A 52351-nucleotide genomic window follows, 5' to 3' on the forward strand; every position below is an offset into this window, starting at 1 on the left:
AGTCGCTGGGCTTTCCGTTTCTTTGACACAGCATCCTGCCTGTCTTTCCTCGCCTGTTCACTCTGCGCATAATGCGCCTTATCCGCGTCACGGTTAGGGGCGGCAAGAAAAAACGGCGTACTGAGTAGCCTTCCATTGGCGTAGCGTTCGATACGCCAGGCAGTCAGCCAGTCCATCTGGTTTTTCATGGCCTGCTCCAGCGCCACAGTTGACCGTACCGGCTCAAAACGGGCAGCCTCTTCGGCGGACAGCGGTTGTTCCGGCATATCAAGTCCCAAAGTGACTTTGCGCCAGGCGTTGAAGCGGTTGATGAGTTGTGAGCTAATCAGAAACTCATCAATTACATCAAGTGGCATTTTACGCCAAATATTACTGGATAAATCTGTAGGCACAGCATCTTCTGGTACTTTTAAAGGTGCACCAGAATCAAACGCCGCGGCATACATTTCATGCAAAGCAATCTGGGATAAAAGGAGGCTATCGTTTTCCCCTCTCGCCTTACCCTGATCTCCCGGCGGATACCCACCCCCCAAATCAGAATGCACCCCGGGATAAATCACCTCGGTGCTACCGGTCGGGTAGGTCCCGTCGGAACGGCGAATCGAATCCATCGGGAAACTCAGCCGCTGTTCATGGGTCGAGACCAGATGCACACAGCGTTTCACCAACCCGCCGTAAATCTCCTCCGATGGCAGCTCCTGCGTGCCGTCGGCCCAGGCCATATGCCCCTCAACGACAGGAACCATATGGCTCACTCCAACCGACGCCACCGTGTCAAACAGCCCGAGAAACTCCACACTGATGGGCAGGTTACAATCCGGGTCGGTTTCGTTTTTCGCTTGCAGACACGGTGATGGCTTCAGGTCATCCCCTTTCGGAGGCGGCAACAATTCAGCCAGCCAGTTGACAAAAGCCCGGGCCTCTGCTGCCCCACGGGAAAAACCATACACATACAACTTCATCCCCAGCAATTTGGATTTGCCCCGACCGGGCTGGCTGCGGGCTACTTTTAGCTCACGTTTTAAACGGGCAAACTGCTTATAAAACTCGCTATAACGGTTATGCGCCCCTCCCAGGCCCAGTGTGTGCCAGGTGGTGGACATCGACTCAAGGGATTTTTGACTTTCACTGTTGGTCATCTGTTTTTGTGTCAGGCTAAAGCCAAGGACATCAATCAACCGCAGCAACGCCCAGTTGATCCGGTCCTCACCCCGGTCAGCAAAAGCCAGCCCCCACGTGCTGTAATCCAGCTCATTAATTTCCGGGAAGGGGGTACCCACACCGGGAATATAATACTTAAAGTACTTTCCCCCGGTGCTTTCGACATCATCCAGTAACGGCTTACCTGCCGCCCCACCCGCATAACCGGCCCCAATCGTCGCCTGAAACAGCCGAACGATATTAGTCGGATGGTGAGGAACAGCCTGATAAAGGTCGTTATACAAATTATTACCAGTACCATCAAAAAACAGGCTGACATGCAACGTTTTACAGCAAGGCGGTATCACCCGGCGCTCTGCCGCCAGACACAATTCCTGATGGTAAGCCCTTTCATCACTGGTCTGACGGTGACAATTTTGCCCGACCAGATAGCGTTTAGACGGCAACCGCCCATCGACGGGAAAAGGGGCTGGCAACCAGACCGCATCGTTATGATTTATTTCGGACATACTGTCGGCTCCTTCATTTCTAACGGTTCTTTAATCGGGTAGTTTGGGCTACCGTAGGCGTAACAAGAGGTCGTGACTTTAATCTGATCACAGGGCAAGAAATGCACCGTAATCCCGCAGGTATCTCCCCCATTCTGATAATAAGGCACCGGCACTACCCGGCTATGCTGGCGATTATTAGCTCGTAATTTATTACGCCAAGCTAAATATTTTTCTTCATCAGCAAAACCGGGAAAACCCTTTGTTGATGCTTCACCGGCCTCCCAATCTACCCGGACCGTCATCCCCGGTTTCCATTTCGCTGGCACGCTATAGCAACAACCACCGCCACCGCCCTGATACGGTCCGATAATATCGATACCCGGCGTATCATCCACACTGAACCGGTTAATCGCCCACTTGGTATGGTTAATCGCGATAATCACGCCAGCCTGCGCCGGAAACTGACTACACGCCGCCAGTAACAGGCATAAAACCGCCCATTTAAACCGGTGTTTTTTCATCTTTCTCTCCTTCAATAAGGCATAATCTGGCTTTGAGATGCCTGTCGGCATTATTTCGGACATACTTTTGGCTCCTTCATTTTCAACGGTTCTTTAATCGGGTAGTTTGGGCTACCGTAGGCGTCACAAGAGGTCGTGACTTTAATCTGATCACAGGGCAAGAAATGCACTGTAATCCCGCAGGTATCTCCCCCATTCTGATAATAAGGCACTGGTACTACCTGACTATGCTGGCGGTTCTGAGCATCGATTTTTTCCCTCCATGCCAAATATTTCTCCCTATTTGCATATCCGGGAAAATCGTCGGAGAAAGCCACCCCGGTTTCCCAATCCACCTTGACCGTCATCCCCGGTTTCCATTTCTCCGGAGCCCGATAGCAACAGCCACCGCCACCGCCCTGATATGGCCCGATACTATCGATACCGGGATTATCATCCACACTGAACCGGTTAATCGCCCACTTGGTATGGTTAATCGCGATAATCACGCCGGCCTGCGCCGGAAACTGGCTACACGCCGCCAGTAACAGGCATAAAACCGACCATTTAACTCGGTGTTTTTTCATCTTTCTCTCCTTTAATAAGGCATAATCTGGCTTTGAGATGCCTGTAAGCATTATAGAAATGCACCGTAATCCCACAGGTATCTCCTCCATTCTGATATTTCCCGATTTTTACTCTTTCGCCTTCGGCATCTGAGAAACCAAAGACAGATTGACGTCAATCCCTTCGACCTGAAAGTGTGGCACCGCATACAGCCTGACCCGGAAGAATCCCGGGTTGTCGTCAATATCCTCAACGATCACTCGCGCTTCACGCAGTGGATGCGAAGCTTGCAGATCGTCAGACGGATCGGTCATCTCCGTCACCAGCGTGTTGATCCAGTTGTTCAGCTCAATTTCAAGCAGACGCCGATCTTTGGTGGTGCCGATGTTTTCCCGTTGGATCAATTTCAGGTAATGGGCAATGCGGGACAGCAGGAAGATATACGGCAGACGCGCATTAATCCGGCTGTTAGCCGTGGCTTCGCCGGTGTCATATACCGTTGGTTTCTGCGTCGAGTTAGCGGAGAAGAAGCAAGCGTAATCGCGGTTTTTGTAGTAAGAGAGCGGGATAAATCCCAAATTGGCAAATTCAAACTCGCGGGTTTCCGGGATCATGACTTCTGAGGGAATTTTTGCCTGATTACCCATTCCCAAATCGTAGAAATGGATCGGCAAATCAGTCACCGCCCCACCCGCTTGTGGCCCGCGGATCTGCACACACCAACCATTTTTCACAAAGCTTTTCACCATGTTGGCCGCAAACGCAAAAGCCGCATTAGTCCACAAGTATTTACTGTGATCCGGACCTTTAACCTGCTCAATATAATTAAACGTTCGCACCGGCACGGTATCCGGGCCATACGGCAAACGTCCTAACACCCTCGGCAATGTCAGGCCGATATAGCGGGCATCGTCGCTGTCACGGAAGGATTTCCACTTGATATATTCAGCGCGGTCAAAGTAGTTACCAATGTCTTTAATTGACGCGACTTCTTCCATGGTTTCCTTACCGAAAAAAGCCGGGCTAGCAGCAGCGATAAAGGGCATATGCGCCGCTGCCGCCACTTTAGCGATATTGCGCAACAGGGCAATATCCTGCGATCCGGCACCAAATTCATAGTTGGCAATCACCGATCCAATGGGTTCACCGCCCGGCGTATCATATTCCTGAATGTAGGTATGGCGATAAAAACCGCTTTGCACAATTTCTGGGGCATCGTCAAAATCCTGCTGCAAATCATCCTTCGACACATCCAGCACTTCAATTCTGACGTTCTGACGGAAATCCGTCCGGTCAACCAGAAATTCCAGGCTCCGCCAAACCGATTCCACCTGCTGGAATGCCGGGTGGTGCATGACCACATCCAGTTGGCGACTGATTTGGCGGTCCAGCTCACCGATATGATGATCCAGCAAAGCTTTATCCAGTCGCTTAACTGTTTGCGCCGATTCTTTCAGCAACGTAAGAAAAACACTAACCGCCGCCGTCACTCTCTCATCAACCGTCACATCAGCCAACGCATCGTTGTTCTGAAAAAGATCGAAATCATTCAACCGTTCGATCGGCTGTAAATTAATTTTCTTAAATAAAGATGGGTAGACGCCGCCTTCGCTGTAGGTCGTAGTTTCCGTAGCAGAAGCGGCTTGTTCTTGTGAAGTCATTAACATCTCCTGAATCAAATTTCATGAAAAGAAAATAGTGTGATAATCAATCTTCTTGCGCGGCCAGTGCAGCCAGTTCCACGCGCAGTTCATCACTCAGTTGGTCATCCCGGAGAATATGTTCCAGCTCGCGGCGAAACGTGACATTGTCAAGTAGGTTGGATTTCAGGTCGCGCAATAGATTGCGCATGGAAAGTAGCGCTCGTAGTTGCGGAATTTGCCGGGCGACTTGCTCAGGCTCAAAGTCTTTTATTTGCCGGAAAGTGAGATTAATATTCATTTCATTTCCGTCTTCAGCAAGGGTATTTTCAACTGTCAAATTAACGGCAGGGCTAAATTCAGTGAGTACACTGTCAAAATTATTTTTATTGATATTAACTTTTTCTCTTTCCAAGAGCGGTCGCTGTTCCTGTCCGTTGCTGTAATCGCCCATTACCAATAATTTCAGCGGCAGCTCAACTTTTTTCTGCGCCCCACCAGTATGTAGATCCAATTTAATATTAATACGCGCTTTAGGAACTTCATTTTGAAAACTCGCAGCCATTGATGGCTCCTCCATAAAAAGTAAATAAAGGGATAATTTTCATGTCATGACTAATTTCAGCAAGAGCTCGCTGAATCAAATATTTCCGAATAGGCAGTTAACAGACGCTGCAAATTAGAGGTGACGAATAATGACATCTTAATTAACGAATCCACTAAAAAAATCGACCAACATGAAATAACCATAGCTTCACCGCCACCTTAAAGCAAAGCAGCAGTAGAAAGCATCTGCCAAAGATTAAAATTTAGCTTACAGGAGATGATAAATGGACAAACTTCAACAAAAGACAAACAAAACACAATTAAATAAAAATAAATGAAAATAAAATACAGATAGTTTTTAATGACATTTTGCAACTAATTATAAAATATAAGTTTTCACCCTGTTTTGTAAAAATAAGTAAAAATAAACAATAGTACGTAATAAATATCTGACAATCATCATTGTCATTCTGCCGTCTTATTTTATGACATGCTTTAAATGATATTGATTATTAATTACATTATTGTTTGCATATAAAAATCCACACCAACAAACATTACTGATACAAAAATCTGATTTTACCAATAAATAATTAAATATATACCCAATAGATTTCAATTTGCAGCACGGCGGCAAGAGAACACAGCCAACAAAGCAGCAACTTGAAAGATAACAGGTATATGCAATTAACGCGCAGAAACCAGACCGTATATATGGCACCCAAGGGATAATTCTTTCGGTCCAAACTAAAATTCGCTTAAAAGCTTCTTATTATAGATAACTATAACTTAGTGAATAGATAATAAACCGGATAAATTATTTCTGCGCGTATCAGAATTTTAACAACTTAACCGTCCACTCAAATAAGAGCCTACCTGACCGTCAGTAATCTAAGCCATAAGCAAGGAAATTAAAATATTGAACAACACGCGGAGAAATATTTTCATCTCAGCAAATGTATCTAGTAGAAATATATTTAATACCTAATCATTTCATACTATATCATTTTCAGATCAATATTATTACCATTAAGTTCTAAAATCAGTGTCTTATTACCGCCCCCCCGATTATTACCAGGAATTTCTAATGCGTTGTCATAATTGAAATTTTTATTTATGGAATACTTAATCGCATTTACATTTGGTGGATTCCAATAATCCTGAAATATCCAAATGTCAATTTCTAATTCAGATTTTAATTCTCTTCCGGTGTAAATATGAATAGCTTTATTAAGTTCATATTTATCACTTATCCATGGGGCCCACAAATCGCCACTCCATTCAGACATCCTATCTACAGTAAATCGTTTTCTGGAAATATATCCATGCTCAATTATAGCCTTACAAGGTGTTTTATTATGAATGAATTTAATATTTGTCACCCCTGCGATAATATTAACAGCGGGTTTATTCTTAATGCTAATTAATTTTTCTGCCATCTTATCCACCCATATAATTTAATGAACCCAATAGTAATCATGATTAAACTTTATAATAATTTCATCCAGTAACATTATACTCTCAATAACATTTACCCTTTATTAATCACGTTTATTATGCTGTGTCAATGATTAGCCTTAATTTTAAATATAGCTCAAAATCTACATTTTACCATTAAGGCTAGATCACACATATATTAACTGTTGCCGTGAGAATTATTTATTAAATTCTTAGTATCTCGGTTTAACACCTGAGCTAATTTTCTTACATATACAGGCAATATTAGGGCGCTAACCATAGACAATATGAAAATAGGTTGTACGCTTTCAGCCGTAATCTCTTTACCGTTTAAAAAGATGGAAGAAAAGAAAAACACGACACCGGCACCTAAGTTGGATAATGCCATCTGAAGGGCGCCGAAACCTGCCCGGTTTTCAGGCGTTGAAGCATAAGAGGCAATCACATTTGCCGCCATAACCTGTACATAAGTAGCGAACATAAAAAGTGAGAAGAAAACATATCCATCTATTTTTCCCGTCAATCCCAGAAAAATATTAACAATAAATAAAGTCGCCGCTGCGAGGATAATTTTCTGAGGAGGATATCTATCGCAAAGTTTTCCTGTTAAATAAGTTCCAAACCATGACGCGATACCCCCGAAAAAGAATACTAGTGAAACATGTTTTTCCGGGATATAAAACACATTTGTTAATAACGGAGCAAGTATCGGAATAAGCATAAAGGGGCTAAAGTTACTAACACCACTTGCCATCCCAGCCAATGTTATTTTTTTGGTCAGCACTATTTTATTCTTATTATATTGTACTTTCTCTGCACCTGGGATTAAGAAGAGAATCAGAGGCAAACTCACTATGCATAAAATAACGATAAATAAAAAAGATACTTTCCAGTTAAAGCTCTCGGCCAAATATAAGCACAACGGTATACCTAAAATGCTAACAAATGAAAAAGATGAAAACGCAATTCCCAGCACTTTTCCCCGCATACTTTCCGGTGAATTATTAAGTAAGATCCCAATTCCTACCCCCAATGTCACTCCACCAAACAGACCCGCAATTGTACGTAGCAGAATAAGTTGATATGGCTCTGAAGAGAAAATCGTCAGGAATGTAATCAGGCCGAGAAACAGAGTATTTAAAATGAGTACCTTTCTTTTATTAAAGCGATCGATAAAAAAATAAGAGGCCAGACCAGAAAATACGGAGGAGAAAACATAAGTACCGGCAATAACCCCCGCCATAGTCACGGGCATGTGAAAATCACTAGACATATAAACAAAAAGCGGAGTTACCATCATGTATTCTAGTGCATTAATAAATTGTACTAATGCAATAACCATTGCAATAACAACTATCTGATTATTTCCAATTAACTTTGACATTATGAGTTCAAATTCCTGTTGGTATAAATTTCATTGATAAGATAAACCAATTTACATCACACACCAATTAAAAAAGCGCCATGTATCATCGTAGTGAGCGCCCGACATAACTAAACGACTGCGGTTGCCAAACCGAAATTAATTTCAGATACCTATTATTCATTGTTAGAAGCAATCTGGAGGTAATGGCAACAAGGAGTCAGCCTCGCTGAAAAACGAGATGAATAAGCAGTAAAAAAGCAGTGTGACGAGAACGATTTATCTGGAACTTTTGCATTGTCACGGTCACTTAATACGGTATATTTATCATAAAATAGACTACATGCTGAATAAATAATGCTCATTCTGAAAGCTTACAAATTCCGGCTGGAACCAACTGAACAGCAAGCGCAGCGTTTACGCCCGTGCTGTGGCTGGGCTTGCTTCATCTGGAATGTTAGGCTGGCAGAAACAAAGCGCCTGCTTGATTTAGGTCAAAAGTTGCCGTCAGCCTTCGAGTTAAACCGGAAGCTGATCCACGGGAAGAAAGCGCCTGAAACGGCCTTTTTGTCCAAAGCCTACACAAACAACCTTCAGCAAAAATTTAAAGATCTTCATGACGCATGGATGCGTTATTTTGATAAGACACTCTCCACCAGGGTCCCGGTATTTAAGAAGAAAAGTGATAACCGCAATTCAATCGGGTTCGTCAACTTTGAGAAATATTGCCAGCTTGAGCACCGTCACGTGAAAATCCCCGCCAGCCTTTCGTGGGTTAAATGCCCACAATCACAATCCATCGACGGGAAAATAAAAAACGCCATGCTCAGCCAGTCGTCCAGCCACGGGTTATATATCTTTTCAAGTTGAAATTAATATAGCCGCGCCAATTCACCCTTTAGCGTTAATAATGAGGTGGGATGTAGGTGTGGCAAAACTCGCTCTGAATAAACAAATAACATGACTTGATTTCATCAAAAAATGACCTTGCAGGAGAGATAACAATGAATAACCATTATGATGTTTTGATTATTGGCGCCGGTGTTGCCGGCATTGGTGTAGCATGTCATTTAACCAAGAAATGTCCTGATAAGCAGTTTATTATCCTAGAGCGTCGCCATACGATGGGCGGTACTTGGGACTTATTTCGCTATCCAGGCATTCGCTCAGATACAGATATGATGAGCTATGGCTATAAATTCCGTCCCTGGACAGATACCAGTGTTTTTGCCGATGGACCTTCAATTAAAAGTTATATCAATGCAACGGCAAAAGAATATGAAGTTGATAAGAAAATACAGTTTGGGCTAAAAATCACTCATACTGACTGGTCAAATGCGACTCGCCAGTGGACCATTATCGCGATTGACGAAATCAGTGGGGAAACCCGGCAATTTACCTGTCATTTTCTCGTCGCTGCAACAGGTTATTACAACTATGATGAACCTTATTTACCTAAATTTCCCGGCATCGAAGATTTTAAAGGCCCGGTAATTCATCCTCAACACTGGCCTGAAGGATTAAATTACAAAGGAAAGCGGGTTGTTGTGATTGGTAGCGGCGCAACAGCAGTGACTTTACTTCCTGCAATGGCAAATGAGACTGAACATATTACGATGTTACAACGCTCCCCTAGTTATTTTCTTTCAATACCTGGAAGGGATAAGATAGCAGAGTTCTGCAAAGGTATTATTCCGCAGCGCTGGATTTACACATTGAGTAGAAATCGCAATCTCTTTCTACAGCGCTTACTTTATAAGATGAGTCGATATTTCCCTAACTTATTAAAATCGTTTTTACTGGCATCCGCTCGTAAGCGTGTCGGCCCAAATTTTGACATGAAGCACCTTACTCCAAAGTACATGCCATGGGATGAACGGCTGTGTTTTATTCCCAGCAGTAACCTATTTAAAGTACTGAAAGAAGGTAAAGCGTCTATCGTTACTGACCATATTGAACGCCTAACTGAAAACGGTATCCAATTACAATCCGGCAAGGAATTACCCGCAGATATTATAGTTACAGCAACTGGACTGAAATTACATTTTATTGGTGGAATTGAACTCTCAATTGATGGGCAAAAACAGCAAGGTCATAGTCGAATGCTCTATAAGGGGACGTTGATACAAGATATCCCTAATTTTGCCTGTGTGTTTGGTTATATCAATAACGCCTGGACGTTGAAAGTTGATCTATCTGCGGAATACATCTGCCGTTTATTAAACGAGATGGACCGCCGCAGTGCTACGGTTGTGACACCCTATGCGCAACCGGGTGAAATGCTGGAGGACGAAAATATTTTTAGTGCCTTGCAATCTGGTTATGTAAAACGAGCAAAGGATGCTCTTCCTCGTCAAGGACGCAGTGCAACCTGGCAAGTTCCGCATGATTTCAATAAAGATAAACAGGTTTTGGGGCAGCCTGTCGATGATGCTGCGTTGAAATGGACATAACCACAAGAAATCAAAAAATCAGGGGTTATATCCCGTCATTATTGCCAGCCCGTTATTATAAACGGGCTGCTTTCACTTATCCCAGTCACATCGTTATTTATGCTCCTGAGGATGCGTTCTCTTGCCGCCGCGCTGCAACTTGAAATCTATTGGGTATAGCTCGTTATTGCCCATTTCTTTGACAACCAAGAAAAAATCAGCCCAGATATCACACCAAAGATATGCCCTTCCGTTGAAATATCTTCTTGCCACGGTAATAAGCCAAACACGATCCCACCGTAGTACACAAACACCAGAATCGCAAAGAAGAAATCTTTCGCTCTTCTCAGGAAAAAGGCATTAGCCAGCAGTAATCCCCATAGACCAAAAACCCAACCACTGGCACCAATATGAATAGCCGTGCGCCCAAATAACCAAACTAATGTTCCTTCCATAAAGATAATAAACAAACTGGCTAGCACATAATAACGAATGGAGTGCGCCATAAGTAAGGCACTCAATACTAATAATACGGGGAGATTGCTGAATAAGTGCCCCCAGTTACCATGCAGGAATGGAGAGAGTGGAATACCAATTAACCCTTGGGCGTATCGGGGAAGGATACCGAAATTACTTAGAGTGCCACCGGTTAAAGTATCAAACAATTGGATTATGATCAGTGTTGCTGCTAATCCTATTAGGATACGAAAGCGTTTTTTTAGCTCTGTTTTCACTGTGTTGTTGCCTTATCATTTATTGGAAATCAAAACGAATCCCAGTCTCAAAAAGGTATTATAATCAGAGTTGGCATTATCACCACCGTTTGTAATTTAACAATTTTGATATGAGAGCGAAACTTTATTTTAAAGCAATCAATTCAACTTAATAAATCAAGTAAATAAAGCGGAAATTAATCACTTTTTCACTCCACCCTAGGATTACAAAAAAGAGATATTATCCTTCATCAAAATAATAACAGAAAAAAACCACCAATCAAATATACTTTTAAATATCATTTAATTACCAATCAGAAAAATAAAAACATAAAATAACATTTTCAACCTTATTTAATTAATATACACTTCCACCTTACCATATATTAACTTACCCACAAAAAGATTACGTCATTAAATCCATCAAAGATTTACCAATATATAACGTTGATCCTGACCCACAAGTGGCATTAATTTAAATAATGAAAATCACCCTTTAGCATCAATTAGGCAAGCAATATGACAGAATTAAAATAAAACATTCTTAATATCATACTTACCTTATTTTAGCTAAAACATAAAACTTGAATAATATATACCCAATGGATTTCAAGATGCATCAAGACGGCAAGGGAAGCGAATCCCTAGGAGCATAGATAACTACTCTATGACTAGTCCAGCCAACAAAGAGGCAACTTGAAAGATAACGGGTATATTAAGACCTTATTAACATAAAGGATATAGCAATGAATACCAATACCTACTTATTTCTTAATTCAGAAAACATTAAATATCATGATGATACACAAATAAATAAAGGGGACACTCCCCAACCTATTAGTAGAAATTGGCCTAACCTTCCTGTCGAGTTTCAACGACATATTGACGATGTGGTCAATTTGAATGGTTATTTATACTTCTTTAAAGGACCTCAATATCTTAAATTCGATATCGCAAAAGCACAGGTCAGTGAAGGACCAAAACAGATTATAGAAGGCTGGCCCGGATTGAGAGGCACCGAATTTGAAAATGGGATAGATGCCGCTACAGAATGGATTGATACAAAACAAGATGTTGTTTGTTTCTTTAAAGGCCACGATTGTATTGATTATACTGTCAGTTCACACACGATTAGTAAGAAAACTATTTCAGACAGATGGGGAACTACCGGCGATTACGCAGGATTCAGTGCAAATCTGGATGCCGTTGTTTTATGGAAAAACATTGCTGGTTCTCTTATCTACTTATTCAAAGACAATTATTATATCCGATATAATACAAACTCAAATACTATTGATGTCGGACCTATATCCATCCAAACTTATTGGCATGGCGTCACTTTCCACAAAATTCAAGCAGCAGTGTCAGTCGATGCCGATTTATTAGGCAGTAGCAATAATGGAAGCTGTGGCGGAACATGTGGCAATAGTGATACGGGTAAATATTGCCTCCAGTTACCTCCCAGTATTAGATTTAGCCTGACAGCCTATTCTAATACCGATATTCATCAGCAAACAATAAAAGTGTATATTGACGATCGTCTGGTAGATACATTAGCCAGCAAGGGAATAGATAATCTAATAGGAACTAAAATCTATAAGTCAGGTACAGGCAAAGTCTGTTTTGAAATTACAGGGAATCGCAAACCAAGCAAATTGCGTTATTTCGATAACACCCTTGATGGAAAACCAGGAACAGCGATTATTGGGGTTGAAAATGGCATCAATAATAATTACAACGACACCGTGTTAATGTTAAATTGGCCGTTAGTGAAGATTAAAGATTAAAGATTCCTGAGTAAATCCCGCTACCAACAGCGATAACACTTATCAATAAAAAAGCGGCATAATGCCGCTTTTTTACACGACAGCATCGTCAATTTAATATATTTCTAATATGTTATTATATAAACATCAAAAATACATTAAACAAAAATATAAAATCGTGTTTTCAATCTCATTTTCTTCATATAAATCTTATCACTTAGTATATATTTATATTTTTGCAAAAAAACAACACCATTAAATCAATAAACAACTTATCAATATATAACATTGCCACAATCTACTTTCTCCACTAAATTCCATTACGCAAATTTTTCTGTTTCGAAAAATAATATTCTTACCGTGCTTTATCTGTAATCAGCAATTTTAACAATTACGGAAAATCAGTAGTAAACTTAAAAACAATAAAGGATATATATTAATGAATTCGCAAGTCTATTTATTCCTTAATGCCGATAACACTAGATATAGTGAGATATTAAAAAAGCCAGACATAAACTATCCCCAGCCTATTAGTAACGATTGGCCTAATCTCCCTGTCGAGTTCCAAAGACATATTGACGATGTCATTAATTTAGAGGGTTATTTATATTTTTTTAAAGGCTCGAAATATCTTAAATTCGATATCGAAAAAGCCAAGGTGACGGATGGACCGAAATTTATTGCCGATGGATGGCCCGGATTGAAAGGTACCGAATTTGAAAATGGAATAGATGCGGCCACAGAATTGACTACCAATACCGTTTGTTTCTTTAAAGGCGGCGATTGTATCGATTATACTGTGAATTCACATACGATTAAGCAGCAATCTATCTCAACCCGATGGGGCACTACAGAGAAATACAAAGAATTTAGTGCAAATCTCGATGCTGTTGTATGGAGAATCAATTCTCGGATTGACTTCCTCAAAGGCAATAGTTACATCCGGTTTAATTTAGAATCGAACACTATTGATTATGGACCTGTACCCATAACTAATTATACCGGGGAAGCCTTCAACAAAATTCAAGCAGCAGTGTCAGTCGATACCGATTTATTAGGCAGTAAACCTGACAATAGCAATAATGGAAGCTGTGGCGGAACATGTGGCAATAGTGATACGGGTAAATATTGTCTCCAGTTACCTCCCAGTATTAGATTTAGCCTGACAGCCTATTCTAATACCGATATTCATCAGCAAACAATAAAAGTGTATATTGACGATCGTCTGGTAGATACATTAGCCAGCAAGGGAATAGATAATCTAATAGGAACTAAAATCTATAAGTCAGGTACAGGCAAAGTCTGTTTTGAAATTACAGGGAATCGCAAACCAAGCAAATTGCGTTATTTCGATAACACCCTTGATGGAAAACCAGGAACAGCGATTATTGGGGTTGAAAATGGCATCAATGATAATTACAACGACACCGTGTTAATGTTAAATTGGCCGTTAGTGAAGATTAAAGATTTCTGAGTAAATCCCGCTACCAACAGCGATAACACTTATCAATAAAAAAGCGGCATTATGCCGCTTTTTCTGTTTATTTTACGACAACTTTATCAGAAAAACGGTACCCCTTACTGATATGGCGCAAAATGACCAACAGAAAAGACACTATTTCAATATCCAGGTAACTTAATTTTCTAAACAAAATTTGTAATTCACCAAATGCCCCCTCATCCGATAAAAATAAACTTTTTAATCTTCCCTTTTCCTATCTCCCATTGATATGAGTATTTAGTCGAGCAGGATTATGAAAAAACCATGTGATCATATTCCGTGATAATTTCATTAAGGTATCAACTATTAGCAAGAAACAACACAATTTTTGAGGAAACTATGGATAATGTACTTAAATACGGAGATACCGTGACAATATTAAACAGCTATAAGAACTGGAGCGGTGGATATCTCAGTGTATTTGGCAATGGTAATAAACCCGGTACGAAATATAGCGTGGTAACAGTAGATTCATCTTTAGCTATTCATGGTGGAATATGGAGAATTGAATCAGCCACGGAAAAACTAGTCGGTAGTGAGGTAATTAATAATGATATTATCTTACTCTATAACCTATATTACTGTGATGGCGGTTACTTACAGTATTATGACGTGGTTGATCAATATGAACAATCAAAGGAAATACATCATGTATACACCTCAGATATACGTAAAAAATCAACCCTAGAATGGATTATTTATTGTGAAACCACACCACTCAATGGGAATATCAGAGAAGGCGAAGGTATCTCTCTCTATAATCGGTGGGGAAATAAAGGTTTCCTTGATACTCATAACCATGCCGGAGGCTCAGGTTCGTTATATCGAGTATTTATGTCCAATAATACTGCCCGTAAAAGCCAGACCGGCTTGTGGAAAATGGCAAAAGTGAGCAATCCTTGTCCTCCTGCTGATATATTTACCAATACCGTGTCACTGTGGAGATAAGATACAATAGCAATAAGTCTCTTATTAGTGAATAATGAAGCTGGCAAGAATAGTTTTTCTATGTCTTAGCCAGCAAATATACATAGAGGATACTATTTCACTGAACGACCAAAATCATCAATAAATTGGCAGGTAAATAATAAGCTCCTACACGATAAAGTCATATACCCGTCATCTTTCAAGTTGCCTCTTTGTTGGCTGCACTCACTCACCCCAGTCACATAGTTATCTATGCTCCCGGGGATTCGCTCCCTTGCCGTCTCGATGCATCTTGAAATCCATTGGGTATATACCCTTCATCCCAATCGTCAATCGTATCAAAAAAAGCGGGTTTACTATGGTGTTTAATCACACAATAATAAAAAGCCTCTAAAACGTAGAGGCTAAACAGAAATAAACATAACAAAACATCAACCTCAATTCTTTTTCTTAGTAAGAATTGGGACAGGAGCAGGAGTAGGCACAGAACTATCACAATTATAATGTTCTCCTGTCAGCCCCATTTTCTTACAGGCTGTCGACAAAACATCATGAGGTGTTGCCCAATCCTCTTCCCAGTCACTGCCGTCATAACGTTCCTTTTTAAATAAATCCCACATAATGAGGCCCGATTTACCGTATTTGATCGTACCGTCTAATATGTTATTAAGCTCAGTCTTACTGAGAGGTAAATTGCCAGTTGCTGGCCTACCCACTTCAAATCCAACCGTGATAGGCGGCAAAACCGATAATTTTTGCGGTTGAATTGAAGCTAAAGCGTAATTACGCGCCCCTTTGAGCTTAACGTGAGGAATAGCAACTTCATTACCTGATTTAAGCCAGTTAATATATTGGCTATAGTAATACTTTACCTGACCAGGTAGATCACAAGGAATATGAGAATCCCTACCACAATCTGTTTCACTCAAATCATAGGTCATCACACCGATGTAACTGAATCGGTTGACAAGATTAGGGTAAGTCAGCGCAGTATTATAAATCAAACCATAGAGATTTCCTCCCCACCAAGCACCACCATAAATACTAGAATATATCGCAACTGTTCCCCAATTAGCGGACATATTCGGGATTCCTCCCGTTGCGGGGCCGGCAGTACTTAGTTTAAGTGATGGCTTAACCACGCTAATTGAATTGTAAAAAGATTTTAAAATAGCAGCGAATTTATCCACGGTTTCAGGCATTGCTCGGGGAATTCTTTCTGCACCGGGAACAAGATTCATTGATGCATCATACACATAATTACCAATCCCCTTCCTCATTAAAGCCGATGTGGTCAGATTTTCACTATTATTAGAGGGAACATTGATTGAGTCAGGCGTTAATTTCCAGCTTTTCGCGTTAATATCCGCATGCCAGAATTCCTCATAATCAACATCAATCCCCACGACGCCCAAATCGGCAGCCAAATTAACAATATTTCTGTATGCATTATCTGCTGCTTTACCCGTAATTGGGCTGTCAAATCGGGAGATTTTAGTCAGGGGATTGGGGAAAATATCATAGACTGCTCCGGGTTCATTACCACAAGCGTCTTTTTTATCCGCAGTAATGTCATAAATTTTCGGATGACAGCTGAAATTCCATCCCCCTACAGCAATATAGGTATTGACTCCATGAGATTTTAAATCAGCAATAATACCCTTTAATCTGACAAAATCTGATGCAGCATTTTTAGCTGATTTTGCACTGATTATTTGTCCTGGGGTACAGGTATAGCCAAACAATCCCGTACATTTCAGGCTATTTTTCTTATAATTAATAAGACTGGGCTGTACAAAAGATAATACCAACGTATTAAAGTTACTCTTATTCTTAGCAATATCACTACTTAATTTTTTAAAATTATCAAGGCTAGCATAATATTCTTGAGTACCCATTTGTGCAGTAGGCCCACTCAAATAATATGCAGAAATTTCAGGATTGGAAGCAATCGTATTTTCTGAAATTAGAGATAATAATATTGCACTTGCTAATAAACATCTATTTACCTTGTATTTAGACATACTTTCATCTCCACTCGGTTAACATTATTTTCCTGACGACAGCAACAGTTGTTATGACAATTCATTGCCTTTTATCACGGACGGTAATGACTTTTCCCTAATAGAGCGTTTACGTTCAATGCGTTACTATAGACTGTGATGTAATTACTGCCATATTGCATTGGTTATTCCAACATACCAGTTTTATAATAGTTCAATTTTCACCATTTACCACAAATTCAGTAGGAATTATTTATAAAACATCACTGATATAAGATAGATTCAACCTTCTAATAAATAATTTCATGAATGCCTGATCATGGGTGACATCACTGGAAATAACTGCTTATGACTGCGCTATTGAAGATACCTTCATTAATCAGAAAGAATTCAATAAAAGATAAAAATTCAACGATTATTCAACCAAACATTAAAATATAATGTCTTAAATTTGCAGAATTAATGATCACAACCGTATACTCGGTTGTGCATTAGAAATAAATCTGGAATATCGAGCAGCTTATCAGTCGCTTAAGATGTATATCCAGCAAGTGAAACAAAGTTAAAAATAGGACAATCATCATGACACGTTTAGGCTTATCTGTAACTGTATTATCACTGTTATTTTCTGGCGCGGTATTAGCTGCTCCCGCCACATCGATGACTCAAACCTCGGATGCCAATACTAAAGCGCATATGGAGAAAAAAGCAGACCAACATGAAAAGAAACCAGGCAAAGCTACACCAAAACATTCTCATAATAACACAATGACAAAAAAGACACAGAAGACTCATTAAGTGATTTGATCGCGTAATCACCCTAATCTAGGGGGGAAAATCCCCCCCTCAACCTATTAAAGTGAAAAGCTTAACAAGCGCCTTCTGTATCGTCATCACCATAATATTTAACACCAATCCTGATAATATCCCGCCCCTGAGACTTACGGTGCTTATTGCTGTCACGCAATGAATAGATACAACCACAATATTCTTGCTGATAAAATCTTTCCCGTTTACTGATTTCAATCATCCGAGCCGATCCACCTTGCTTACGCCAGTTATAATCCCAGTATTCAACCCCCGGATATTGGCTTGCAGCACGTTTTCCGCAATCATTTATTTGCTGCATATTTTTCCAACGAGAAATCCCCAGAGAACTTGAAATCATGCTGAAATTATTTTCATAGGCATACAAAGCTGTACGCTCAAAACGCATGTCAAAACACATAGTGCAACGAACACCTCTTTCTGGCTCCCACTCCATGCCTTTAGCGCGGTCGAACCAGTTGTCGCTATCATAATCTGCGTCAACAAATGGCACATTGTGTAGTTCGGCAAAGCGGATATTTTCTTCTTTACGAATTAAATATTCCCGTTTGGGATGAATATTGGGGTTATAGAAAAAGACGGTGTAATCAATTCCAGAGGCATGCAACGCTTCCATTACTTCGCCAGAGCAAGGAGCACAACAAGAGTGCAATAATAGCCGTTCCGCATTATCCGGCAACGTTAAAACAGGGCGAACAAAGTTTTTCATTAAGCAGGCTCCATAATAATTATAAGAATCAATTATAGGATATAGTTATTTTTAGCGAAAGCCGCCGTAAGCCTCCGACCAATATTGACGCGGAAATAAGGCGAAAAGGCCAAAGGGTTTTACGATGTCGTTGGAATACAAAACCAAAGAATCTATAAGAGAAAGCTCCACAGTTTTGTTAAAAAAAATCATCCTGAATGGCAAGATCAATAGTCACCGCATAACGGCTAAAAGGCGTCTGGGTTTCGCTATCTTCCAGAATTAACGTATAGCTATGTCGGCGGTCAAACCGCTTACCCGTCAGTTTCAACGTAACATCTCGCACACGCTGATCCATACCATGATTATCACTATCAAAATTCACCGTCTCTTTGGCTGAGACGACGTGGTTTTCTGAATCAACAATATAGATAGTGAGCTGGCGTGCACGATATTGTTCGTTAACCGGCTCAGTCTGAATAAAACTTACCTTGTCAATATTACTGACTAATTTAATATTTTGGCTTTTCGCCACAACACCCACTAGTCGCTGTTGTCGCCTTTCCACTTGCGCTTTTTGCAAGGTTTTCACCTGTAATATGGGTACACAAACCTCTTGCAGCATTGTTCCGCCATGAACAAAACGTGCTCCACCAGTAAAATGAAAACGCTGTATACCTTTAGGCAACAAGAATTCGCTGTCATCACTACTGCCTGCCGTATCAGACAATCTACCATGCCAGCAAAACGCATCATCTGGCAGCTGATGGCCGATGATAAAGCGCTTTTTTGCCTCTATAGTGCTTTCAGGCTTGATCTGAAGTTTAGTTTTATCTGTTTCAGATAGTGGTTGTTGCTGGAATAAGAAACCATGATCGGCGGTAATATAAACACGGGTAGCATTCAAACGATTAATTATCCGAGCAACTAAATCTTTCAACTCAATGATCGCTTTTCGGCAAGCTTCAAAGGTTTTTTCTTCTGTCGCCCCTTTATCACCAATCGCGTCAATGGTGTCATGCCAGATATAAACTATTTCTGCATGACGTACTTTGTCACGGCCTTCACTATTATTCCAATTAAACAATTCGTTAGCACTGACCGCCATGCCGTTAACTTTGCGTAAAATTACATCACGATTAGCAATGCCCTGTGTAGACTGCCCATCGGCATAAACAACACCTGAGTTATCGGGCAAATAACTCAGCGCCTTATGTGGTAATAGTGCCGCCATGCCTAATTGAGTATAACTTGGCAGCACACTTGTTTGAGAACGCAACTCGGTGCTAAAACGTTTTTCGCGATTAATCAAACTAGCCAATTCTTGAGCGACTTCATAACGTAGAGCATCAGAGATGATCACAAACACGCGTTTGACCTGAGAGGTACTCAACTCACGCTTCACAACGTCGCGATAGAAGTTCCTCTGTAATAGTATCCCGCTGAATTCCCAGCTATGGATTCTTTGCTCACTATCCAGTAGTTGGTTCCATTCACAACTCAACTCAGCCAAATACCAATTGGTATAAAGTGCCTCAATATGTTCGTCAAGGTCTCGCAGAATATCCGCCCCTTTGCTATGAACTAACATTGCTTGCTCATTAAAGAGGCGATAGGCTTGATCAAAGCGATAAATCTCCGTGGTATAAGCTTTCCACAGAGATGAAGAATCAGGATATTTAAAACCATCAATATGGAGATTACGTAAATTCAGCAAACGTTCCGCATGTCGCAGAGCTTGATAAATCGCATGATATTCTGGCCGAGTCTGACACCAATGGGCTGCCAGACGCTGTGACAGCAAATTTTTAAACATCACGCGATCCAATGTGGTGTTCTCTTCCAGCAACTGTGTAACCAACGCCTTAATAATACATTGTTCGATAGCTTCAAAGGTTTCACACTCTTGCAGAGCATAGGGTGAGCTGTGACGATAATGCGCCATCAGTTCAAATTTTCCGGCTAGCTGATCCGCAACAAAATCATAATCTTCACTAAAACGGCGATCAGCGCGCCAGCCAACCATAAACGCCAAAGCCGAAGCCTTGCCCGCTGCCGTGGGCAATACCTTATTACTGAGCCAATCTCGATGCGCTTTGTCACCTTGTAACCAAAGATCGGTACAAAACAATTTAAGGATAAAATCATCCAGCAATGGCTTTTCACTCTGGTAGCTCATTTCTTGTTCCAGCAACCACCAAAGTACCGGAGCTAATTTCAAATGCCCCATCACCGCTAACGTGTTTTCAAGCGCACTATCTTCTGCATCTTTATGTTGGCGGGCATATTGCTGCAACAGGCTAAAGAGAATTTCTTTCGTTTCGAATGACTTAGCCCCGACGACTACCGCTAGCATTTTTTTATCCAACGAGTCTTCAGATTCGTCTTCCGTGATCCAGCTTTTTAACGTCTGAGTACGAGTATTCACTGAGAAGAAATCCTGACGACGTTGAATATATTCGCGTAGTCCTGATTGAGTGATCTTCAAATCACTAAGGATCATTGCTGCATGATCAGCATGGAACTCACTGCTGTAGAGACGAATGTCCAGCAACCAATCTAATTCACGCGCGGGACGCTCATAAGCAAAATACAGTAAGAACTTTTGTTCTGGTTGATCAAGTTCGATCCGTTTTTTAGTTGCCAGTAATGAGGCACCTCGCATATTCAGCACAGAGATACCGTCCAGCTCAAGCTTAGGCAGTACTTCACTAAAATGTTGCTTTGGGTCGTACCAAAACACGATACGGTGATGGGTAAAGTGGTCCATGAGCCTGCGAACTAAATCTACGTGTTGCATTACGCTACCTCCGGTGGATTACCGGTGATCACTTTCACATCCGCCAGCAAGTCACCAAACTTGCCATAATTAATCTTAACGCCATCATCCAGATCAAGTGTCATTCTCATATCAGCATAGTGGCGCAGACGATCGTCAAAACTGCGCAGCTCATTAAATTTTCTGGTAAGACCTTCCTGCCTTTTCTTCAAAAGATTGGTTTCAGCGGCAGATGATGCACTCTCACGCTGGTCTTGCAGGAGATCAATATTACTTTGATAGCGCACCAACAACGGCACAACGTATTCAGTACGCATACGCGCCAGCGTGGAATCATTATATCGATGCAGGTATACCAAACATTCAAATGCCTTCTCTTTACCGGAGCTGAATAACCAATAAATCGGGCGTTTTTTGTAAGTTTTGAGGTGATCTTTCCAGAACTGGATAGAAAGATAACGACGGATGGTATCCAGTGAAGATTCACCGCGTTTCTCTTTGAGAACGTACAAACACAGGCTTTCGGCGATAAAATCGAGGTTTGCTTGTAGATGCTCCTCGCCCCAAACTTTACGGACAAACTCACGCACCCGTACAGTGACATCACCATCAAACCAGTCGGAAGCCATCAGTGGCAGAATACCATCGTTATCTGCCGGGAAAGTTTTATAGGCGCCTCGTGTGACTAATTCAGCAAAACCTTGGTTACCAGCACCAGCGTAAACTAAACCTTCTCGATCGAGGGAATAGCGGCCCATCATGCAGCCGATGATATAGCTGATAAGCTCGGCTAAAGTGTCGGATTGGAAACGATTTTCCAGTTCTTGCTCTGTTGATTCGTTACCGTAACGATAATGTGGATTACATGTTAATGTTATTTCATTTAAAGAGATATCAACGCAGATATCTTGCTCTAATGAATTATTTTTCACAATGACAGAGTTATTTTCAAACTCAAGACCTTTCATTATCTCTATATTATTTGCAAAGTTAGTTCTCATTTTTTTATATGCTGATAGCAGCATCCTTTCACTATTTCCCACCATGGGATTTTGTTTAAAATCCCAGGAAATCTCATAGTTATCCCAATCCTCTTTAGCAATTTTAATTAATTTAGATGAATTTTCAGCAATAACATCAACCCAATTTCCTTGAAGACAAGGCAGTTTAGCAATATGTCCGCTTAGAAAATCCAATGTAGGTGCAATAAATTCTAATAATACTATTGCGAGCTTTGAATTTAATAACCCAGCAAAGAAGTACAGTGTTCTCTTATCGTTTTCTTTTGGAAAAAAGCTCGGGCCAGTCGAGTCAAAAATAAAACCATCTGCAAAATACCTAAAAGCTGTACTTGCACTAGACACTCTAGTCCATGAAATCCCTTCCCGAAAATAATTATGGACATTTCTTAAAGTAGACCCTTCGAATTTTTTTAATTTTTCACCATTATTTCCCCAATCAATAACAAATTCATTATTACCATACCACTTCCTATACGATCCACCTTTTTGACAAGGGACCCAATCTCTATTTAAATGATTAATCTCTGTCCACATCTTAAGAAATCGATCATTATTTCCTGTACTTAGCCCTGTACTTATATCCGCATAGTGTTCCATAGGTAAGTTATTTTTAAAAAGATTCATTAATCCCGTAGAGATCCAATACGCAATCGGTATTCCTGGGATTTGTCTGAAACTATCCTGTTTAACTTTATCAAAACGGTTTTTCTTTTCTATTAAAAGACTTTTTTTCTCTTCCTCACCTCCTTCAATCAAACGGAAAAATACCGGCAGATAACCATCAATATGATATTTACTCATTATCCAAGCCGTAGTCTGAACCACCTCTCCCGAAATCTGCCCAAATGCACGAGAGCCTAGATGTGCCATAGTGACAAAAATCTTAGTATCCAGCAGCCACTCACGTAGTGTCTCGTAGCTAGATAGAAACATCCACGACTGCATATTCACTTGAGCATTAAAACCATTCACCTTCAATAAACTAAATGCATGCTGCATAAACATTGCAAACAAATCTGACTTACTGTCAGGGAACTGTTTCCTGGCAAATTCTCTTAGATCACCGTTCATTCCCTTCTTGCCCATATACGGCGGATTCGCTACCACCACATCATAGCGCTGCGCCAGCAACCATGCCTGATGGATAAAAGGAATCAGGATATGCGCCGCTTCTTTCTGATGAGTATCACCACTCGCTTCCAATTCAATGAGCTGTCGTAATAACGCTTTCAACGCTTCCTCATCCTGCTGCGGAACCTGAATCAATGAACCAAAGGTTTTTGCCTGCGTAAATAACGCTAACGTCCTTTCCAGCAATTGGTATTCATCAGCACTTTGGCTATTAGTGCTGATATTGCTCTGAGCAAACATATCAAAAGTACTACCGGTACAGCTTTGTTGATGCAAGTTAATCCCCTGCCACAAAGCTGGAATATTTAGCTGGGAGCTTTCCTGCAACGACAATACATTCAGGCGAATATCACGGGTAAAGATGCGGCGATCGTCTTGACGCGCCATCATTAACAACACAAAGCCTGAAAGCTGAACAGCACGATCATCAATATCCAGACCAAAAATATTATTTTCCAGAATTAACTGCGGAATTTCACGGCTGCGATATCCACGCTCCTCATATATTCGTTTCAGCACATTGTAGGCTTCGATTAAGATGTGACCAGAACCACACGCAGGATCAAGTACTTTAATACTCTCAGGTTCAATGCTATTTGGTGTCATTGCCGCTAATTGCACCTGTACTTCGGCAATCTGCTCCGCAGGTTCAATATAGTATGGCATGCACTCCTTAAGCGGAGAGTCAGGATAGGTTTGTAACCATTGGCGACCTACAGAGTTTTGCACCAGATACTGCACGATCCAATTAGGGGTAAACAACTGAGTCGCGGCAGGAATATCTTCGCTCTTCACGACCTTACCGATAACCTGCTCCTTTCTTTCAGAGATGTAAAACTGATATAACCAGCCGATAATCTCTACCTGCTTCCAATCCTCTTCAGGAATACTGTCCACCAGCCCGCGTAGGATCGAGTCAGTACGCGTCAAATTATCTGGCAGCAAAAGCTCAGTTTCATCATTGAGCAAGTCAAACAGGAACGGCATAGCTTTATGCAGGAAATGACACTGCCCTAACAACAGCTTGCGATACAACGCTTCATCCTGATCGCCCGCCAGTTTCATTTCTACCAGCCGCTGAGGATTGCTTAACTCCAGGCTTCCAACGACCTCTGGAACATGCGCTAACACCTCAAAACCAATAGGATCTGTAGGATGAGATAGCACACGGAAGCCATGATCCAGATATCCATGTAGCTCCATGTAACGAATAGCGCACAGGCGATTAAACCAAGTGTAGGCGACATGCTCAACTAACTGGGTATAACCCTGTACATGCGCACGCTCAACCAATCGATTACGACGCACCAATACCGTTTTAGGGTATTCATAGCGACCAAAACGAACCCGATCGCCTATTTCAGTCACATCAGCAATCTGCAAGTCACTGTTTTTATCAACACTAATCCCTAACGAGATGAGCTTTTGGGTAATGGCATGACAGAACTGAATTCGTGCCAGAGGAGCGTATTTTTTGATATTGGAAGTATTCATGGGCAATCCTTGCAGGCGTGATAAACGCCCGCGCGATTAAGTCACTGGAGGCGAACACGGTCACCGGCGTTGAGGGCATCAAATAATGTCTTACGTAGTTGCTCAAGCGCCTTTTCCATCTGCTCGGTCGTTTCTAACACGTCCCCACCAACGGCTTTTTTCATTTCGCGCGTAGCGTGGATCGCAAGCGTCTTTTTCAAAACGGGTACAGTCTGTACGGTAGGCGGGTCAGATATCGGTATCACTGGCGAGCTCTGCCCATCATGGCTAACTGATTTCTCTATCATCTGACGTTTTTTTAGCTGCTCATCAATCCAGTCGTTCATTCGCTGTTCAGCCTGTCCTTGCTGTAACTGGACCTCACTTTGCTCATGATAGATTTCAGGTATCGACTGTGTATTGACTACATGCTCACGACTTTGCTGCATTGGATACAACGCTTGATTCAACAATGAATCAGGTGCCTGACTCTGTTGCATCTGTTTTTTGACTTCTTCAATGCGGGTATCAATACGCTGTAAACCGTACTCACGGGCTTCGGTTAACAAACGCTGATTCACTTCTTGCACCTGTTCAATGAGCGGAACAATACAGCGGAGCTGAGAATAGGGCTTTGCCATTTGGTAAATGTGGCTTAGTTCAGTCAAGGCTTGACGAGCCTTTTCGTTTTTTTCTAACGCGCTACGATTAGCTTTAAAGCTGCCATTGAGTACTGTTGCCAACTGCTGCCAAGACTGGAGCTGATTGCCATAAAAATCACTGAGATCATCACGTGTTTCAGCAAAGTCTGCCAACGCGTTAGATTCATCGATCACTTTCTCCACCAGAGAAAAAGCTTCTTTCTGCGACAAAAGCGATTTAATCAGCTGAAGTCCTTCCTGAATCTCTTTTTCTCCGGGGAACTGCCCTGTTTGAATGGTGATTTGATAGCCGACATACTCACGTTCCCAACGTTCCAAAATGGTACGAATATGCTTTGCCAATCCTTGCTCTTCGCGTTCGTTGAAAGACTCCTGCGCAACATTGTTCATGATATGTGCCGCCTTGCGCAGTTGGTCTTCATCATGATGACGGACTTTCAGCAAACGTAACTCGCTATGCCGACGCGTATTCGTGAACACATCCCACGCCTGTTTCAAGCTAATTTGATTGTTTTGCAAGGTAAAATTGATTTTGCCTGAACGAGCCAAACGCGCGACCAACAATTTGACCTCGTCCTCTGGCCAACCAAAGGGGCGACGTCCAAAATGATTAAGTACATCCCGCAGGTAAACCGGCTTATGATAATCGACACTCATGCTAATCCAGGCTTCGACTTCCCGCGTAGCTTCTGGATTACCTTCCTCAGAGCACATAGCAAGATTGATTTGTGCAGTATCTTCTATCGTCAGGAGCGTATGAATTTCACGATTGATATCACTACTTGTTGGACGCAGCAATTTAAGTTTAGCGAAACTATTTTCAATGACATATCTACAGGCTTCATCCACCATGGCTGTTGGTGAGGCAGATTTTTTCGGTAAACGGACACCAATAGCATAAACCGTCGCTTCAACTAGCAGCTGTTCAATACGCACACGTAATGTTTTTTCACGACTCTGGTTTTCGCGATCCTTTTCCTTCAACAGCACATTTTGTTCTGGTCGCTGCCCAAATTGCTTGTTAAGGAAACTGTCTGTCTGCACCGTTATTTGCAAATCTTTCCACACCAGCAATTCATCAGCCAGTCGGATCAAGATACAACCGTTACCTTCAGCAGAATAAGGAATACAGGTAATATCATCGCGATAATGGTTATAGCAAGTATCCAGCGGGGTTAATATTTTCACCACTAAATCTTCCAGATGGGCGCCGTCTAAAGGGTGTCCATTACAGAAGCGGCTTATCGGGAAATCCTGCTTATTCACCGGGTAACGATATTTACGGTTTTTGAGCAAGTCATCAAAAATGAGGCTTGAGAGGCGGCGATTGATCGTGGTGTATTCTACTTCCGCATTACGAATTTCATTCTCAATCTCTTTTTCTTCGTTAGTTAAGAACAAATATTCATCACCGCTACGGGCAATCAGCATTTGATTTTCAAGGCGCTGAAGGCTGGCCTCAAGCTGACGACGTAATGTGATTTTATCCGTATCAATCCGGTCGATTGTCAGAGTCACCAGATTATCTAAGGTGCTTTTTAGCAGATTAACATAGCGAATTAAGAATAGTGTCTTAAGCAGTTGGATATCCTGTTCATAGAGACCTAATCCCTCTGCTTGCTCAATAGTTCGCTTAACTGTAGGTTCCAGAAAACCCTCAATGGGTGCATAGAAACGCCAGAAAGGGATCAGCGTATTTAAATCATCCGACTGAACCTGTTGTGCCGCCGACTGAAACGCCGCCAGCAAGGAGCGCTCCCCCATGGCTAAATGTTTGCCCGTTGCCCCTTTGGTACGAATAGACTCAAACACTTTTTGTACCAGCTGAAAATGCCAAGGTACAAATGGGTAGTTATCAACAAATTCAGATGATTGCGTATAGGGCTTCAAAGTCGCCTTGGTCGTTGCATCAAAACCAAGCTGATTACGTAAAATGTCACCCTTCTGGGCAAAAATGGTTTGCAATGCTTCAACCGCTGATTCGGTTTTAGTTAATAAGCGTTTTTGAATAACTTCAGCGGTATTTGAACTGGAAAGCTGTAAACGCGTCGGGAATCGGCCCTGAATCTTAGAGAAATCCAAGCCATCACGCTGCTCTATACTACCAATAGCCGCATCAATATCCGCTTGCGACGTAACAATAACCCACGCTCGGCCACTACAGATCGTGCCAAGATTCTCAGTAATCGTCTGTAGTTTCAGCATCATCTGGGTATTTTTGCCAATAAACTGACCGACTTCATCGACCATAAACAAGATGTTGCCGTTTTCTCGGCTATCCAGATACTCTTCAACCCACTTGCAGAAGTTGGTGATATCTAAAGGAAAATTTGCATCAAACTGTTCCGCCCATTGACGTGACGATTCCTCACTTTGCCCGCTCGCTACACTTAATGCCTGTGCCATTTCATCACGGAAAAAGTCGTAAGCATCTCGCTCAGTTTCCCACGATGAGCCACTGATATCAGCAAAAGCGTCTTTAAACGCTTGATACTGTCCACGGCGGTCGAGTTCACGTTCTAAATGCGCGATATGCGGGAAGTCTGCACAGTAACCTACGCGTTCATTAAACACTTTTAGAAAGACTTTAAGGATCGCATCTTCACGATCGTCTGCATTAGCACGGGAATCAATATTGAATAAAAGCACTTCAGCCGGATACTGCACCGCTTTGCGAATATCAGCTAATAACAATGGATCTTCTACCTTGTCTTCAAAAAAAGACAACGCACTACGTCTATCACCATTGTGGATAACCTGCCGGTTGGCCAGCAAATAAGACAAGATTTTGATGAAATGTGATTTACCTGAACCAAAGAAGCCAGAAACCCAAACACCGATCTTATTCTCAACACGACCCCGTTCTGGACCCACAGCGGGTAAATAAGCAGCAAAAAAAGCACGGAAATGACGATCAAGCTCACGCGTAATCACATATTCATCCAATTCAATGTAGGCGCTTTCATTGTCAATTTGTTCGGCTTTCACCACCCCGTTAATATTTCGGGTTAGCGGTTTGGCAAAGATTTGTTCAATATTCATCACGGTGCTCTTTAAGGATTATTCAGCAATACCGTAGGGCCAGTTTCAGGAACCAATCGGAATGCACGATAGTAGTTACGGGAATCAATCCCTGTGAGAGGTGTTAAGTCATAGCCGCTGTAAGTTCCCGGATAAAACATCAATAAAGGCGTGAATCCCATGACATCCTGTAGAGCGCTCATCAATTCGTGACCACGCACAAAAGGCCATGCATTCCCCAAGCCTGAAATAATCGCCAAATCCTGATCTTTTAAAGAAATAGTATTAGCAATGTGCTCAGCTATTTTTTTCTGACTGAGTAAACCTGAAAGCTGTTTCTTCATCGCTTCGGTACCCATCTGTTTTTCGCGCTCACAAACACGCTCAAATAAATTCCGTGCTTCCAACATATCAACCAATATCTTGAAGATATTCAGATGAACAAATGTGCGTTTCTTCTCCAACCGTTTAACCAGATATCGCAGGTATTCCCGCACCCGAATCTCTTTTTCAGCCGGGTAATCAAAAATCCAAAAACTGATTTCATTACCGGGGCGGGTATTACGTGGAATTCCCTCCATCTCTATGCGAGATTCAATTTGTGCTAGTCGGTATTCCAAAGCCCTGTCAATCACTGTTTTCCCTCCATGAGAGGAATCAAATCGCTGCGTTTAAGACGTATCAACAGATCATGAATTTCAGGTAGCAGGAATACGGTTTGCAGCTGGCGACGATGAGGAGCATCAAGATAACGGGCTTCACTTAATGCCTTTATCGCGTTATTGCCCATTTTCTTTAACGAAGACTCAGAGAAGCGGGTCAACTCAGGATGAACTCGACGTTGATCCTCAACAAAAACTTCCCATACATTAGCCGGCAAGGATTCACGGAATTGGCGTTTTGCATCATTAACCACCAATGAAATAAAAGCAGCGACCACAGGTGACTGCAACATCAACGCCACCATTAAGCATTGTTGACGTTCGCGTTCACTCCCATGTACCACCAACTCCAATCCTTTACTGTCCAACATAGATAGACGCAAACGAAGAGTGCGCGCATAGCGAATCGCCGTCCTCTCCGAAGATGCCTGTAGGATATTTTCAGTGACAAGATGCTGCTGCCATTGCCCCTTGCTCGGTAATTGCAACATTATCTCGGCGATTAAACGACTTTCTCGGCTCCTCAAAGAACCGCCAAGGAGATCACCAATCCAGGTTTTATCGTACTTCATCTCATTTATAACCAGTGTTAAGAAATGGGCCGCTTTTTGATGTACTTTGCAAAATGAAGGGGGTTGTACAGGTCTTAATGAGTTGATTCCATCCAATGAAAGAGGCTGACTCTTCAATATCTTGCCTAATTGAAAAAATTTCTCATTTATTGTTATTTCCCCCAAATAAAACAACCTTACCAATAACTATACCCTATGGATTTCAAGATGCATCGCGGCGGCAAGGGAGCGAATCCCCGGGAGCATAGATAACTATGTGACCGGGGTGAGTGAGTGCAGCCAACAAAGAAGCAACTTGAAAGATGACGGGTATAAATTATCAGGAAAATACACCGACATATTAAGATAAAAATAATACGAACAGAACATATAACCAATTAATTAGCATACAGTACAATTATTAGCAAATATTAAAAACACAAATCAGGCGATTAGTAATTAAAAAATTTTAGAAAAGAATTCTATAAATAAAATATTAAGCAATTAAGGAAATCGACGGAGAAAAATAACCACTCAAGTTGGCGGAATTCAACTAATATGGAATTATTCCTAAATTACAGACAAAACAGATACTTTTAATCAAAATAATCATCAATGGAGACAACTATGCGCCATGCAATTTCCTTGCGGGACCTCTCTTTTCCGGCAATCATCGCCGGATTTGTCGCGGTTCTGGTTGGATATACCAGCTCAGCGGCTATTATCTTTCAGGCTGCTGAAGCCGCAGGTGCCACAACCGTGCAGATCGGTGGCTGGCTGAGTATGCTGGGACTTGGAATGGGTATCAGCTCTCTGGGACTATCGCTCTATTACCGGGCACCCGTCCTTACCGCGTGGTCAACACCGGGCGCCGCGCTGCTAGTGACAACGCTGCCAGGAACATCAATCAACGAGGCCATTGGTATCTTTATTTTTGCCTCGGCTCTGATCTTTCTGTGTGGTATTACCGGTCTGTTTGCACGGTTGATGAACTATATTCCACAAGCGCTTTCCGCCGCAATGCTGGCTGGTATTCTATTACGCTTTGGCCTTGATGCCTTTTCCTCGCTTTCAGTCAATTTTGTATTGACCGCCGGAATGTGCCTGACTTATCTTCTGACGCGCAAATATTTATCCCGCTATGCCATTGTCTTAACACTGCTATCAGGGCTGATTATCGCCTTTTTGCAGGGAGATATTCATTTTGAACAGCAATCCGCTGTCGCATTTGTTGCCCCTGAATTTATTGCACCCAGTTTTACGCTCTCTTCATTACTGAGTGTTGGTGTCCCATTTTTTATCGTTACCATGGCATCTCAAAATGCACCCGGTATCGCCACACTGAAAGCAGCGGGATATCCGGTTTCTGTTTCATCATTGATAAGCTGGACAGCGCTAATCGCGCTTATTTTATCCCCTTTTGGTGGTTTTTCCGTTTGTATCGCAGCAATTACAGCGGCTATCTGTATGAGTCCAGAAATTCATGCTAACCCCAATCGCCGCTATATGGCCGCTGCTGCTGCCGGGGTATTTTACCTGATAGCGGGCTTGTTCGGTGGCTCGATCAGTATGTTATTCAGCGCACTACCCATAGCCCTTATTCATACTATCGCCGGATTAGCGTTACTTGGAACCATTTCTGGCAGCCTGCTACAGGCCCTACAGAATGAAAAACAACGAGACGCAGCGGTAATAACATTTTTAATCACGGCTTCCGGCGTAACATTACTTGGCGTAGGTGCTGCATTCTGGGGGTTAATCGGTGGTGTAATAACCATGTTCCTTTTATCTTTGCCTGAGAAAAACAAAATCGATCATTAGATGAACAGTAAAATTATACTTTTCAGCATTTTATGATACTTATTATTAATAAAACTTATGATAATTTGCCCGGTTTGTTGCGCGCTGAATATTACGATGGGACATATCTAAAACCTTAAATCCTCTTACTCGCAAAACTGGGCTTTCTATTATGAAATTTTTTAATATTAGCAAGTTAACTGTTATTTTATCCTGTCTGGCGATCCCTTATAGCTATGCAGATGACCGCCCAATTCTTTCTATCTCTGTCAGTCAGTCCGGAGGAAATCCAATCACTGCTGATGGTCATTTATCCAGAAAACCTAATAAACAAGAATCACGAATACTGCCTATTTGGGGGGATGAGGCCAGAGCTAAAGGTTATGACCTACCAGAGCCTTTTGGCGCTAGTTATGGTTATATGAATATGCGACAGAATATCGTTGTAGACGATATTAAAATTATTATACCGGATACCCCAGGATTTGAAGATTCACTGGGTATTCAAACAGGCAAGACCCGAGAAAAGAATGAATCCCATATGCTCAAGCTGGATACTTGGGTTCTGCCTTTTCTGAATATTTATGGCGTTTACGGCTGGACAAAGGGTACATCGAAAACCAACATTGAAGGAATTCGTTTTATGGGTCAGACTATTGAAGGAATGAAAGATATTCCCTTCACACTGGATTTTAAAGGTAAAACCTACGGTGGCGGTTTGACTCTGGCAGGAGGTTACGACCTGTTCTTTGGTACGCTTGATACCAACTATACCTACACTAGTTTGGATATTTTGGATGGCAAAATCAGCGCTTTGGTCATCACACCGCGTATTGGTTATGAATTTACATTCCAACCAATCATCCCGGGGCAAGGAAATACCAAATTACAAGTATGGACCGGCGGTATGTACCAGAAAATTACTCAGAAATTTGAAGGCAAGATTAGTAATCTGGACTTACCCCCTATGTTTGACCGAATGGTAAGTGCATTCGATGATTATGATAATATGAAATTCAAAGTGAAACAGCATGTTTCGGCTCGCTGGAATAATACCGTCGGCGCAAGGCTGGAAGTCACACGTAATTTCAACTTGCTGACGGAAGTTGGCTTTAACAAACGTAATAGCTGCTATATTTCAGGAGAATTCCGTTTTTAATGAATATCCGCTGTACTTTATATCGGCTGGCTTTAGTCAGCCTTTTTATTTCTGATTTCTCATATGCTCAAACACCACTCAGCAGGGAAAAAATTGATCACTGGCTTGAAAAATTAGGTGGCAGTAATACCTATGACAGCAGTAAAGCGATTGATTGGGGCGTTTTACCCGGCCCTTTTTATACCCCAGAATTAGGTGCTGGCCTTGGTGTTGCTGTCGTTGGTCTTTATCGGCCAGATGATAACGATCATACCAGCCAAATCTCTTCCCTTTCCCTGAATGGATTTACCTCTTCAACCGGCGCCTTTGGGTTCACATTTGATAATTACAATTTTTTTGCTGATGATCAGTGGCGTTTCTTTCTTTCCGGTACATTGAATAACGTTCCTACCTACTACTGGGGAACCGGATATAACGCAGGCAAGATAGATGCCCACAAAGAAAAATATCGCTCACAAGAGCTGCGCTTACAACCCAGAATTCTTTATCGGGTTGCTGATTCTACCTATTTAGGCGCTGGCTGGAATTTTTCATCACTACATGCCAAAGACCCTGACAATGGCGCGAAAAAACTATTCGCAACCGAAAGCGACGGACGATCCATTTTAAGTTCTGGGGTAAGCGCCTATTTCAGTTATGACACCCGGGATTTCCTGCCTAACGCTTATCAAGGGCAAGTGCTTGATATTACCTACACACATTTTTCCCCTACATTGGCAAGTGACCGCCGGTTTAACACTGTTGATATGCGATACAGCCACTATTATCAATTAAATGAAAAATCTGTATTGACATTTGATAGTTACGGCCGTTTTACCGATGGTCAAGTACCGTGGAATATGCTGTCAATGTTGGGTAACAGTAACCGGATGCGCGGATATTATGAAGGCAGATACCGGGATAAAAATGTCATCAGCACCCAATTAGAATATCGGCGCAAATTGAATTGGCGGCACGGATTTGTCTTGTGGGCTGGGGCTGGCACCCTAAGCCATTACGCAGAAGATATTGGCTCAGAAAACTGGCTACCCACCGTTGGCGTTGGCTATCGCTTTGAATTCAAGCCCAAAATGAATGTGAGACTAGATTTTGGTATCGGTAAGAAAAGCAATGGATTTTATTTTCAGGTAGGAGAGGCGTTTTGAAATTGCGTTTATGGATTGCTGCTTTAATGTTAGTTGCAGGATGCCAGGGAACATTTTCTCCAATTGCACCTGTACAACCTGATTTAAATAGTGAAACAAACGCCGAAGCAACACGAGCATGGCCCGTTCTTAATCCAATCCCTTCTCCCAAAGGATTTAGAGCCTGCTGTGCTTTTGGCTATAATTTAAAAACTCAATTACTTGCCATTCCAATACCTTTTTATCAAATAAGTAATGTACTGGATGCCGATAATCTCGGCGAACATCATTACACTAACAGTTTTTTTGGTAATGTCGCTGCACTAACAGGTATTAGTAATGAAAAAGTGGGGATGATATACACCCGCCGAGGCGGATTCATTGACATTTCCCATGTCCGGGATACTGCCGATAATGCTGTTTTTCTATTCAGCCAAATTTGGCCCCGTCTTGGAGAAGAATGGCATATAGAGTTGAGTAACGAATTAGCATCACGCCGCATCCAGTTTTATCAATTCATGCCACCAGCAACTACAGAACAACGCTATACCTTAAGTGCTTATCTGGCCGTAAAACTCGCTTTTGAGCTTGCTGTATGGCATGAAATTGCCCAATGGTATGGTTATCAATCTGTACCAGGATTTTCTGAAAAAGTGTCGGCGTTTTCTCCTGAAGATCTCTATTCCAATCTATTAGGAGCCCGCCTTTCTCTTTCATTGATATTGGCAGGGCAAGTTCCGTCAATGAAACAATACCGCCTATCAATGCAAGCCATTTTACCTCCCGCACTGCGTGAGCTGGAAGCCTTATCTGCTGATGAAACCCGTAAAATGTTTGAACGGGTTGATGGTATCTGGTGGGACAGTAAACGTCGAGTACCTGATAATCGCTTAATTCTTCAGCGTGATTACCATACTCACAGCAACCGTATGCCTAATATGGTTCCGACAGAACGGCAACAACCTCTCAGACTGGCCCTACCACAACAATATTCTGGCTATGTATTATCTGAATTAGCCGAATTACAATTGTGGCCTGGCCGCCAAATGCAAGAGCTTCCTGTGCCAGAAAGCTACTGGAACGTGAATGATTTTCCACAACTGGCAGAAAAAGCGAAAGAGCAGCAAGAAAATCATTGATTCATATATACCCAATGGATTTCAAGATGGATCGCGACGACAAGGGAGCGAATCCCCGGGAACATAGATAACTCTGTGACCGGGGTGAATGAGTGCAGCCAACAAGGAGGCAACTTGAAAGATAACGGGTATATTACCAATGAAAATAACATCATCAGTCAATGACATATAAAAAGATCTCAGATTACTATTTCTTAATGAATAATTTTAACGAATTATCATCAATTATTATTTACCATTTCCATAACATTATACCATAATATAAAATCAATCCCCCCATAATAGAACCAACTACATTAACAGCCCTTAAATTAAGTCACCAAAGAAAAACCACATTCCCAAAATATTATTCCAAATAACAAAAAACCGTACTGAAATATTTACAAAGATAAAAAAACAATAACTAATTGATATAAAATAATTAATATAAAACAACATAAAAAACAAATTAAAGAATCAAAAAAACATTAATCTGCCAAACAAACACCAACAGAAATAAAATTCACAAAAACAAAAAAACACAGGTATTAATTCCAAAAAACACTCACACATCGTGTATTTTACTTATTTTCACTCATAACATAGAAGTTTACTCTTAATTTAATTTAAATAATAAAAAAAACTTCTTAAATACGTATAATCGTCTATAATATATAATTCCAAGGTATAAATATGTATCAACAATATCATCTTTATCTAAGTAAAAAAACAATAACTTACATCAGCAACAATTAAATTTATTAAATCTAACTTAAGTTACCAAACTATTTTCAGTCACATAATATGTTGATTTTTATTTTAAATCCATAAAATCAAATTAATTTTTCAGACGGACACAAACATCTTTTTAAAATCTTTTTGATGTGTCAGGGGATTCAGGGCCCCTCTCTTCACTACCCTGATAAGGCCAATTCAATACATCCCTACTCCCGGAGAGGAAAAATGAATAAACTAGCTTTATCCACCGCCGCCGCTCTTATTTTTACTACAAGCTCTGCAATTGCATTCGAGGGTGCTAATGGTGGCACTATACATTTTTCTGGTGCAGTTGTTGATACCACTTGTACTATTAACGGTGGTGTTTCAGCGAATCTGTCAATTATATTAGCTCCTATCTCTGTCTCTCAAGCCAGCCAAAAGGAAGGTTTACTTGATTCCGGTAAAAAAGCATTTTCACTAGAATTTTCTAACTGCCAATCCAAAGCGGTTGGTTTTGCCCCAGAAACCTCTATGCTGAAAATAGAGTTTTCATCAGCAAACTCTATTTCTAACGATGGTAAGTATCTGGTCAACGAAGAAGTTAATGCAGATGGTAAGCCTAAAAACGTAGGTATTGCTATTGTTAAACATTCAGAAGAAAATACCCCGATTATTCTGAATAAAGCTTTTGATACCGGGATCAAAGGTTCTGGCTCAGCGCCTGAAGTTATTGATTTCTATGCTAAATATTATAAAGTAGGCACTGCTGAGGCGGACCCAGGTAAAGTAGTAACAAGGGTTACTTATCACCTTACTTACCTATAATTATTCACCACAATAAATAAAGCCTATTTAGATAAATAGGCTTATCTACTTTGACAAAAATAACATTATGAAGAAATTATTTTTAGCTACATTATTAACGGTGACGGCTTTACCCTCATATGCCAACATCGTCATTAATACAACTCGTGTTATTTATCCAGCCAGTAATAAAGAAGTGTCTGTTCAATTATTAAATGCGGGCGATCAGCCCTCTCTGGTACAATCCTGGATAGATGATGGCGATCCTAACTCAACACCTGAAACAGCTAAAGTCCCTTTTTTGCTCACGCCTCCAGTCGTCAAAGTTGATGGCAATAACGGCCAACAACTAAGAATTAAGTACACTAACAGCAACCTACCCCCTGATCGGGAATCACTGTTTTATTTAAATGTTCTAGATATTCCCCCCGTTGCAGAAAATATTGCCGATAAAAACGTCATGCAGATTGCTATTCGTACCCGCATCAAATTTTTCTATCGGCCTGAAAAGCTTTCTATTTCACCTAAACAGATAGAACAGCATATTGTATTAAAACGTGACGGCAGCAAATTAAAATTGGATAATTCATCACCCTATTTCCTAAATGTTGTCGGCCTCAAATCTTCCAACACTCAACCTAATTTATTAAACGAGGGAACAATCATTAAACCACTCTCTTCTTATTCATTCAGTACCAATGAAAAATTAAAAATCGGAGACAAATTAACTTTAGCTATTGTTGACGACTTTGGTTCTATAAATAAATTAACTTTACCACTTCAATAGTGATATTACTGGCATAGCATAGAACATGATAAGAGAAAAAGTTAGTCCGTTAGCTCTGATAATCACCACTATCCTGTATACAGATTATTTATGTTATGCCACAACATTTAATACTGATTTTTTGGCTGGCGAATCTGCAAAAGCAGATTTGTCCCGATTTTATTCTACTTCCGAATTACCCGCTGGCCGTTACGATATTGATGTATACCTAAATAATGACTGGAAAGGACGATTTGATATTCATATCCAAAACGATGGCAACGATATTTACTTGCTAAATGAAGATTTGCCAAGGTTAGGTATAATAATTGATAAGAACCAATTACCAGAATCATCCTTATCTCAAGATGAAATTCTCCTTACTAAGATAATACATGAAGGAACAGCTAATCTTGATGTTCCTAAACTCAGCTTATATTTGGTTGTCCCTCAAGCTTATATTAAAAATGAACTAAAAGGCTACATCGATCCTGCATTCTGGGACAAAGGGATTCCAGGAGCCATGCTTTCCTATAATGCCAACTATTACCGTACTCAGAATAGGAATAAACAGCATCGTGGTCATGAAAATGAAGATAATGCTTACGTATCACTTAATAGCGGTTTAAATCTATTTGGCTGGCAATTACGTGATCAATCCGCTTATCACTACACACGTTCAAATGGCAATAAATGGAGTAATAATACCCGATATCTGCAACGAGGAATTTCATTAATTAACTCAGAGCTTCGTATTGGTGATCGCTATACATCAAGTGATTTGTTCGATTCTTTCCGCTTCCGTGGTATTAATTTAAAAACAGATATGCGCATGTACCCGGATGCCTGGCAAGGGTTTTCCCCTATCGTCCGGGGAGTTGCACAGACTAACGCCTTGGTAAAAATCACGCAGGATAACGTTATTATTTACCAAGGTAGTGTACCACCGGGACCTTTTGCCATTGATACTATTTTACCAACAGGTTCTGGCAGCGACTTATTTGTCGAAGTTACAGAAGCGGATGGACGCACCAACAGCTTTACTGTTCCCTTTTCATCTGTCCCTAATATGATGAAAGAAGGTCTTAGCAAATATGATATCAGTGCAGGAAAAGCCCAAATTGCCAACAGTCACCATAAACCCAACTTTTTCCAAGCCAGCTATCAATATGGGTTCAATAATATTCTTACCGGTTATACAGGTGCCATTATCAGCAAAGACTATTATTCATTACTATTAGGCAGTGGATTTAACCTACCAGTTGGCGCAGTCTCAATTGATATTTCACAATCCAGTACTAAATTTGACAATACCCCAACGATGAAAGGCCAGAGCTACAAAGCAGCTTATAGCCGCTATATTCCACAAACAGGAACCAATTTCTCTCTAGCTGCTTATCACTATTCAACTAAAAACTATCTGAATTTGATCGATGCCATTAATCTGCATGACTGGCTAAGTAGCGGATACAACCGACAATACTATTCTCATCAGAAAAACACCTTCAATATTAATTTAAACCAAAATCTTGGTCGCGGGGCGGGTTCACTTTTTCTTTCGGGAACATTCCGTGATTACTGGAGAACCCAGAATAAAAGCAGAGAGTATCAAATGGGATATTCCAACAGCCTGGGCAAAATCAATTATACCCTGACAGCAAGCCGTGTTCGGTACAATATCAATGAAACAGACAGTAAAGAGGAACAACGTTACTATCTGATGCTGTCTGTTCCTTTTGAGCTGTTTGATTATCCTGCCTATCTGACCAGTAATATCTCAATCAATGATAATCACTACAACAACAGTGATTTGGGATTAAGTGGCAGCGCAGGCCCACACAACCGTCTGAATTATCACCTTAACATTTCAGATCAGAAAAGCGGTTCCACCACAACCAGCGCAAATTTGACCTATAAAACATCCGTTTCCACACTCAGTAGCTCTTATAGCCAATCCAAGGATTACCGTCAGATGGGACTCGGTGCAACAGGCAGTTTGGTTGCTTATCAGGGCGGCATTCTGGCCACTAATCAGGTTGGAGAAACCTTTGCAATCATTGACGCACCAGGCACAGCTAACGCTTCTGTGAATGGTGATAAAAGCATGGTGACGAATAACAGCGGTAAATTGTTGATACCTTATCTTTCCCCTTACCGTAAAAACGCCATCATGCTGGATACCAGTGAAGTGCCGGAAGAGTCGGCTGAACTTATCGGTAACATCAGAGATGTTGCTCCCTATTCCGGTTCTATTACCCATATCAGATTTAAAACAGACCAGCGAAAAACTTTCATTTTCTACTCCACTCAGGCCAATGGTAAACCTTTACCTTTCGGTACTGAAATTGTCGATTCAGAAGGTAACAGCCTTGGATATATTGGTCAGGGTAGTATGGTTTTCCTACGAGTAGAAAAATTGCCGCAACAAGTTTATGTCCGCATTGATAAATCAGGTGAAAAGAGTTGTGTAATAAGCGATCCACAACCTGATGAAATGGACTCAACCGCCAATACTTGTCGTTAAGGGAGGAAGATAATGAAACTTAAGCTATTGTATCTGTCGGCCCTAATCAGCCTGAACAGCAGTATAGTTTATGCAAACTGTCAACCCAGTGTCGCAATCACTGCACCAGCAATCAATATCGATATGACAGATCATCTCTACTTGAACAGTAATGCAAGCTGGCAACTAAATACCCGGTATTCCGGCTATTTTAAATGCACCTCAAATGCATTATGGAAGCAAAACTCTGTTGCTAACGGTTCACCGTTTACCAAAAATAAGGTTGTTCTCGGATTCAATGGAGGCAAAAATTATGTAGAAGTGACTATCACTAATCTTTCTCCCAGTAGTAATATTTATCTGGGAAACAGTAACACGACATACCCTGCCAGCAAATTGCAAGCCCAATTTACACTTAATGTTAAGCTATTAAACGGTAGACCTGGTGGTAGTAATATTCACGTTTTTTCCGGTAACACTGCAACATTAAAGACAGCTGTAATAGCCATGGACACCACCAATATAGGACTTTTTGACGCCATTCTCCGTTTTGCTACCGATTTCCTGACTTTTATTCTCACCTGGGTATGGCCCACTCATTCTGAAGATATCTATTACCAACCCGTTACCATGATTTTTAATCGTCAAGATACGACTTGTCACTTCTCAAATGCGGGACTAACAGTGAATCTACCAAAGGTTAACCGCGCTACGCTTCTTAGCGGAACAAATAAAGGAGAAACACCTTTTACACTCAACTTTGAATGCAATTTTCTTCTTAATGGTAAAACTTCACGTTCAGTTAAAGCCTATCTCAGCAGTAATAATCTGCTACCAAACGATAACCGAACTTTAATCGATAACAAAGCAGGCGCCGCTAAAGGCGTTGGCATCCGAGTCTCTCAACCGGGTAGTTCAACACCTATCACTTTCAGTACCTCGCAAACATCTTCCCAAGGTGCAACACCGTTATTCAGCAAAAATACCGACAATGCCATGGACAAACGCTTTGCCATTGATCTTAATGCTTACTATTACGTTTATGATCCTAAAAACATTATGTCAGGGGAACTAAAAGCAACCTCTGTTCTGAACTTTGAATACAATTAACCAAAATCAAGAAGCAAAGGAAATGCCCCTTCTTTTTGTTATCCGAACCCCGATTTATGTATCAATAAGTAATAATATGTAACAAAGTGTTTCCGAATAAAAATTCATTTACATTTGTAACCTACCCTGATTCTATGTAAAGCAATGATAATTCTAGCATTCAACAATCTCGAACACTGACTTAATTTCCTAATAAAATAGTACAATTCATAAAATACATAAAAACAACATATTTAAACTTATCAATAAGATTAAAAAAACAATATCAAAACCATATTCAATCATATTATTTAAATATAAACAAGGTCATAAAAAATACATTCAAATACATTTTACACAATATAAAAAAGCAATTAATACAATATAAACCATAATAGAATAAACAATTCAACCAGACATATCACCAAGAAAACAAATAATTAAAAATCAATTACATACAAAAAATACAAATTAAAATCAAATAAAAAAACAATATAAAGTCAGATAAAAATATATTTAAACATAACATATCAATACAAATAAAATTAACCAACCCACTACATATCCAATATAAATTGAATTAAAAAAGCATTATTAATACAAATCCAAAAATATGCATATTTATATTTTAAAAGAATAAATATATTGGAAAATATTTACTTTAACATATATCTTTTTATTATATTTTCACAACATAATAAAAAGTAGATAATTTTAACACTTTGTTACTTATTTTAACTTAACATTTATAATCATATCGAATACCCTGCACCGCACCAATGACCATAGATATATACCCAATAGATTTCAAGATGGATCGCGACGGCCAGGGAGCGAATCTCCGGGAGCATAGATAACTATATCATAGAGAACTCTGTGACCGGGGTGAGTGAGTGCAGCCAACCAAGAGGCAACTTGAAAGATAACAGGTATATTACAAAATCAGCTCAAGCCTGACAGACAAAACTCAATATCTAACTCACAGAGAAAAAACACCTATCGGTGACGGGTTACCTGTTTATGAAAATGATACTTATTATTATAGCGGCAATATTAATATCCGTTAGTTTATTACTCGGGGCAGTATTCTTACAATTAGCAATATTATAGATAAATGGGATCAAACCAAATCCAATAACTTTAGATATTCGCTCAACCGGTTTATCGATCTTTTCCTGCCCGGTAAAAACATTTCAGGAGTGAATTAAACGAAAAAAACATTATTATTTATTATATATAAACCAAACTGGACAATATTATTTCATATAGAAATCATACACAACCAACTATAACTTAATAGAAAATAGAATACATCCGTAGTATATCAACTTAAATTTCAGTAGAAATTCTTATGGATTATTAATAACTCTGGTCATACTGGATTTATTTTGCTAGCATTAGCTCGTTTTTTATTCAGAGCAAACGAGGAAAAGCAATGCCCTCTCGAACGATGAGGACAACCGCCATCTTCGCTTTCTTTATTTCACTGTTGTTTTCCGCTTTTAGTCAAGCATCAACTAGTACCGCTAAAAGCATAGAGTATTCTCACAATGGCATACCAAGTAGTTTGCCAGATTTACGAAAATACCCTTCGGGCACCCCACGTAAGAAAGCGTTTTTAAATGTTGTTGTCCCTGTGATTGATCAACACAATCAACAAATTATGCAGGAAAGGAAATGGCTACTGAAACATCAGGATGCCAAACATTGGTCCTCTCAGGATATCAAGCACCTGCAACAGATTTGTAAAAACTACAACATGAGCTGTAGCAGCTCACCTAAAAAAGTTAACTGGAACAAGCTACTGAACCGTGTTGACATCATTCCAACCCATTTTGTTGCTACTCAGGCTGCAACAGAATCTGGTTGGGGAACTTCTAAGCTTGCACAGCAGAATAACAACCTGTTCGGTATGCGTTGCGGTAACGGCTGTAAGAGAACTCAGGGTAAGATAAAAGGTTATTTCTCCTATCCGACTATAAATGATTCTGTCAAAGCCTATATGCGGAACATGAATACCCATAATGCTTATGAATCATTACGGGTTTCACGCGCTAAACAGAGGAGCCTTCAAAAATCACTGAACACCAGCAAGTTGATTGATAATCTTGAAGGATATTCACAATTAGGCTCTACTTACAACAGTTACCTGCATAAGGTGTTTAACAGCAACAAAGGGCTTATCACTCAAGCACAAAAGTTAGCTAAAAACGAGTACGACTAAAATTCTCGTCAGTATGAGTTCGAATATATACCCTAATGGATTTCAATTTGCAGCGCGGCGGCAAGTGAACGCATCCCCAGGAGCATAGGTAACGATGTGACTGGGGTAAGTGGTAAATGAAAGCAGCCAACAAAGCAGCAACTTGAAAGATAACGGGTATATAGCTCTCTAACTACCAATATCATCTGTTGCATAGAAATATGGAATGGATGATTTTCTTACATCCACCAGCTTGTCTTACTCATTGATAGAATGTTTAGGTTGAATATTATAATATCATTCAAGATTGTCTTAATTGCGACGAAATGATTAACCAGAGTTTAATATGAATTTCTTTTCTTTTGAGTTTCTCGGGTCCTTTGTTGCCTTCTTTCTCTTGTATTGGATGTTACAAAAAAGTGCAAAAGTACAAAACTATTTGCTGATAATCGCAGGTTATCTGTTTATCTTTTCTTTTAATCCACTTTTCGCCGGTATCTTATTTGGTTATACATTATTCATTTATCTTTTAGCAAACATAGTCAGTAAATTTCTATCCAATCGCATCACGTTTACTATCCTAACGATAGGTATTCTGGGATGTTTTACTGTATTCAAATATTATTCTTTCTTTCAAGAAAGTCTCCAGCAAGCGTTTGCACAATTTGGCTTATCCATAGATTTACCTGTACTGACACTACTCGTACCTCTTGGTTTATCTTTCTATGCATTCCATTCTGTTAGCTATGTCGTTTCCGTTGGAAAAAATGAAATTCCACCGGCATCATTCCCTGATGTCGTTTTATACCTCTGCTTTTTCCCAAGTATTGTTGCCGGACCAATAAACCGAGCTAAAGATTTCCTGCCTCAAATTCAGATTCCATCAAGAACAATCATCGAACCATCAAGAGCCATATTACTGATTATATTAGCAATAACTAAACTATTCCTGTTTAGCTCTTATTTGTCTGAAAATTATGTAAATCCAATTTTTGATGATCCCATCGGCTACGATGCAGGGCAAATCCTGGTTGGTATTTATGCCTATGCCTGGCACATCTATTTTAATTTTTCCGGTTATACCAACTTAGTTACCGGATTAGCGTTGCTCCTCGGATTTAAAGTTCCTGAAAACTTCAATGCCCCTTATCTGGCTGAAAATTTACAAGCCTTCTGGCACCGTTGGCATATCAGTTTATCTGAATTTATCCGCGATTACGTCTATATTCCTTTTGGCGGTAATAAAAAAGGGTTTCTACGTAAAAACCTTAATTTATTTGCCGCCATGGTAATCTCCGGCTTATGGCATGGTGCCGGAATTAACTTCATTATTTGGGGAGCTATCCATGGATTAGGATTAGTCATCCTAAATATTAAATATCAATTATTTTCTCCAACAGATAAAAAAAATAAGAATATACCCAAGAACCCAATGACTTCATTTTTATCCAAAGTGATCACTTTCCACTTTGTTTGTCTGGCATGGGTTTTCTTCCGTTGTCCTACTCTGGATGATGCCCTAGCATTATTAAATCAATTAATATCATCAAATTTACTCCACTCAATCATAGCCAATGGCTGGTTGCTGATAATGTTCTGGGGGCTGTTTATTATTTACCCGCAACTCGTTAATCTGAAAACAGTAGTTGAGAAAATCCATGCCCATATTCCATGGATATACTACCCAATACCATTAGCTATCATTCTGACTTTGGTATTTATGCTTTCACCACAAGGAATGCCAGGATTTATCTATGCTAATTTCTGAGTTCAAATCCAATTTAAAAATAGCCGGGCAAGTCATTCTTATCATAGTATTAACCAGCCTACTGTTAATCTGGTTGAATCATCGTTCACTGGATAGATTCTGGCAACAGAAATACCACCAGCAAAGCCTTTGGGCAACGTTACAAGGTAATCCTCTGTGGGATTTTGGGGATAATCTGGAACAAGGGGTTCTGGCTGCGGGAGAAGCTTTCATATTACACACCAGCAATAACAGAGACAATCATCAGCAAGCTGCTCAGAAATCCAGTATTACACTCCCTAAAGATTTTCAGATAGGATTGCGGTTCTTAAATGGTTATATCTCTCCTGCTACAAATTCATCTGAGACTTTCCCTGCGTTATTACAAAAATCCCCTCATGCTAATTCTGTCATTTCGTCAGTGCCCCATGATCCAAAAGATAACCCATCCAGTACGGTTATCGCCAAAACCAATGTGACGCTAACAGCTAAGGATAAAGTACTTTTTGCCGGAGATTCAATGATGCAAGGTATTGCTCCTCATCTGAAACGTCGGCTCTTTCAGGATTACGGTATTTCAAGTATTAATCTCAGCAAGCAAAGTACTGGGCTTGCTTACCCCAGTTTCTTTAACTGGCCGGCAACTATCAATAAGACGCTGGAAGCCAACCACGATATCAAGTTGGTTGTTATCTTCCTGGGACCCAATGATCCTTGGGATATGCCACCACAATATGGACGTATTTACCTAAAATTTGCCAGCACTGATTGGGAAAACCTCTACCGCCAACGTATCAACACGATCCTCACTGAAGCACGTCACCATAACGCCGATGTCATCTGGGTTGGCCCTCCGAATATGCGGCAGAAAAAACTTTCTACCAGCATGGAATACCTGAGATCATTGTATCAATCAGAAGTAGCAAGAGCCGGAGAAATATACGTTTCTGTTAATGATATTTTTAAATATCATGCGGATGATTATTCTGATTATATTGGTGATAATAGTAATAAAATTAAACTCAGAAGCGGTGATGGTATACACTTTAGCTTGAAAGGTCAGCAAACTATTTCAGACAACATAATTTCATTGATTGAATTTATTCAGGAACCAGCCAAACAAAATGGAAATGCTTAAACAACTTCGCAAGCGATACCAGCCTGTTGGCATTGGTCTGATCATCATACTCTCTTTAAGCCTGATATCATGCCATAAGCGGAAACCTAAATCTTTACTAACACAACACCCAGTGATAACCAACCAACAGTTAACCGACTTTGGTGAGCCGAATCTAGCCTTACTTGCAGACAAACTTCGCAACAGCCACCATAAGCAATTGCATTTTGTTCAGATGGGTGATTCCCACACTGCTGCGGATTTTTTCACTGGCAAGCTCCGTTCTCTGTTACAACAACGCTTTGGTGATGCCGGTATTGGTTTTGTCAGCCCAATAGATGTCCCCGGACAACGTAATGCAATACTTGGTATAACGGATGATAAACAGCAATGGGAACTGACCACCAGCCGCAAAGATAACCGGACCGATTTCCCTCTCGGAGGGACAATTGCCGAGCCTAATAGCGAAACCAGCAAACTAGTTTTAAAGCTATTTGCCCCAGCCTATACTCACTATCAACTCAAAGCGTTATATCAGGCATCTGGTGATTCTCAGATTCTGGTTCAGTCTGCAACCAAACAAACCCTTAAATTACCGTCAACTCACGGTCAATGGCAGTTTTCCCCTGAAAAAACCGTCAAGTTCCCAATTAATATCATGGCGATACAAGATAATCAGCTGAAATTAGGCGGCTGGTTTATCAAACGTAAACAATCAGGTGTTATATTATCCGCTTTAGGTATTAATGGTGCGACCATTAATATGATGGATAAATGGCAGCCACAATGGATTAATACCTTAGTTCAAATGCATCCTGATCTAATTATCCTCGCTTATGGTACAAATGCAGCTTTCAATGATTCGTTAGATTTATCGGGTTATCGCCAACAATTGACAACCAAGATAAAACAGATTCGTCACCAGTTACCACAAACAGCTATTCTTATCATCGGACCAAGTGACTCCTTAAAAAATAGCCAAGCAACAAGCTGCGCAACACAACAACCCGCCATGTTGAATAATGTTATCCATATTCAACAAGAAGTCGCTCAAGATCAGCACACACTATTCTGGAACTGGCGTGAATATATGGGTGGCGAGTGTTCAATTAAGCGCTGGGCGCAACAAAATCTTGCACGACCTGATTATGTTCACCTTTCAGCCGCTGGTTATGAGCGTAGTGCGAAAGCGTTATATAAACAATTAATGGATACTCTTGGGCAATAGGTAACGATAAAATCGCGTTTCAATAATACTAAACATCAGTATTATATAATGCGGAAAAATTGAATATTTAGCCTTAGATTTATAACTGCAACATGCAAAAAATCGCTAAAAACCAATCCAATAAAGATAAATCATCATTTTATTGTATTTGATAGATTGAAAAATAAGTTCGTACCACCTGTAACACATAGCGTTAAAAAGAGTGTTTAAAATATGATTTTCTCAAAAAAGTACCCTAAAGGTTCCATAAGAAGATTCATTTCCGGTTGGAAAGAATGTAGTTTTGAACGTTATCAACAAGCGTATTCTCTTTATGGCGGGGGAATATCTACTCACCCAAATGTTGTACGTTTTCTAAATGAAAAATTTGGCAATAGTTTTATCTTTTACGTTAAGGAAAATCCACTGTCAGCAAACATTATCGAAGGAGCATACTTTACGTGCAAAGATCATCATCTGGCCGCAAGTCATCAGAAAGATTATAATTTTTTCAGTTATGACGAAATTATTTTCCCTATTGCTAAATACCTCAAGACCATAATTCCAGGTAAATCAAAAACCCTATCAGTCTTGCACAAAGAAAATTTTATCAATGCTCATTATGGTCGGTTAAATAAACGAACAATATGCCTTGCCAAAGAAGATTTTTCTTATAAAACAAGAAGAAATCGCAGTAATGAAATTAATAAGTTTAAGCGTTCAGGCGGGGAAATATGTCAAATTGACGATTTTACCTGCCAAGAATTCGTCGACATTTACACCACTCTGTACGAAAAACGGTGGGCTAAACAACATAATGAAAAAGAGAAAGAAAAATTAATTGAATTATACACTGAACTCAAGCAACACCTGTACGGAAGTGTATTAACTATCAATGGAACTCCCGTAGCCTATGATTTAGTTATAAAATCAGATAGCCCTCAATGGATTTCATTTGATGCAATAAATGGTGGATTCGATCCTGAATATTCCAATCTAAGTCTTGGAAGTATCGTAATGTGGCTGAATATTAGAAATGCCTCGGATCTTTGTCAGCAGCAGCAAAAAACTATGCGCTATTCTATTGGTAGACCTTCTTTCGCCTATAAAGATCGCTGGTGCAATCGCCATCCATTAGCGAGAACACTATTCTAGTTTTATTAATCATCTACATAATTGGCTTATCGTCCGCCTTCATAGAAGGCGGCATTGTTCAACGCCATAAAAGAGTACTTCAAATTTTGGCTATTTAAGATGACAGAGGAATTACATCACAGCAAAGAAAATCATCCCAACAACAGCGCCCGTTGTTCCAAGGATGGTTTCCATAATTGACCAGGTTTTCAGGGTCTGGGATTCTGTTGCGCCAGTAAATTTACCGAATAACCAAAAACCTGAATCATTAACATGGCTCAATACCAGAGAACCTCCTGCAATACAGATTGAAAGAGCCGCAAGCTGAGCGCCAGAATATCCCAACGTATCAACCACCGGCAGAACCAAACCAACCGTCGTCAAACAAGCCACAGTTGCAGATCCTTGAATAACACGAACCGTACTAGCAAGAATAAAACTCGCTAATGCAATTGGCAGGCCAGAACCAATCAATGCATTCCCCAGAGCAGGACCTACACCGGAATCCACCAATACTTGTTTGAAGACACCACCGGCCCCAGTAACTAATAAAATAATTCCAGCCGGTTGAATAGCCGAAGAACAAATATCCATCACTTTTTCTTTACTCATTCCCCGACGTATTGCCAGACCATAAATGGCAATCAAACAAGCAACCAGAATCGCAGAAAATGGATGGCCGATAAATTCAAGCCACTGGTGCAATTCAGAACCTTGTACCACAAAGCGCTCACCAATAGCCTTTGATCCAACCAAAGCCAAGGGAAACAAAACCAGCGATAAACTCAGACCAAAAGATGGCATTTTACCTTGACCAAGGCTTGGCTCACTTATATCAGCAGGTAAATTCAAGGTGACATATTTACTGATAAAACTACCAAAAATCGGGCCAGCTAGTAACATCCCGGGAATTGATGCACTGATACCAATCAGGATCATCCAGCCAAAATCGGCATTCATCTGTGAAGCTAACAACATCGGAACTGGGCCAGGTAACAGAAATGCCGCAGCAGCTGCAACACCCGCAAACAGAGGGACAATCAATTTCACTACATTACCGCCAGTACGGCGCGCTACTGCAAATGCCACACCAATCAGTAAAACAATAGCTACATCAAAAAATAGTGGCAAAGCACAAACCAAGCCAGCTATCCCCAATGAATAATGAGCACGCTTTTCACCAAAACTATTTAGTAATTTAACTGCAATCTGATCCAGAGCGCCTGTTTCGTGTAAAACCTTACCAAACATTGCACCCAGTGCGACAACAATTGCCAGAAAGCCTAGCGTCCCCCCCATTCCTTCTTGCATTGTTTCGGTCACTTTATCCAGCGGCATACCTGAAAAAACACCCGCCCCCATAGAAACCAGTATTAATGCCACAAAAGCATGTATTCTGGCCTTCATCACCAAAAACAGTAGTAAAAGGACAGAGCCAACCGCTGTCAGCACTAAAGTCAAAGTACCCATTATTTTTCCCCTGAAATGACGCTATTAATTATTTTTATTGAGTGATTAATCACTTCATCAAGAGACGATCTAATATCTATCAGATAAACATCCTTTTCATCACTGTCTGGTTCTTCTAATGCTTCAAACTGAGATATCAACATTTGAGGTTTAAAAAAATGATCTTTACGTGCTGTCAACCGGCTTTCAATTAAAGCAAAATCGCCTTTCATGTAAAGAAATGACAGATTCTTATTATTATCACGCAGCATATCCCGGTAATGCCTTTTTAGAGCAGAACAAACGATCAGAGAAACTAGATTTGTGCGTTGCATAGCAAAAACTGCATCATTCAATGACTTCAGCCAGGGCTTACGATCTTCGTCATTCAGTGCATAGCCTTCAGCCATCTTATTAATATTAGATCTTGGATGTAAAAAATCGCCATCCAAAAAGGCAGAGTCCAATTTATAGGCCACAGCATTAGCAACAGCAGATTTACCGCTGCCGGATACCCCCATAAGCACAAAAACATGATTCGGATGATGGGTATCACTCATATAAGCTCCTTAGCACAGATATTTTATCTGCGAATGTTACCGGTAACTGTTATCGGTAACATTATCGGAAGTAGCAGCAATATTCGCAACAACACAGAATCTTCAGGAAATAAAAATGTGATGTTTATCGCAAAGTAAGTTTAAAAATATAAAATCAATAGATCGATTAAATACTTTCTCCTAGTGATATTTCAAAACCAATATCGACCATTTTCTGCGGTAAATGTTCACCTTTCAGCCGTGACATCAATAATTCAGCAGCTTTCCGTCCCATTAAATCACGAGGTGTCAGTACACTCGCAAGTTTTGGTGTCATAACCTGACCAACATCGTGACCATGGAAACCCGCTATTGCAATATCGTCCGGTACAACTATTCCCTGACGTTGGCACTCAAAAATTGCCCCAATAGCAAGGTCATCGTTGGTACAGAATAGGCCATCCACATCAGGATATTTCGTTCGTGCTTCATTCAATAACTGTCCCCCCAATGTGTAAGAAGAGCTGTCTGGAGTCATCACCTTACCAGGCTTTAAACCTGCGCTTTTCATCGCAGCTTCATAACCTTCCAGGCGAATAATTGTCCTCTCATCCTGTCTTGCTCCAAGATAAATAACCTGCTGACAACCTCGCTCAATCATTGCCATTGTCATCTGCCGAGCCGCCTCAAAGTTATCAATACCGACTGCTGTATCAAAACAAGGGGAAACACAATCCATTAATTCAACGACAGGAATACCGGCCGTTTCCAACATCCTTAAGGTTCGCGGAGTATGAGCACGCTCCGCAAGAATCAAGCCATCAACATTGTAAGAAAGCAAAGAAATCAGACGCTCTTCTTCTTTCTCTGACAAGTAACCATAGTGAGCCAACATAGTCTGATATCCATTACGGTCTGTCACGTATTCAATACCACGGATAACCTCCGCAAAAACCTGGTTAGTCAACGAAGGCAACAAAATGCCAATAGCATGGCTGGTAGAATTAGAAAGGATATCTGGTACCCGATTCGGGATATAACCTAAATCATCCAAAGCATCAGCTATTTTCTTTCTCAATTGTTCAGAAACCTGATCCGGACTACGCAAAAAACGACTTACCGTCATTTTCGTCACACCAACACGATCAGCCACATCTTGTAAAATAGGACGTTTTTTCTTCATATTTTAAGACAATTTAAAATTAGTAGAATTTAAGATAATAAGCACAATGTTATGACATAGTTATACACTATCAGGATACACTTTTTTTGAATTTAGCAAAAAACGCGATGAATCCTATTCATCATTTATCGTGGATAGAAAAATAAGATGAAACGCCAAAAAGGTTTTAAAGATGAAAAAGTTTTGAATAAGAACCATAACCACGATAATAAAAACCTCATAGTTTTTAGTGATCCTAAAACAAAAATTCAAACTTATTATAGCCTACCAGCAATCCACTCAATAAAACGTATTAATACTCTTAAAGAAAGCCATAATGATAAGCTGAGTTTGGAATTTCACGATTCATTTTCTATAAACCGAAGGAAGCGATTTAAGTTATTTTTCATACTACCGCTATAGCGGATATAGCAGGTTTCGATTATTAACCTAATAGATAAGCTGTCTATTTCTTAATGGAATGTCTATCAGATGGCTAAGCTGTCTATCTGCTATATTCACGTCTACTATGATGTCTATACCAATAGTTACCTAGCGTGTGCAGGCTTTACACAGGGAGCCATTTTCGCAGACCGGGCAGTGGAGCACTATATGAGCCGCCAGGCGAGCCGACATGTCATCGCGTCTCTGACCCCCAAACGCAAACACCCCCAGCTTACGCTGAGGGGGTTCACCGGATTTAAAGCCTGGCAGTGTCCTACTCTCGCATGGGGAGACCCCACACTACCATCGGCGCTACGGCGTTTCACTGCTGAGTTCGGCATGGGGTCAGGTGGGACCACCGCGCTATCGCCGCCAGGCATA

Annotated in this window: 37 protein-coding genes and 1 rRNA gene; 19 read left to right on the forward strand and 19 right to left on the reverse strand. The window is 40.6% G+C overall.

All coding sequences use genetic code 11. From position 1 onward, the window contains the following. The 7 genes from EAE89_RS17700 to EAE89_RS17730 all read right to left on the reverse strand — a co-directional run. The coding region (locus EAE89_RS17700) for a T6SS phospholipase effector Tle1-like catalytic domain-containing protein (RefSeq protein ID WP_214086324.1) at nucleotides 1-1670 on the reverse strand (1670 nt) is incomplete at its 3' end. Then, nucleotides 1658-2173: a Tli1a family immunity protein gene (gene tli1a / locus EAE89_RS17705; RefSeq protein ID WP_214086341.1), complete on the reverse strand. Its 516-nt coding sequence runs from the start codon at nucleotides 2171-2173 to the stop codon at nucleotides 1658-1660. The genes EAE89_RS17700 and tli1a (EAE89_RS17705), both read right to left, overlap by 13 nt. 50 nt (nucleotides 2174-2223) lie before the next feature. After that, nucleotides 2224-2739 carry a Tli1a family immunity protein gene (gene tli1a, locus EAE89_RS17710; RefSeq protein ID WP_214086325.1) on the reverse strand — a complete coding sequence of 172 codons (516 nt, stop codon included), beginning with the start codon at nucleotides 2737-2739 and terminating at the stop codon, nucleotides 2224-2226. Nucleotides 2740-2847: 108 nt separating this feature from the next. Next, entirely contained in the window at nucleotides 2848-4386 is a 1539-nt protein-coding gene (tssC, locus tag EAE89_RS17715; RefSeq protein ID WP_214086326.1) for a type VI secretion system contractile sheath large subunit, read from the reverse strand. A 40-nt stretch (nucleotides 4387-4426) separates the two neighbouring features. Continuing rightward, nucleotides 4427-4924 (reverse strand): type VI secretion system contractile sheath small subunit, encoded by a 498-nt coding sequence (tssB, locus tag EAE89_RS17720; RefSeq protein ID WP_054478956.1) that lies wholly within the window; start codon nucleotides 4922-4924, stop codon nucleotides 4427-4429. Nucleotides 4925-5903: 979 nt separating this feature from the next. After that, entirely contained in the window at nucleotides 5904-6344 is a 441-nt protein-coding gene (locus tag EAE89_RS17725; protein ID WP_214086327.1) for a hypothetical protein, read from the reverse strand. 197 nt (nucleotides 6345-6541) lie between these two features. Continuing rightward, entirely contained in the window at nucleotides 6542-7747 is a 1206-nt protein-coding gene (locus EAE89_RS17730) for an MFS transporter (protein WP_054478961.1), read from the reverse strand. Nucleotides 7748-8083: 336 nt separating this feature from the next. Between EAE89_RS17730 and EAE89_RS17735 the strand changes: the two genes are divergently transcribed. Together EAE89_RS17735 and EAE89_RS17740 are read left to right on the forward strand one after the other, a co-directional pair. Continuing rightward, entirely contained in the window at nucleotides 8084-8596 is a 513-nt protein-coding gene (locus EAE89_RS17735) for a helix-turn-helix domain-containing protein (protein ID WP_054478964.1), read from the forward strand. Nucleotides 8597-8730: 134 nt separating this feature from the next. Next, a complete protein-coding gene (locus EAE89_RS17740; protein WP_054478967.1) occupies nucleotides 8731-10179 on the forward strand; it encodes a flavin-containing monooxygenase in 1449 nt (482 codons plus the stop codon). 146 nt (nucleotides 10180-10325) lie between these two features. On the opposite strand, the gene EAE89_RS17745 is transcribed toward EAE89_RS17740, so the two are convergent. Continuing rightward, nucleotides 10326-10892 (reverse strand): rhomboid family intramembrane serine protease, encoded by a 567-nt coding sequence (locus EAE89_RS17745; protein WP_214086328.1) that lies wholly within the window; start codon nucleotides 10890-10892, stop codon nucleotides 10326-10328. Nucleotides 10893-11617: 725 nt separating this feature from the next. Between EAE89_RS17745 and EAE89_RS17750 the strand changes: the two genes are divergently transcribed. From EAE89_RS17750 to EAE89_RS17760, 3 genes are all read left to right on the forward strand, one after another. Further along, nucleotides 11618-12658, forward strand: a complete 1041-nt coding sequence (locus EAE89_RS17750; RefSeq protein WP_214086329.1) for a fucose-binding lectin II — start codon at nucleotides 11618-11620, stop codon at nucleotides 12656-12658. Between the two features lie 418 nt (nucleotides 12659-13076). Then, on the forward strand, nucleotides 13077-14111 hold the full coding sequence (locus EAE89_RS17755) for a fucose-binding lectin II (RefSeq protein WP_054478976.1): 1035 nt from the start codon (nucleotides 13077-13079) through the stop codon (nucleotides 14109-14111). Nucleotides 14112-14477: 366 nt separating this feature from the next. Then, nucleotides 14478-15086 (forward strand): hypothetical protein, encoded by a 609-nt coding sequence (locus EAE89_RS17760; protein WP_214086330.1) that lies wholly within the window; start codon nucleotides 14478-14480, stop codon nucleotides 15084-15086. 416 nt (nucleotides 15087-15502) lie between these two features. Here the strand turns inward: EAE89_RS17760 and EAE89_RS17765 are convergent, their stop codons facing one another. Continuing rightward, on the reverse strand, nucleotides 15503-17089 hold the full coding sequence (locus tag EAE89_RS17765) for a hypothetical protein (protein WP_054478985.1): 1587 nt from the start codon (nucleotides 17087-17089) through the stop codon (nucleotides 15503-15505). 561 nt (nucleotides 17090-17650) lie between these two features. Between EAE89_RS17765 and EAE89_RS17770 the strand changes: the two genes are divergently transcribed. Further along, complete coding sequence (locus tag EAE89_RS17770) at nucleotides 17651-17866, forward strand: hypothetical protein (protein WP_054478987.1); 216 nt, start codon at nucleotides 17651-17653, stop codon at nucleotides 17864-17866. 70 nt (nucleotides 17867-17936) lie between these two features. On the opposite strand, the gene EAE89_RS17775 is transcribed toward EAE89_RS17770, so the two are convergent. The 6 genes from EAE89_RS17775 to EAE89_RS17800 all read right to left on the reverse strand — a co-directional run bounded on the left by EAE89_RS17775 (nucleotide 17937) and on the right by EAE89_RS17800 (nucleotide 30023). After that, nucleotides 17937-18605 (reverse strand): epoxyqueuosine reductase QueH, encoded by a 669-nt coding sequence (locus tag EAE89_RS17775; RefSeq protein ID WP_054478988.1) that lies wholly within the window; start codon nucleotides 18603-18605, stop codon nucleotides 17937-17939. Between the two features lie 178 nt (nucleotides 18606-18783). Further along, entirely contained in the window at nucleotides 18784-21384 is a 2601-nt protein-coding gene (gene pglZ / locus EAE89_RS17780; RefSeq protein WP_214086331.1) for a BREX-1 system phosphatase PglZ type A, read from the reverse strand. Next, entirely contained in the window at nucleotides 21384-25010 is a 3627-nt protein-coding gene (gene pglX, locus EAE89_RS17785; RefSeq protein WP_214086332.1) for a BREX-1 system adenine-specific DNA-methyltransferase PglX, read from the reverse strand. Before pglX ends, pglZ begins: the two co-directional genes overlap by 1 nt. A gap of 41 nt (nucleotides 25011-25051) precedes the next feature. Continuing rightward, complete coding sequence (gene brxC / locus EAE89_RS17790; RefSeq protein WP_214086333.1) at nucleotides 25052-28693, reverse strand: BREX system P-loop protein BrxC; 3642 nt, start codon at nucleotides 28691-28693, stop codon at nucleotides 25052-25054. A gap of 11 nt (nucleotides 28694-28704) precedes the next feature. Beyond that, entirely contained in the window at nucleotides 28705-29307 is a 603-nt protein-coding gene (locus EAE89_RS17795; protein WP_054478996.1) for a DUF1788 domain-containing protein, read from the reverse strand. Further along, entirely contained in the window at nucleotides 29304-30023 is a 720-nt protein-coding gene (locus tag EAE89_RS17800; protein ID WP_476742318.1) for a DUF1819 family protein, read from the reverse strand. Before EAE89_RS17800 ends, EAE89_RS17795 begins: the two co-directional genes overlap by 4 nt. Nucleotides 30024-30512: 489 nt before the next feature. Here EAE89_RS17800 and EAE89_RS17805 point away from each other — a divergent pair, with 489 nt between their 5' ends. The 13 genes from EAE89_RS17805 to EAE89_RS17865 all read left to right on the forward strand — a co-directional run bounded on the left by EAE89_RS17805 (nucleotide 30513) and on the right by EAE89_RS17865 (nucleotide 48397). After that, on the forward strand, nucleotides 30513-31706 hold the full coding sequence (locus tag EAE89_RS17805) for a benzoate/H(+) symporter BenE family transporter (protein WP_054478998.1): 1194 nt from the start codon (nucleotides 30513-30515) through the stop codon (nucleotides 31704-31706). Between the two features lie 151 nt (nucleotides 31707-31857). Next, nucleotides 31858-32844 carry a hypothetical protein gene (locus tag EAE89_RS17810; protein WP_054479000.1) on the forward strand — a complete coding sequence of 329 codons (987 nt, stop codon included), beginning with the start codon at nucleotides 31858-31860 and terminating at the stop codon, nucleotides 32842-32844. Further along, nucleotides 32844-33989, forward strand: coding sequence for a BamA/TamA family outer membrane protein (locus EAE89_RS17815; RefSeq protein WP_214086334.1), 1146 nt, complete (start codon nucleotides 32844-32846; stop codon nucleotides 33987-33989). The genes EAE89_RS17810 and EAE89_RS17815 overlap by 1 nt, the downstream gene beginning before the upstream one ends. Beyond that, the gene (locus EAE89_RS17820) at nucleotides 33986-35107 is read left to right on the forward strand and encodes a DUF4056 domain-containing protein (RefSeq protein ID WP_214086335.1); all 1122 of its coding nucleotides are present in this window, start codon (nucleotides 33986-33988) and stop codon (nucleotides 35105-35107) included. Before EAE89_RS17815 ends, EAE89_RS17820 begins: the two co-directional genes overlap by 4 nt. A gap of 942 nt (nucleotides 35108-36049) precedes the next feature. After that, on the forward strand, nucleotides 36050-36631 hold the full coding sequence (locus EAE89_RS17825; protein ID WP_054479005.1) for a fimbrial protein: 582 nt from the start codon (nucleotides 36050-36052) through the stop codon (nucleotides 36629-36631). A gap of 67 nt (nucleotides 36632-36698) precedes the next feature. Continuing rightward, nucleotides 36699-37397 carry a fimbrial biogenesis chaperone gene (locus tag EAE89_RS17830; protein WP_214086336.1) on the forward strand — a complete coding sequence of 233 codons (699 nt, stop codon included), beginning with the start codon at nucleotides 36699-36701 and terminating at the stop codon, nucleotides 37395-37397. A 25-nt stretch (nucleotides 37398-37422) separates the two neighbouring features. Continuing rightward, nucleotides 37423-39900 carry a fimbria/pilus outer membrane usher protein gene (locus EAE89_RS17835; RefSeq protein WP_149617316.1) on the forward strand — a complete coding sequence of 826 codons (2478 nt, stop codon included), beginning with the start codon at nucleotides 37423-37425 and terminating at the stop codon, nucleotides 39898-39900. Nucleotides 39901-39912: 12 nt separating this feature from the next. Beyond that, entirely contained in the window at nucleotides 39913-40989 is a 1077-nt protein-coding gene (locus EAE89_RS17840) for a fimbrial protein (protein WP_149617315.1), read from the forward strand. Between the two features lie 1414 nt (nucleotides 40990-42403). Continuing rightward, nucleotides 42404-43192 (forward strand): protein bax, encoded by a 789-nt coding sequence (locus EAE89_RS17845; protein WP_054479011.1) that lies wholly within the window; start codon nucleotides 42404-42406, stop codon nucleotides 43190-43192. Nucleotides 43193-43517: 325 nt separating this feature from the next. Continuing rightward, a complete protein-coding gene (locus EAE89_RS17850; protein ID WP_214086337.1) occupies nucleotides 43518-44939 on the forward strand; it encodes an MBOAT family O-acyltransferase in 1422 nt (473 codons plus the stop codon). Beyond that, nucleotides 44926-46056: an SGNH/GDSL hydrolase family protein gene (locus tag EAE89_RS17855; protein WP_054479013.1), complete on the forward strand. Its 1131-nt coding sequence runs from the start codon at nucleotides 44926-44928 to the stop codon at nucleotides 46054-46056. The genes EAE89_RS17850 and EAE89_RS17855 overlap by 14 nt, the downstream gene beginning before the upstream one ends. Beyond that, the gene (locus EAE89_RS17860; protein ID WP_214086338.1) at nucleotides 46043-47263 is read left to right on the forward strand and encodes an SGNH/GDSL hydrolase family protein; all 1221 of its coding nucleotides are present in this window, start codon (nucleotides 46043-46045) and stop codon (nucleotides 47261-47263) included. The genes EAE89_RS17855 and EAE89_RS17860 overlap by 14 nt, the downstream gene beginning before the upstream one ends. 213 nt (nucleotides 47264-47476) lie before the next feature. Then, nucleotides 47477-48397, forward strand: a complete 921-nt coding sequence (locus EAE89_RS17865) for a GNAT family N-acetyltransferase (protein WP_214086339.1) — start codon at nucleotides 47477-47479, stop codon at nucleotides 48395-48397. 111 nt (nucleotides 48398-48508) lie between these two features. Here EAE89_RS17865 and gntU read toward each other — a convergent pair whose 3' ends face one another. The 4 genes from gntU to rrf form a co-directional block, all read right to left on the reverse strand. Then, nucleotides 48509-49846 carry a gluconate transporter gene (gntU, locus tag EAE89_RS17870; RefSeq protein ID WP_054479019.1) on the reverse strand — a complete coding sequence of 446 codons (1338 nt, stop codon included), beginning with the start codon at nucleotides 49844-49846 and terminating at the stop codon, nucleotides 48509-48511. Beyond that, a complete protein-coding gene (gntK, locus tag EAE89_RS17875) occupies nucleotides 49846-50385 on the reverse strand; it encodes a gluconokinase (protein ID WP_054479021.1) in 540 nt (179 codons plus the stop codon). The genes gntU and gntK overlap by 1 nt, the downstream gene beginning before the upstream one ends. Nucleotides 50386-50551: 166 nt before the next feature. After that, nucleotides 50552-51547: a gluconate operon transcriptional repressor GntR gene (gene gntR / locus EAE89_RS17880; RefSeq protein WP_214086340.1), complete on the reverse strand. Its 996-nt coding sequence runs from the start codon at nucleotides 51545-51547 to the stop codon at nucleotides 50552-50554. 684 nt (nucleotides 51548-52231) lie between these two features. Next, nucleotides 52232-52347 (reverse strand): 5S ribosomal RNA (gene rrf / locus EAE89_RS17885). Nucleotides 52348-52351: the final 4 nt, after the last annotated feature.

Origin of the sequence: Photorhabdus heterorhabditis (assembly GCF_018448905.1) — a bacterium.
GTDB lineage: Bacteria > Pseudomonadota > Gammaproteobacteria > Enterobacterales > Enterobacteriaceae > Photorhabdus > Photorhabdus heterorhabditis.

What these genes read in the sequence shown, in the direction of transcription:
- EAE89_RS17835 (WP_149617316.1), top strand. Translation starts at nt 37,423, where the DNA reads ATGATAAGAGAAAAAGTTAGTCCGTTAGCTCTGATAATCACCACTATC.
- pglX (WP_214086332.1), bottom strand. Translation starts at nt 25,010, where the DNA reads ATGAATACTTCCAATATCAAAAAATACGCTCCTCTGGCACGAATTCAG.
- EAE89_RS17770 (WP_054478987.1), top strand. Translation starts at nt 17,651, where the DNA reads ATGACACGTTTAGGCTTATCTGTAACTGTATTATCACTGTTATTTTCT.
- gntU (WP_054479019.1), bottom strand. Translation starts at nt 49,846, where the DNA reads ATGGGTACTTTGACTTTAGTGCTGACAGCGGTTGGCTCTGTCCTTTTA.
- EAE89_RS17845 (WP_054479011.1), top strand. Translation starts at nt 42,404, where the DNA reads ATGCCCTCTCGAACGATGAGGACAACCGCCATCTTCGCTTTCTTTATT.
- EAE89_RS17735 (WP_054478964.1), top strand. Translation starts at nt 8,084, where the DNA reads ATGCTCATTCTGAAAGCTTACAAATTCCGGCTGGAACCAACTGAACAG.
- EAE89_RS17755 (WP_054478976.1), top strand. Translation starts at nt 13,077, where the DNA reads ATGAATTCGCAAGTCTATTTATTCCTTAATGCCGATAACACTAGATAT.
- EAE89_RS17765 (WP_054478985.1), bottom strand. Translation starts at nt 17,089, where the DNA reads ATGTCTAAATACAAGGTAAATAGATGTTTATTAGCAAGTGCAATATTA.
- EAE89_RS17830 (WP_214086336.1), top strand. Translation starts at nt 36,699, where the DNA reads ATGAAGAAATTATTTTTAGCTACATTATTAACGGTGACGGCTTTACCC.
- pglZ (WP_214086331.1), bottom strand. Translation starts at nt 21,384, where the DNA reads ATGCAACACGTAGATTTAGTTCGCAGGCTCATGGACCACTTTACCCAT.
- tli1a (WP_214086325.1), bottom strand. Translation starts at nt 2,739, where the DNA reads ATGAAAAAACACCGAGTTAAATGGTCGGTTTTATGCCTGTTACTGGCG.
- EAE89_RS17740 (WP_054478967.1), top strand. Translation starts at nt 8,731, where the DNA reads ATGAATAACCATTATGATGTTTTGATTATTGGCGCCGGTGTTGCCGGC.
- tli1a (WP_214086341.1), bottom strand. Translation starts at nt 2,173, where the DNA reads ATGAAAAAACACCGGTTTAAATGGGCGGTTTTATGCCTGTTACTGGCG.
- gntK (WP_054479021.1), bottom strand. Translation starts at nt 50,385, where the DNA reads ATGAGTGATACCCATCATCCGAATCATGTTTTTGTGCTTATGGGGGTA.
- EAE89_RS17750 (WP_214086329.1), top strand. Translation starts at nt 11,618, where the DNA reads ATGAATACCAATACCTACTTATTTCTTAATTCAGAAAACATTAAATAT.
- tssC (WP_214086326.1), bottom strand. Translation starts at nt 4,386, where the DNA reads ATGTTAATGACTTCACAAGAACAAGCCGCTTCTGCTACGGAAACTACG.
- EAE89_RS17850 (WP_214086337.1), top strand. Translation starts at nt 43,518, where the DNA reads ATGAATTTCTTTTCTTTTGAGTTTCTCGGGTCCTTTGTTGCCTTCTTT.
- EAE89_RS17775 (WP_054478988.1), bottom strand. Translation starts at nt 18,605, where the DNA reads ATGAAAAACTTTGTTCGCCCTGTTTTAACGTTGCCGGATAATGCGGAA.
- brxC (WP_214086333.1), bottom strand. Translation starts at nt 28,693, where the DNA reads ATGAATATTGAACAAATCTTTGCCAAACCGCTAACCCGAAATATTAAC.
- EAE89_RS17825 (WP_054479005.1), top strand. Translation starts at nt 36,050, where the DNA reads ATGAATAAACTAGCTTTATCCACCGCCGCCGCTCTTATTTTTACTACA.
- EAE89_RS17815 (WP_214086334.1), top strand. Translation starts at nt 32,844, where the DNA reads ATGAATATCCGCTGTACTTTATATCGGCTGGCTTTAGTCAGCCTTTTT.
- EAE89_RS17855 (WP_054479013.1), top strand. Translation starts at nt 44,926, where the DNA reads ATGCTAATTTCTGAGTTCAAATCCAATTTAAAAATAGCCGGGCAAGTC.
- EAE89_RS17805 (WP_054478998.1), top strand. Translation starts at nt 30,513, where the DNA reads ATGCGCCATGCAATTTCCTTGCGGGACCTCTCTTTTCCGGCAATCATC.
- EAE89_RS17760 (WP_214086330.1), top strand. Translation starts at nt 14,478, where the DNA reads ATGGATAATGTACTTAAATACGGAGATACCGTGACAATATTAAACAGC.
- gntR (WP_214086340.1), bottom strand. Translation starts at nt 51,547, where the DNA reads ATGAAGAAAAAACGTCCTATTTTACAAGATGTGGCTGATCGTGTTGGT.
- EAE89_RS17865 (WP_214086339.1), top strand. Translation starts at nt 47,477, where the DNA reads ATGATTTTCTCAAAAAAGTACCCTAAAGGTTCCATAAGAAGATTCATT.
- EAE89_RS17860 (WP_214086338.1), top strand. Translation starts at nt 46,043, where the DNA reads ATGGAAATGCTTAAACAACTTCGCAAGCGATACCAGCCTGTTGGCATT.
- EAE89_RS17840 (WP_149617315.1), top strand. Translation starts at nt 39,913, where the DNA reads ATGAAACTTAAGCTATTGTATCTGTCGGCCCTAATCAGCCTGAACAGC.
- EAE89_RS17810 (WP_054479000.1), top strand. Translation starts at nt 31,858, where the DNA reads ATGAAATTTTTTAATATTAGCAAGTTAACTGTTATTTTATCCTGTCTG.
- EAE89_RS17730 (WP_054478961.1), bottom strand. Translation starts at nt 7,747, where the DNA reads ATGTCAAAGTTAATTGGAAATAATCAGATAGTTGTTATTGCAATGGTT.
- EAE89_RS17725 (WP_214086327.1), bottom strand. Translation starts at nt 6,344, where the DNA reads ATGGCAGAAAAATTAATTAGCATTAAGAATAAACCCGCTGTTAATATT.
- tssB (WP_054478956.1), bottom strand. Translation starts at nt 4,924, where the DNA reads ATGGCTGCGAGTTTTCAAAATGAAGTTCCTAAAGCGCGTATTAATATT.